Annotated in this window: 49 protein-coding genes (1 of these 49 cut by a window edge); 19 read left to right on the plus strand and 30 right to left on the minus strand. The window is 73.7% G+C overall.

Going from position 1 to position 57,112, the window contains the following annotated elements; all coding sequences use genetic code 11:
• Positions 1-100: 100 nt before the first annotated feature.
• The 7 genes from AB0E88_RS20880 (at position 101) to AB0E88_RS20910 (ending at position 6,788) form a co-directional block, all read left to right on the plus strand.
• Positions 101-859, plus strand: coding sequence for a VOC family protein (locus AB0E88_RS20880; RefSeq protein WP_361632416.1), 759 nt, complete (start codon positions 101-103; stop codon positions 857-859).
• Positions 860-889: 30 nt separating this feature from the next.
• Complete coding sequence (locus AB0E88_RS20885) at positions 890-1,600, plus strand: ribonuclease H (protein WP_361632418.1); 711 nt, start codon at positions 890-892, stop codon at positions 1,598-1,600.
• Positions 1,601-1,717: 117 nt separating this feature from the next.
• Positions 1,718-2,944, plus strand: a complete 1,227-nt coding sequence (locus AB0E88_RS20890; RefSeq protein ID WP_361632420.1) for an FAD-dependent monooxygenase — start codon at positions 1,718-1,720, stop codon at positions 2,942-2,944.
• A gap of 137 nt (positions 2,945-3,081) precedes the next feature.
• Positions 3,082-4,554: an MFS transporter gene (locus AB0E88_RS20895; protein WP_361632422.1), complete on the plus strand. Its 1,473-nt coding sequence runs from the start codon at positions 3,082-3,084 to the stop codon at positions 4,552-4,554.
• A gap of 5 nt (positions 4,555-4,559) precedes the next feature.
• Positions 4,560-5,207 (plus strand): TetR family transcriptional regulator, encoded by a 648-nt coding sequence (locus tag AB0E88_RS20900; RefSeq protein WP_361632424.1) that lies wholly within the window; start codon positions 4,560-4,562, stop codon positions 5,205-5,207.
• Positions 5,208-5,219: 12 nt separating this feature from the next.
• Positions 5,220-6,203, plus strand: coding sequence for an aldo/keto reductase (locus tag AB0E88_RS20905; RefSeq protein WP_361632426.1), 984 nt, complete (start codon positions 5,220-5,222; stop codon positions 6,201-6,203).
• Positions 6,204-6,287: 84 nt separating this feature from the next.
• Positions 6,288-6,788: a DUF6328 family protein gene (locus AB0E88_RS20910; RefSeq protein ID WP_361632428.1), complete on the plus strand. Its 501-nt coding sequence runs from the start codon at positions 6,288-6,290 to the stop codon at positions 6,786-6,788.
• On the opposite strand, the gene AB0E88_RS20915 is transcribed toward AB0E88_RS20910, so the two are convergent.
• From AB0E88_RS20915 to AB0E88_RS20930, 4 genes are all read right to left on the minus strand, one after another.
• On the minus strand, positions 6,780-7,436 hold the full coding sequence (locus AB0E88_RS20915; protein ID WP_361632430.1) for a DUF2238 domain-containing protein: 657 nt from the start codon (positions 7,434-7,436) through the stop codon (positions 6,780-6,782). The genes AB0E88_RS20910 and AB0E88_RS20915 overlap by 9 nt on opposite strands.
• An 84-nt stretch (positions 7,437-7,520) precedes the next feature.
• Entirely contained in the window at positions 7,521-7,946 is a 426-nt protein-coding gene (locus tag AB0E88_RS20920) for an SsgA family sporulation/cell division regulator (protein WP_361632432.1), read from the minus strand.
• A gap of 66 nt (positions 7,947-8,012) precedes the next feature.
• A complete protein-coding gene (locus AB0E88_RS20925) occupies positions 8,013-9,002 on the minus strand; it encodes a hypothetical protein (RefSeq protein WP_361632625.1) in 990 nt (329 codons plus the stop codon).
• Between the two features lie 294 nt (positions 9,003-9,296).
• A complete protein-coding gene (locus tag AB0E88_RS20930) occupies positions 9,297-10,268 on the minus strand; it encodes an LLM class F420-dependent oxidoreductase (RefSeq protein WP_361632434.1) in 972 nt (323 codons plus the stop codon).
• Between the two features lie 98 nt (positions 10,269-10,366).
• Here AB0E88_RS20930 and AB0E88_RS20935 point away from each other — a divergent pair, with 98 nt between their 5' ends.
• Positions 10,367-11,806: a serine hydrolase gene (locus tag AB0E88_RS20935; protein ID WP_361632436.1), complete on the plus strand. Its 1,440-nt coding sequence runs from the start codon at positions 10,367-10,369 to the stop codon at positions 11,804-11,806.
• On the opposite strand, the gene AB0E88_RS20940 is transcribed toward AB0E88_RS20935, so the two are convergent.
• The 7 genes from AB0E88_RS20940 to AB0E88_RS20970 all read right to left on the minus strand — a co-directional run bounded on the left by AB0E88_RS20940 (position 11,798) and on the right by AB0E88_RS20970 (position 22,480).
• Complete coding sequence (locus tag AB0E88_RS20940) at positions 11,798-13,348, minus strand: serine/threonine-protein kinase (RefSeq protein ID WP_361632438.1); 1,551 nt, start codon at positions 13,346-13,348, stop codon at positions 11,798-11,800. The genes AB0E88_RS20935 and AB0E88_RS20940 overlap by 9 nt on opposite strands.
• 285 nt (positions 13,349-13,633) lie before the next feature.
• Positions 13,634-14,869, minus strand: coding sequence for a serine hydrolase domain-containing protein (locus AB0E88_RS20945; RefSeq protein WP_361632440.1), 1,236 nt, complete (start codon positions 14,867-14,869; stop codon positions 13,634-13,636).
• A 251-nt stretch (positions 14,870-15,120) separates the two neighbouring features.
• Positions 15,121-18,078 (minus strand): AAA family ATPase, encoded by a 2,958-nt coding sequence (locus AB0E88_RS20950; protein WP_361632442.1) that lies wholly within the window; start codon positions 18,076-18,078, stop codon positions 15,121-15,123.
• Positions 18,079-18,534: 456 nt separating this feature from the next.
• Positions 18,535-18,885 carry a UBP-type zinc finger domain-containing protein gene (locus AB0E88_RS20955; protein ID WP_361632444.1) on the minus strand — a complete coding sequence of 117 codons (351 nt, stop codon included), beginning with the start codon at positions 18,883-18,885 and terminating at the stop codon, positions 18,535-18,537.
• Positions 18,882-20,342: an ATP-binding protein gene (locus AB0E88_RS20960; protein ID WP_361632446.1), complete on the minus strand. Its 1,461-nt coding sequence runs from the start codon at positions 20,340-20,342 to the stop codon at positions 18,882-18,884. The genes AB0E88_RS20955 and AB0E88_RS20960 overlap by 4 nt, the downstream gene beginning before the upstream one ends.
• Complete coding sequence (locus AB0E88_RS20965) at positions 20,339-22,015, minus strand: FAD-dependent oxidoreductase (RefSeq protein ID WP_361632448.1); 1,677 nt, start codon at positions 22,013-22,015, stop codon at positions 20,339-20,341. The genes AB0E88_RS20960 and AB0E88_RS20965 overlap by 4 nt, the downstream gene beginning before the upstream one ends.
• Positions 22,016-22,126: 111 nt before the next feature.
• The gene (locus AB0E88_RS20970) at positions 22,127-22,480 is read right to left on the minus strand and encodes a VOC family protein (protein WP_361632450.1); all 354 of its coding nucleotides are present in this window, start codon (positions 22,478-22,480) and stop codon (positions 22,127-22,129) included.
• A gap of 74 nt (positions 22,481-22,554) precedes the next feature.
• On the opposite strand from AB0E88_RS20970, the gene AB0E88_RS20975 reads away from it, so the two are divergent.
• Positions 22,555-23,430: a universal stress protein gene (locus AB0E88_RS20975; protein WP_361632452.1), complete on the plus strand. Its 876-nt coding sequence runs from the start codon at positions 22,555-22,557 to the stop codon at positions 23,428-23,430.
• 70 nt (positions 23,431-23,500) lie between these two features.
• Here the strand turns inward: AB0E88_RS20975 and AB0E88_RS20980 are convergent, their stop codons facing one another.
• From AB0E88_RS20980 to AB0E88_RS20990, 3 genes are all read right to left on the minus strand, one after another.
• Positions 23,501-24,736 (minus strand): DUF4032 domain-containing protein, encoded by a 1,236-nt coding sequence (locus tag AB0E88_RS20980; protein WP_361632454.1) that lies wholly within the window; start codon positions 24,734-24,736, stop codon positions 23,501-23,503.
• 181 nt (positions 24,737-24,917) lie between these two features.
• Positions 24,918-25,664 carry an MBL fold metallo-hydrolase gene (locus AB0E88_RS20985; RefSeq protein ID WP_361632456.1) on the minus strand — a complete coding sequence of 249 codons (747 nt, stop codon included), beginning with the start codon at positions 25,662-25,664 and terminating at the stop codon, positions 24,918-24,920.
• A gap of 82 nt (positions 25,665-25,746) precedes the next feature.
• Positions 25,747-26,376, minus strand: coding sequence for an alpha-ketoglutarate-dependent dioxygenase AlkB (locus tag AB0E88_RS20990; RefSeq protein WP_361632458.1), 630 nt, complete (start codon positions 26,374-26,376; stop codon positions 25,747-25,749).
• Positions 26,377-26,510: 134 nt separating this feature from the next.
• On the opposite strand from AB0E88_RS20990, the gene AB0E88_RS20995 reads away from it, so the two are divergent.
• Positions 26,511-27,140: a TetR/AcrR family transcriptional regulator gene (locus AB0E88_RS20995; RefSeq protein ID WP_361632460.1), complete on the plus strand. Its 630-nt coding sequence runs from the start codon at positions 26,511-26,513 to the stop codon at positions 27,138-27,140.
• Positions 27,141-27,151: 11 nt separating this feature from the next.
• The gene (locus tag AB0E88_RS21000) at positions 27,152-28,825 is read left to right on the plus strand and encodes an FAD-binding dehydrogenase (protein WP_361632462.1); all 1,674 of its coding nucleotides are present in this window, start codon (positions 27,152-27,154) and stop codon (positions 28,823-28,825) included.
• A 106-nt stretch (positions 28,826-28,931) separates the two neighbouring features.
• Here AB0E88_RS21000 and AB0E88_RS21005 read toward each other — a convergent pair whose 3' ends face one another.
• Positions 28,932-29,288 carry a DUF488 family protein gene (locus AB0E88_RS21005; protein ID WP_361632464.1) on the minus strand — a complete coding sequence of 119 codons (357 nt, stop codon included), beginning with the start codon at positions 29,286-29,288 and terminating at the stop codon, positions 28,932-28,934.
• A 285-nt stretch (positions 29,289-29,573) separates the two neighbouring features.
• Here AB0E88_RS21005 and AB0E88_RS21010 point away from each other — a divergent pair, with 285 nt between their 5' ends.
• Together AB0E88_RS21010 and AB0E88_RS21015 are read left to right on the plus strand one after the other, a co-directional pair.
• Positions 29,574-30,941 carry a M1 family metallopeptidase gene (locus AB0E88_RS21010; RefSeq protein ID WP_361632627.1) on the plus strand — a complete coding sequence of 456 codons (1,368 nt, stop codon included), beginning with the start codon at positions 29,574-29,576 and terminating at the stop codon, positions 30,939-30,941.
• A 77-nt stretch (positions 30,942-31,018) separates the two neighbouring features.
• The gene (locus tag AB0E88_RS21015; RefSeq protein ID WP_361632466.1) at positions 31,019-31,483 is read left to right on the plus strand and encodes a DUF6098 family protein; all 465 of its coding nucleotides are present in this window, start codon (positions 31,019-31,021) and stop codon (positions 31,481-31,483) included.
• Between the two features lie 77 nt (positions 31,484-31,560).
• Here AB0E88_RS21015 and AB0E88_RS21020 read toward each other — a convergent pair whose 3' ends face one another.
• Together AB0E88_RS21020 and AB0E88_RS21025 are read right to left on the minus strand one after the other, a co-directional pair.
• On the minus strand, positions 31,561-31,809 hold the full coding sequence (locus tag AB0E88_RS21020; RefSeq protein WP_361632468.1) for a WhiB family transcriptional regulator: 249 nt from the start codon (positions 31,807-31,809) through the stop codon (positions 31,561-31,563).
• A 143-nt stretch (positions 31,810-31,952) separates the two neighbouring features.
• Positions 31,953-32,855 carry a LysR family transcriptional regulator ArgP gene (locus AB0E88_RS21025; RefSeq protein WP_361632470.1) on the minus strand — a complete coding sequence of 301 codons (903 nt, stop codon included), beginning with the start codon at positions 32,853-32,855 and terminating at the stop codon, positions 31,953-31,955.
• Between the two features lie 77 nt (positions 32,856-32,932).
• Between AB0E88_RS21025 and AB0E88_RS21030 the strand changes: the two genes are divergently transcribed.
• Together AB0E88_RS21030 and AB0E88_RS21035 are read left to right on the plus strand one after the other, a co-directional pair.
• On the plus strand, positions 32,933-33,544 hold the full coding sequence (locus AB0E88_RS21030; protein ID WP_361632471.1) for a LysE/ArgO family amino acid transporter: 612 nt from the start codon (positions 32,933-32,935) through the stop codon (positions 33,542-33,544).
• Positions 33,545-33,635: 91 nt separating this feature from the next.
• The gene (locus AB0E88_RS21035; RefSeq protein ID WP_361632473.1) at positions 33,636-34,940 is read left to right on the plus strand and encodes an MFS transporter; all 1,305 of its coding nucleotides are present in this window, start codon (positions 33,636-33,638) and stop codon (positions 34,938-34,940) included.
• A gap of 458 nt (positions 34,941-35,398) precedes the next feature.
• On the opposite strand, the gene AB0E88_RS21040 is transcribed toward AB0E88_RS21035, so the two are convergent.
• From AB0E88_RS21040 to AB0E88_RS21050, 3 genes are all read right to left on the minus strand, one after another.
• Positions 35,399-35,848: a cyclic nucleotide-binding domain-containing protein gene (locus AB0E88_RS21040; protein WP_361632475.1), complete on the minus strand. Its 450-nt coding sequence runs from the start codon at positions 35,846-35,848 to the stop codon at positions 35,399-35,401.
• 284 nt (positions 35,849-36,132) lie between these two features.
• Positions 36,133-37,599, minus strand: a complete 1,467-nt coding sequence (locus AB0E88_RS21045; protein ID WP_361632477.1) for an aminotransferase class I/II-fold pyridoxal phosphate-dependent enzyme — start codon at positions 37,597-37,599, stop codon at positions 36,133-36,135.
• 50 nt (positions 37,600-37,649) lie between these two features.
• Entirely contained in the window at positions 37,650-37,877 is a 228-nt protein-coding gene (locus AB0E88_RS21050; protein ID WP_361632479.1) for a hypothetical protein, read from the minus strand.
• Positions 37,878-38,195: 318 nt separating this feature from the next.
• Between AB0E88_RS21050 and AB0E88_RS21055 the strand changes: the two genes are divergently transcribed.
• From AB0E88_RS21055 to AB0E88_RS21070, 4 genes are all read left to right on the plus strand, one after another.
• Complete coding sequence (locus AB0E88_RS21055; protein ID WP_361632481.1) at positions 38,196-38,645, plus strand: ATP-binding protein; 450 nt, start codon at positions 38,196-38,198, stop codon at positions 38,643-38,645.
• Between the two features lie 205 nt (positions 38,646-38,850).
• A complete protein-coding gene (locus tag AB0E88_RS21060) occupies positions 38,851-39,702 on the plus strand; it encodes a SigB/SigF/SigG family RNA polymerase sigma factor (protein ID WP_361632483.1) in 852 nt (283 codons plus the stop codon).
• Positions 39,703-39,865: 163 nt separating this feature from the next.
• Positions 39,866-40,699 (plus strand): DUF1206 domain-containing protein, encoded by an 834-nt coding sequence (locus AB0E88_RS21065; protein ID WP_361632485.1) that lies wholly within the window; start codon positions 39,866-39,868, stop codon positions 40,697-40,699.
• 28 nt (positions 40,700-40,727) lie between these two features.
• Complete coding sequence (locus AB0E88_RS21070) at positions 40,728-41,159, plus strand: hypothetical protein (RefSeq protein ID WP_361632487.1); 432 nt, start codon at positions 40,728-40,730, stop codon at positions 41,157-41,159.
• Between the two features lie 86 nt (positions 41,160-41,245).
• On the opposite strand, the gene AB0E88_RS21075 is transcribed toward AB0E88_RS21070, so the two are convergent.
• The 10 genes from AB0E88_RS21075 to AB0E88_RS21120 all read right to left on the minus strand — a co-directional run.
• Entirely contained in the window at positions 41,246-43,504 is a 2,259-nt protein-coding gene (locus AB0E88_RS21075; protein WP_361632489.1) for an FUSC family protein, read from the minus strand.
• A gap of 79 nt (positions 43,505-43,583) precedes the next feature.
• Entirely contained in the window at positions 43,584-44,957 is a 1,374-nt protein-coding gene (locus AB0E88_RS21080; protein ID WP_361632491.1) for an NAD(P)/FAD-dependent oxidoreductase, read from the minus strand.
• Positions 44,958-45,192: 235 nt separating this feature from the next.
• Positions 45,193-46,923 (minus strand): SpoIIE family protein phosphatase, encoded by a 1,731-nt coding sequence (locus AB0E88_RS21085; RefSeq protein ID WP_361632493.1) that lies wholly within the window; start codon positions 46,921-46,923, stop codon positions 45,193-45,195.
• Entirely contained in the window at positions 46,920-47,978 is a 1,059-nt protein-coding gene (locus AB0E88_RS21090; RefSeq protein WP_361632495.1) for an ATP-binding SpoIIE family protein phosphatase, read from the minus strand. The genes AB0E88_RS21085 and AB0E88_RS21090 overlap by 4 nt, the downstream gene beginning before the upstream one ends.
• A complete protein-coding gene (locus AB0E88_RS21095; RefSeq protein WP_361632497.1) occupies positions 47,978-48,418 on the minus strand; it encodes an anti-sigma regulatory factor in 441 nt (146 codons plus the stop codon). Before AB0E88_RS21095 ends, AB0E88_RS21090 begins: the two co-directional genes overlap by 1 nt.
• The gene (locus tag AB0E88_RS21100; protein ID WP_361632499.1) at positions 48,418-48,822 is read right to left on the minus strand and encodes an STAS domain-containing protein; all 405 of its coding nucleotides are present in this window, start codon (positions 48,820-48,822) and stop codon (positions 48,418-48,420) included. The genes AB0E88_RS21095 and AB0E88_RS21100 overlap by 1 nt, the downstream gene beginning before the upstream one ends.
• A complete protein-coding gene (locus AB0E88_RS21105; RefSeq protein ID WP_361632501.1) occupies positions 48,819-49,718 on the minus strand; it encodes an STAS domain-containing protein in 900 nt (299 codons plus the stop codon). The genes AB0E88_RS21100 and AB0E88_RS21105 overlap by 4 nt, the downstream gene beginning before the upstream one ends.
• Before the next feature lie 322 nt (positions 49,719-50,040).
• A complete protein-coding gene (locus AB0E88_RS21110) occupies positions 50,041-50,442 on the minus strand; it encodes an STAS domain-containing protein (protein ID WP_361632503.1) in 402 nt (133 codons plus the stop codon).
• Positions 50,443-50,604: 162 nt separating this feature from the next.
• A complete protein-coding gene (locus tag AB0E88_RS21115) occupies positions 50,605-53,148 on the minus strand; it encodes a SpoIIE family protein phosphatase (protein WP_361632505.1) in 2,544 nt (847 codons plus the stop codon).
• Positions 53,149-53,155: 7 nt separating this feature from the next.
• Positions 53,156-57,112: the 3' portion of a HAMP domain-containing protein gene (locus AB0E88_RS21120; protein ID WP_361632507.1), read on the minus strand. The gene runs 321 nt beyond the window's last position; the window shows 3,957 of its 4,278 coding nt (coding positions 322-4,278); the start codon falls outside the window, past its right edge; the stop codon is at positions 53,156-53,158.

Consider the following 57,112-nt stretch of genomic DNA (forward strand, 5'->3'; position numbering starts at 1 on the left):
TTGACCCCGCGGATGACGGCCTGCTCGGCCTCCGGGCCGAAGTCCTTGTCACCGATGGTGAACGACAGCTGGACGCGGGCGCTCAGGTCGCGGGTACGCGATGTTCTCCGACGTGGAGGCAGCCAAGAGCTTCTACGGCGACGTCCTCGGCTGGACCTTCGGCGAGGCGTCGTCGGAGTACGGCAACTACACCCAGGCCTACGCCGACGGCAAGGCCGTCGCCGCGGTCGTCCCGCCGATGCAGGGGCAGGAAGGCCAGTCCGCGTGGTGCCTGTACCTCGCCTCGCCGGACGCCGCCGCGACCGCCGCGAAGGTCCGTGAGCACGGCGGCGAGGTGCTGATGGAGCCGATGCGGGTCGGCGACTTCGGCACCATGGTCCTCGCGCGCGAGCCCGGCGGCGCCGTGTTCGGCGTGTGGCAGGGCGGCACGCACGAGGGCTTCGAGGCGGCGCCGCAGCAGCCAGGCGCCTACTGCTGGGCGGAGGTGTTCACCCGGGACCCGGACCGGACCGACGCGTTCCTGACGGCGGTCTTCCCCTACCGGGCCAAGCAGTTGCAGGACGACGCGGTCGACTTCCGTATGTTCGACGTCGGGGAGGACACCGTGCTCGGCCGGATGAGGATGGGCGAGGAGTTCCCGCCCGAGATCCCGTCGTACATCAACGTCTACTTCACGGTGAGCAACTGCGACGAGGCCGTCGAGAAGGCCACCAAGCGCGGCGGTGTGCTGCGTTTCGGCCCGATGGACAGCCCCTTCGGACGCTTCGCCGCGCTGAGCGACCCGCAGGGAGCCTCCTTCTCGGTGATCGACATCACCACCACGGCAGGCGAGATGCCGCAGACCGCGGACGTCACCTAGCCACGGGAGGACCGCGGGCCGGCGCATGGCATGATCGGGCGCATGCGTGAACGAGTGGTGGCGGCCTGCGACGGGGCGTCGAAGGGGAACCCCGGACCGGCGGCCTGGGCCTGGGTGGTGGCCGACGACGCCGAGGTCCCGGCCCGCTGGGAAGCGGGGCCGCTCGGGCGGGCCACCAACAACGTGGCCGAACTGACCGCGCTGGAGCGGCTGCTCGCCGCCACCGACCCGGGCGTGCCGCTGGAGGTCCGCATGGACTCCCAGTACGCCATGAAGGCCGTCACCACCTGGCTGCCCGGCTGGAAGCGCAACGGCTGGAAGACCTCGGCCGGCAAGCCCGTCGCCAACCAGGAACTGGTCGTGCGCATCGACGAGCTGCTGACCGGCCGCGAGGTCGAGTTCCGCTATGTGCCCGCCCACCAGGTCGACGGCGACCCGCTGAACGACTTCGCCGACCGGGCGGCGAGCCAGGCGGCGAGCGTCCAGGAGGCCGCGGGCAGCGCCCTCGGCTCGCCGGAGCCGCCGGCCGCGCCGGACGCCCCGTCCGCAGGCGGTCCGCGCCGGCGCACCGGCGGAGGCAAACCCGCCCGCACGGCCAAGGGCTCCTCGTCGTCGCGCACGATCAAGGCCAAGTTCCCCGGCCGCTGCGCGTGCGGACGCGGCTACGCGGCCGGCGAGCAGATCGCGAAGAACGCCCAGGGCTGGGGCCACCCCGAGTGCCGGGAGGCGGCCGCGGGCTGACGGGCGGAGGCCGGACGGCCGGGGGCTCACGCTCACTGGACAGGCGGGACGGCGTAAAAGCGACCTTCCCGACTGCTACCCTGCGCTGTCGAACGACTGCGTCGGGTAATTCAAGAGGTGCGCGTGAAGGTCGCCTGCATCGGCGGCGGGCCCGCCGGGCTCTATCTGTCGATCCTGCTCAAGCGGCAGGACCCCGCCCACGACATCACCGTCCACGAGCGCAACCCGGAGGGTTCCACCTACGGCTGGGGCGTGACGTACTGGCGGAAACTGCTCGACCGGCTCCACGTCCACGACCCCGAGTCCGCGCGCGAGGTCGAGGCCGCATCCGTGCGCTGGAACGAGGGCGTCGCCCATGTCGGCGACCGGCTGACCAGGCAACCCGGCGACGAGGGCCACGGCATCGGCCGCCACCGGCTCCTGCACATCCTCGCCGGCCGCGCCCGCGACCTCGGCGTTCGACTGGAGTTCGAGTCCGAGGTCCGCGCCGACGACCTGCCCGACGCCGATCTGGTGGTGGCGGCCGACGGCGTCCACAGCGTCCTGCGCACCCGTCACGCCGGCCACTTCGGCTCACACCTCACTCCGGGTCGCAACCGCTACGTGTGGCTCGGCACCACCCGCGTCTTCGACTCCTTCACCTTCGCCTTCGTCGAGACACCGCACGGCTGGATCTGGTGCTACGGCTACCCCTACGGCCCCGGGCACAGCACGTGCGTCATCGAGTGCGCCCCGGAGACCTTCACCGGCCTCGGCCTCGACCGCTGCGGCGAACCCGACCGGCTCGCCCTGCTGGAGAAGCTCTTCGCGCAGATCCTGGACGGCCACCGGCTCATCGGGCGCCCAGCGGGCGAGGGCGGCAGCCCCTGGACGACGTTCCGCACCCTCACCAACCGCACCTGGCACCGCGGCAACCTCGTCCTGCTCGGCGACGCCGCGCACACCACCCACTACTCCATCGGCGCCGGCACCACCCTCGCCCTGGAGGACGCCATCGCCCTCGCCGGCGCCCTGCGTGAGCACCCGGCCCTGCCGCAGGCGCTCGCCGCCTACGAACGCGCGCGGATGACCGCCCTGCTGCCCGCCCAGAGCGCGGCCCGCTACAGCGCCCGCTGGTACGAGGAGCTGCCCCGCTATCTCCAGCTGCCGCCGGAGCAGATGTTCGCCCTGCTCGGCCAGCGCCACTCGCCGCTGCTGCCGTACGTCCCGCCCCAGCTCTACTACCGCCTCGACAAAGCGGCCGGACAGCTCGACGCGCTGCGCCGCCTCAAGCGCTGGCTCGGCCCGAGGCTCGCCCGGAGCGTGCACGCGCGGGAGCTGGCGGCACGCCGCCCGGCGGACTGAGGAACCCCCCCGGGGCGGCGCCGCGGCGAAGGGAAAGCCTGGGAAAAGGAGGGGGGTGAATTCCCATTCACCGGCTATGGTGAATGGGAATTCACCCTTCTTGGTTACCTGGCCCGTACCCGGCCGCTGGAGTGCTCATGGCGTCGCCCGTACCGATATCCCGGCCGAACGGTCTGCGCGACCGGCTCACCATCCCCGTGCTCGCCTTCGGCGGCATCCTCATGGCCGTCATGCAGACCGTGGTCGTGCCGCTCCTGCCCGACCTGCCCCGGCTCACCGGCGCCTCGGCCGGCGCGGTGTCCTGGACGGTGACGGCGACCCTGCTGTCCGGCGCGGTCCTCACCCCGGTGCTCGGCCGGGCCGGCGACATGTACGGCAAGCGACGCGTGCTGACCGCGGCGCTCGCCCTGATGACCGTCGGCTCGGTCATGTGCGCGCTGTCCTCCGACATCGCTGTGCTGATCACGGCCCGCGCCTTCCAGGGCGCCGCCGCCTCCGTCGTCCCGCTGTCCATCAGCATCCTGCGCGACGAACTGCCGCCCGAGCGCCGCGGCTCCGCGGTCGCGCTGATGAGCTCCACCGTCGGCATCGGGGCCGCGCTCGGGCTTCCGCTGGCCGCGCTCGTCATCCAGTACGCCGACTGGCACACCATGTTCTGGCTGACCAGCGCCCTCGGCGCGGCCGGTGTCACGGCGGTGTGGTGGGCGGTGAAGGAGTCGCCGGTGCGCGAGCCGGGCCGGTTCGACGCCCTCGGCGCGCTCGGGCTGGCCGCCGGCCTGGTCTGCCTGCTGCTCGGCGTCTCCCAGGGCGGCCAGTGGGGCTGGGGCAGCGCGCGGATCACCGGGCTGTTCGCCGCGGCCGTCGTCGTCCTCGCGCTGTGGTGGTGGCACCAGCTGCGCAGCGCGCGACCCCTGGTCGACCTGCGGCTCGCCCTGCGCCCGCGCGTGGGCCTGTCCCATGTCGCCGCCCTGCTGACGGGCTTCGCCTTCTACGCCAACTCCCTGGTCACCGCCCAGCTGGTGCAGGCGCCCAAGGCCACCGGATACGGGCTGCAGCTGTCGATCGTCGCCACCGGCCTGTGCCTGCTGCCGGGCGGTGTGACCATGCTGCTGCTGTCGCCCCTCTCGGCCCGCATCTCCGCCGCGCGCGGCCCCCGCGTCACCCTCGCGCTCGGCGCCGCCGTCATCGCCTGCGGCTACGCGGTGCGCATCGCCGACAGCCGGGACCTGTGGATGATCGTCCTGGGGGCGACGGTCGTCGCCACCGGCACCACGCTCGCCTACTCGGCGCTGCCGACGCTGATCCTGCGCGCCGTGCCGGCCGGGCAGACCGCCTCCGCCAACGGCGTCAACGTCCTGATGCGCACCATCGGCCAGGCCGTCTCCAGCGCCGCCGTGGCCGCCGTCCTCGTCCACCACAGCAGCCCGGTCGCCGGGGCGCCGGTGCCGACCCTGCACGGTTACCTGCTCGCCTTCGCCATGGCGGGCGCCGTCGCCCTCGCGGCCTGCGCGGCGGCCCTCTCCATCCCGGGCGAGGAGGCGGCCGGTGCCGTCCGCCGCGCCCGTGGCGGCACCCGGCCCGACCGGGACCAGACGCCGGCGGGAACATGAGAGATGTGAGCACCTCCTCCCGCACGACGGCGGCGGACTCCGCCGCCGCCCCGTCCGCCCCGCCCCGGCCCCAGGCCGCGGCCCGTCGCGACGCCGAAGCGACCAGAGCGGCCATCCTGAAGGCCGCCCGCCACCTGCTGGCCCGGCACGCGCACGCCGACATCACGCTGAAGGCGGTCGCGGAGCGCGCCGGGGTGAGCGCCCCGCTGATCCTGAAGTACTTCGGGAACAAGGACGCCCTCTTCGCCCGCGTGATGTCCTTCGCCGACGACGCCGAGGCGCTGCTGGACGCCCCGCTCGACGGCCTCGGCCGGCACATGGTGCGGCACGTCGTCGTCAGCCAGCGCGAGCAGGGCGCCGACCCGATCCTGCGCATCGTCTTCGCCCCGCTGCACGGTGAGCACGGCGACGTGCTGCGGGCGAACTTCCGCAGCCAGGTCACCGCGCGGCTCGCGGCGCGGCTGAGCGGCCCCGACGCCGCCCTGCGCGCCGAACTCGCCGTGGCCGCCCTGCTCGGCCTCGGCGTGATGGCCGGCATCGCCCGCGGCGACGAGGTACGCGCCCTGCCGGTCGACGACCTGGCCGCCCGCTACGGCCCGACGATCCAGGCCCACCTCACGCCGCCCGTTCCGGCGGCGGCCGCCGCCCGGTGACACACTGACGCCATGGAAGAGCGCGAATTTCCCAGGTCCGGTCAGCACGCATCGGTCATCGGTCTCGGCACCTGGCAACTGGGCGCCGACTGGGGCGACGTCGACGACAAGGAAGCCCTGACGGTGCTCGAGGCGGCCGCCGAGTCCGGTGTGACCTTCTTCGACACCGCCGACGTCTACGGCGACGGCCGCAGCGAGTCCACCATCGCCACGTTCCTCAGCAGCCGGCCCGACCTGCACGTGGAGGTCGCCACGAAGATGGGCCGCCGCGTCGAGCAGATCCCGCAGAACTACGTCCTGGACAACTTCCGCGCCTGGAACGACCGTTCCCGCCGCAACCTCGGCGTCGACCGCATCGACCTGGTGCAGCTGCACTGTCCGCCCACACCCGTCTACTCCTCCGACGAGGTCTTCGACGCCCTCGACACCCTGGTCGAGGAGGAGCGCGTCGCCGCGTACGGCGTCAGCGTGGAGACCTGCGCCGAGGCGCTGACCGCGATCGCCCGGCCGAACGTGGCGAGCGTGCAGATCATCCTGAACCCGTTCCGTATGAAACCCCTGCGCGAGGTGCTCCCGGCGGCCCGGGAGGCCGGCGTCGGCATCATCGCCCGGGTGCCGCTCGCCTCCGGTCTGCTGTCGGGCAAGTACACCAAGGACACGGTCTTCCCGGCCGACGACCACCGCACGTTCAACCGGCACGGCGAGTCCTTCGATCAGGGCGAGACCTTCTCCGGCGTCGACTACGCGACCGGTGTGGAGGCCGCCGCCGAGTTCGCCGCGCTCGCCCCCGAGGGCTGCACCCCGGCCCAGCTCGCCCTGCGCTGGATCGTCCAGCAGCCGGGCGTCACCACGGTGATTCCCGGCGCCCGTTCGCCCGAACAGGCCCGCGCCAACGCGGCCGCCGCCCGGCTGCCGGAGCTGCCGCCGCAGACCCTCACGGCGATCCGCGACCTGTACGACCGGCGCATCCGGGAGCAGGTCGAGCACCGCTGGTAGACGCCCGTCCGGGCCGGACCGGACACGAACACCGCTTTCCGGGGTACCCGCGTCGGAGACGACACTCGGGTTTCAGCGGGAGGAATGGTGGCGGTCGCCGAAGAGGGGCCGGTCCGGCGCCGGGGGCGCAACGAGACCGAGGAGGAGCGGGCCGACCGGATGTGGGTCGAGCTCATCCAGGAGGTGCGGGTCGCGCAGACCGGCGTGCAGATCCTCTTCGGCTTCCTCCTGACCGTGGTGTTCACGCCCAAGTACGCACAACTGGAGAGCACCGATCAGGCCATCTACATCGTCACCGTGGTGCTGGGCGCGTGCGCGACGGGCGCGCTGATCGGCCCGGTCTCCCTGCACCGCCTGGTCGCGGGCCGCCGGGTCAAACCGCAGGCGGTGCGCTGGGCGTCCCGGCTGACGTTCGTGGGCCTGCTCCTGCTGCTCGCCGCCATGACCTCCTCGCTGCTGCTGATCCTGCGCGTGGCGACGCACGACAGCTACGTGCCCTACCTGGTCTCGGCGGTGGTCGCCTGGTACGTGCTGTGCTGGTTCGTACTGCCGCTGTGGACCCGCCGCCGCTACACCTCACGGTGAGCGCCGGGCCTCCAGCGCCGCCAGCTGCCGGTCGTGCGCCCGCGCCGTCACCAGCACGGCGACGGTCGCGCCGACCAGCGCGCAGAACATGTCCCACTGGGTGTCCCAGACGTCGCCCTGCGTGGCGAGGAAGGCGTCCGCCCCGTGCCCGCCGATCACCGCGGCGATCCACTCGAACATCTCGAAGAGCGCGCTGAACGCGAGGCACGCGCACACCGTCAGCGGCGCCAGCCAGCGGCTGCCGCGCAGCGGCGAGGTACGGCTGAGCAGCTCGCGCACCAGCACCGCCGGCACGAACCCCTGCATCAGGTGCCCGAACCGGTCGTAGGGATTACGGGACAGCCCGAGCGCGTCCCGCACCCAGTCGCCCGGCGGCACCTGGGCGTAGGTGTAGTGGCCGCCGAGCGCGAGCACCAGCGCGTGCGCGGCCAGCAGACAGCACAGCAGGTCCGTGAGCGGGAAGCGGCGCCACACCAGCACGGTCAGCGGCAGCCCGGCGAGCGCCCACACCGTCTCCAGCAGCCACGTCGTACGGTCGTACGGCGCCCACCCGGACACCACGAGCCCCGCGACCACCACGCCGGCGAGCAGCACCGGCGGGATCCGGCGCGGCGGCGACGCGGGAGGGGCGGGACGTTTCCTCAGCATGACGGGCTCCTCGTGCGGGGAGCCCCCATCGTGGCCGCGGACGAGCCGCCGCGACATGAGTACGCGTACTCAAGGCCCGGCCGGTCACGGCCCTACCGAGAGCTGGGCCAGGAAGTCGTCGACCCGGACCTCCTCCCGGCCGGGCGGCACCAGCTGCCAGGTTCTGCGCAGGAACGCGGAGACGGCCGGCGCCCAGGCGAACACGACCGCGTGATGGCGCCCCCCGTCCGGGTGGACGTCGCCGAGGAACTCCATGCGCAGCTCGTCGAAGAGCCCCCCGCCCGTGGGGCGCAGGCGCACGTCCCCGACACCGACGGGCCGCCGCAGCCCCTCGCCGAGCATCTCCCGGTCCAGCTGCCAGCGGGCCAGCACCCGGCCCCGGTGGCTGAACACGGCGGTGACGACGAACGGGTCGGCGGCGTCGTAGCTCAGGTGGGCGAGCACGGCGAAGCGTTCCGTGTCGCCCGCCTGCAACTCCACCACGAGCGTCGTGTGAGCGAAGGGGTTCACCAGGTGGGCCTTCCGAGAGGAACGGACGGGAGCCAGCCCCTGGTACCCCCGTGGCGCCGATGATGCTCAGCTACTCGGGTGATTCCCGCGACTGGCACGCAGTGCCGCCAGACAGGAGCCGATCGCCTGCTGCAACTCCTCCAGCCGCGTCAGCATGTCGTCCTCGTAGAAGTCCTCGGCGTCGTCGAAGGTCAGCTCCTCGAACACCCGGGTGGCCCGCTGCAGGCTGCTGTAGAACTTCTGCCGCCGCTCCGTCACCCGCAGGTCCGGGTCGGCCTCCACGGTCTCGGCGACCAGCCCCTTCATCGTGTCGTAGGCCTCGGACGCCCACTCGGCGCTGTCCTCGCCGTCGTCGAGCTCGTCGATCAGGGACAGGTGCCGTTCGGCCTCGCGGCGCACGTCGACCGGCGCCTCGACGGTCTGCCCGGCCGGCGTCCTGATCTGCCCGGACTCGGCGATCTGCCGCACGTAGCCGATGCGGTCCGCCGAGCGGCTCTCGAACGCCACGGCCTTCTTCAGGTCATCGGTGCGCACCACGTCGCGGGCCAGCGCGGCCTGCAGCTCCGGGTCCTCACGCACCCGGTCCAGCAGCGCCTGCTGTGCCGCCCGGGCGGTGGAGGGATCGGCCAGGATCGCGGCGCGCAGCGCGGTGGGGTTCTCCGCCACCTCCAGGGCCTTGGTCGGCCGGATGCCCTCCGCCGCGGCCACCTCGGCGATGGCCGTGCCCCGCTCGGAGGCGGCGCTGCTGCGCGAGACGTAGTAGGCCGGCCACGCGTCGGCGTCCGGCAGTTCCACCTCCTGCCCCAGCCGCAGCGCCTCGAAGTGCGGCACCAGGCCGTCGTCGGCGGCCCGGTCCCAGGCCTTGTAGTAGCGCAGCACCCGCTCCGCCGAGCACCCCGCCAGCTCGGCGAACTCCTTCGCGCTCACCTTCGGCGTCTCCTCGGCGGCCTGCCCGCCCGGGCGCACACTGCGCGCCACCATCAGCGCGAACGCCCACCCGCCGGTGCGCGCGTACGCCCCGAACTCCCGTGCGTCACGGACGACGAGGTCGTCCACGGCTCCCGGCGCGGAAGGGGACGCGGCGGCGGGAGCGGCCCCGGACGCGGGCACCGGCTCGGACACCGGCGGCGACGCGGGCTCGAAGGCCGGCGCGGGCTCGGGCTCGGACGCGGGCGCGGGGACCGCCGCGGGCTCGTGCGCGGCGGTCGGTTCGGACGGGGCGATCGCTCGGGTCACCGGGACACTCCAGAGGGGGCAGGGCCGACGGGTGGGCAGAGCGGAAGCCTATATCCACCCATTGGCCGAGCTTGTACGCACGTGTACCCCATGCGGTGCCACGGCCGCACCGGCTCAGGCGAACGCGTCCCGCAGCGCGGGCAGCAGCGTCTTCTCCGACCAGTCCAGGAACGGCACCTGCGCGTCACCGCCGATCTGCACGAGCGCGATCTCGGTGAACCCGGCCTCGGCATAGGGCCGTACGGCCTCCACGAAGGCCTCCGGATCGTCGCCGCACGGGATCGACTCGGCCACGTCGTCCGGCGTGACGAACTGCGTCGCCGCCTCGAACGAGTCCGGGTGCGGCAGTTCGGAGTTCACCTTCCAGCCGCTGCCGAACCAGCGGAACTGCGCGTGCGCCCGCTTGATCGCGGTGTCCCGGTCGGTGTCGTAGCACACCGGCAGCTGCCCGACCCGCGGCTTGCCCTGCCCGCCGTGCCGGTCGAAGGCCTCCAGCAGGCCCGCCTTGGGCTCCGTCGCGATGACCAGGTCGCCGAGCCGGCCCGCGAGCCGGCAGGACCTCTCGCCGGACACCGCGACACCGATCGCGGGCGGCTCCTCGGGAAGGTCCCACAGCCGCGCCGACTCCACGTCGAAGTGCGTGCCCCGGTGGTTGACGTGGCCGCCCTCGAACAGCGCGCGGATGATCTCCACTGCCTCCTCGAGCATCTCGTGCCGGACGTCCACGGAGGGCCACCCGCCGCCCACGACATGCTCGTTGAGGTTCTCCCCGGAGCCCAGCCCCAGCCGGAACCGGCCCTCGGAGAGCAACTGCAGGGTGGCGGCCTTCTGCGCCACGACCGCCGGGTGGTAGCGGAAGGTCGGGCAGGTCACGTACGTCATGAGCGGAATGCGCTCGGTCGCCTGCGCGGCGGCGCCCAGCACGCTCCACGCGTACGGCGAGTGCCCCTGCGACCGCAGCCAGGGAAAGTAGTGGTCGGACGTCACGGAGAAGTCGAAGCCCGCCTTCTCGGCGCGCACCACGTGGTCGACCAGCTCACGGGGGCCGGCCTGCTCGGTCATCATCGTGTATCCGATTTGCACCATGCGTCACGAGTCCCCGGCAGACGGGCGGTGAAAACGAGGCACCCCTCACGCGGAGGCCCTCTCGACCGTTCGGCGTACACGGAGGCAGGATGCCTCTCATGATCGCGCGTCCGCTGCCTTCGTCCGCTCCCGCCGCCCAGGGTGTCGACGCCGCCGGCGTCGAGGCCTTCCTCGACGCCCTCGACGCCGCGCCGGGCATCGCGCCGCACAGCCTGCTGATCCTGCGCCACGGCCGCCTCGTCGCCTCCGGGTCGTGGGCGCCGTACACCCAGGACCGCCGGCACCTGTTGTACTCGCTCAGCAAGAGCTTCACCGCCACGGCCGCCGCTCTCGCCGCCGCCGACGGGCTGCTGCGGCTGGACGACCCGGTGCTCGCGTACTTCCCCGAGTTCGCTGACGAGGTCACCGATCCACGCGTCCGCGGCATGCTGGTGCGGCACGTGGCGTCGATGGCCAGCGGACATGTCGCCGAGACCCTGGACCGGGCCCGCACCCTGGACCCGGACGACCTGGTCCACGGCTTCCTCCTGCTGCCGCCGGAACGCGACCCGGGCACCGTGTTCGCCTACAACCAGCCGGCCACCTACACGCTCGCCGCCCTCGTGCAGCGGGTGACGGGCCGGCTGCTCACCGACTACCTGCGCCCGCGGCTGTTCGACCCGCTCGGCATCGGCGACGTGGTCTGGCAGCGCGACCGGGCCGGACGCGAGGTGGGCTTCAGCGGTCTGCACGCCACCTGCGACGCCGTCGCGCGCCTCGGGCAGCTGTACCTCGACCGCGGCCGGTGGGAGGGAAGGCAGCTGCTGTCCGAGGCGTGGGTCGCCGAGGCCACCCGCCCGCACATCGCGACCGCCGGCGCCCTGTCCGGCGGCGACTGGGACCTCGGTTACGGCCTGCAGTTCTGGATGTCCCGGCACGGCTACCGCGGGGACGGGGCCTACGGCCAGTTCTGCCTGGTGCTGCCGGAGCAGGACGCCGTGGTCGCCCTGACGTCGGAGAGCGCAAGCATGCAGACGGTGCTCGACCTGGTCTGGAGCCATCTGCTGCCCGCGTTCCGCCCCGGACCGCTGAAGGACCGGGACGGAGCCGACGCGGCCCTGCGCGAGCGGCTCGCACACCTGGCGCTGCCCGCGGCACCCGGCAAACCCGCGCCGCCGGAGCGCGCGGACACCTGGGCGGGCGCCGTGTTCGCCCCGCAGGGCGGCCGCTGCGCGGACCAGCCCGGCCTCACGTCCGTGTCGGTGACCGCCGAGGAGGACGGCTGGACGCTCACGCTCACCGAGGACGGCCGGGGACTGCCGCTGCGCCTCGGTGACGGCGGGTGGGCGGTCGCCGAGGAGCCGCTGCCGACCGCCGTCAGCGGCGGCTGGACGGACGCCGGCACCCTGGCCGTGGACGTGGCCTTCCTGGAGACCCCGCACTCGTTGCGCCTGACCTGTTCGCTCCCGGAGCGGACGTTCACCGCCCGCTGGCACACGACGCCCCTGGTGCCCGGCGTGCCGCTGCGCAGGATGCGCGCACCCGGCGCGTCATTCTGAGGCGGGACGGAACGTGCGCAGGACGACCTCCTGCGCCTGACGCAGGCCGGTCTCGTCCCAGTCGGCCGCGGGGGCGGTCAGGCGCAGCGAGAAGCCCCGGCCGCCGCCCAGCAGGACACCCCGGCCGAAGGTGCGCACCCGCGTCCCGCCGTCCGTCACCAGCCACTCCATGTCGGCCGCCCGGCGGCCCTGGTACGTCGTCGCGCGGATCGGCCCGATCCGCCGGTAGCCGCCCGTGGCCCGCAGCCCGGGCTCCACGTCGTCCCGCCAGACGGCGACCGGGTCCGCGCCGACGCGCTCGCTGTAGGTCACGGCGAGCGTACGCGGATCGCCGGTCACGCCGAACACGACCCGGTACGCCCGGTCCTGCCCCCGCGAGGTGCGCAGCCGCCCCCAGCCGGCCGGCAGCGCCACCGAGAACCCCTCCGGCGCCCGGTACAGCCGGTAGCCGGACGGCAGCCCCGGCGCCGGGGTGCCGGACGGCCGGGGAACCGTGACCGTCGCGCTCGCCGCGGCGGAGGGGAGCGGTGGCGGTGCGGCGTCCGGGGAGCCCGGCCCCCGCCGCAGGGCGAGCGCCAGGGCGGCCAGGGCGACGACCGCGACCGCGGCCCCCACCACGACGTACCGCCGCCACGAGGGCGGGCCGGCGTGCCAGGCGGCGTAGGCCAGGCGCAGCCGGGGCGCGGGCACACTCGGGGCGATCGCGTCCGGATCCTCGTGCAGCACGCGGGTGAGCGCCTCGCGGACGACCGCACGCGACAGGCGTTCCCGGGAGTTCTTGCGCAGCAGCCCCTGCACCACGCGCGCCAGCGGCCCGCAGCGCACGGGGGTGCGCAGCGGCAGCCGGTCCACGGCCCTCAGTGTGGCCTCCGGCCGCTCGCGCTCCCGGAACGGCGGCCGGCCCTCGACCATGGTGTACAGCAGCGCACCGAGCGCCCACAGATCGGCGGCCGGTGAGATCCGCTCGTCGCGCGCCTGTTCCGGCGAGGCGTACGACGGTGCCGCGACCCGCGGAGCCAGGGTCGCGCCGGCCAGCCCGAAGCCGGTGACCGCGACGGGCGCGTGCTCGCGCACGAGGACCTGGCCGGGGCTCAGCTCACCATGGGTGACGCCCTCCCCGTGCGCGGCCTCCAGCACGTCCAGCAGCTCCAGGGCGATGCGTGCGGCCCGCACCGGGTGCAACGGCCCGTCCTGGGCGAGGAGTTCGCCCAGCGGCGTGCCCGCGGTCCACTCCGTCACCGTCCACAGGTCTCCCGCCTCGTACACGGCGTCGACGACCACCGGGACACGGCCGGGGCACAGCCGGCTCATCGTCTCGGCCATGCGCACGACGCGGCCGGTGGTCCGGCGCGCCTGCTCCCGCTCGCCGGCCTCGCTGCCGGTGTCCGGCAGCCCGGTCCGGGTGAGCAGGCGCGGCTGTCCGGCGGCCAGGTCCTCGCCGTACCAGCAGACCCGGTTGGTCTCCTCGTGGACGACGTCCAGGAGCCGGTACCGTCCGGCGACCAACGCCTGCGTGGAGCTGTCCGCTGTGCCCATGGTCATCCCTCGCTGCACCCCGGTTCACCCGTTTCCCTGAGGTACGGCGACCGGGGCGAGGTCCGTTCAACGCGGCCCGCATTCCTGTCCTTCGTTCAAAAGCCGGGGTGCGACGGGGCGACCGAGGTGATCCCGCGGGTGCGGCAGGCTCCGGCGCGCCCGGAGGGGCGGGACGCAGGGGTCCGCCCCGACCCAGGGGGGAGTGGGCCGGGGCGGCGTATGGTGCTGCCCTTCAAGACGCCGGATCACCCGAGGGGGTTGCTCCGGACGTCGGGAGAACCGGCCTGCGCCTCATCGGCGAGCGGCCGGACCCGCGCCCGAGGCGGCGTCCTCCGGCCGTTCCGCCACCGCGGCCTGCCGCCGGCTCTTCGCCGGGGCGCCGCAGAAGGCCGACTCCAGCGTGCGCAGCATCGTCGTGTGCACGGCCGCGTTGTTGGAGGTGTCGGCCAGCGCGGCGAGACTGCGCCGACCGTCCGCGGAGGTGAACGCGTAGCTGTAGTAGCCCTGCACGGCCCCCGTGTGCCCGTACACCGACACCCCGCAGGACAGGTCGCGGCGGCGCAGCCCGAGGCCGTACGCCTGCCCGGTGCCGGCCGGCACCCAGCTGCGCATCTGCCGCAGTTGCGCGACGGAGGTCAGCCTGCCGCGCAGCAGCGCCGAGTAGAAGGTGTTCAGGTCCCGGGTGCTGGAGATGATCGCACCCGCGCTCTGCGCCCACGACACGGTCTGCCGGGTGGCGTCGACCAGTGCGGTACCCGGCGCGTCCGGGGTGAGGTAGCCGCGGGCGTACCGGCCGGGCAGCGCGGTGCCGGGGTGCACGTAGAACGTGTCGCGCAGCTTCAGCGGTGTGAAGATGCGGTCCTGGTAGGCGGTGGCCACGGGGCGGCCGGTGAGCTTCTCCACCAGCATCCCGGCCACCACGAAGTTGGTGTTGGAGTACGCGTAGGCGCCCCCGGGCCTGCCGGTCGGGGCGTGCCGCAGCGAGCGCTCCACCAGCTGGCGGTAGGTGAACACCTTGGTGCGCACGGCCTCGAAGCCGGGCACCGTCCGCGCGAACATGTCGTTGGTGTAGTCGTACAGACCGCTGCGGTGGCTGAGGACGTGCCGGACGGTGATCCGGCGGTCGGGCAGCAGCCCCGGCAGGTAGTGGTCGACGGACGCGTCCAGGTTCAGCTTGCCCTCGTCGGCCAGTTGCAGCAGGACCACGGCCGTGAAGGTCTTGGTGATGCTGCCGACGCGGAAGCGGTCGGTGTCCGCGAGGGCCCGCTTGGTGGCCCGGTCGGCCACGCCCACGGACGCGGTCAGCACCGAGCCGCCGTCGTCGATCCGGGCCGTCGCGCCCGGAGCGCCCTGCCGCCCGGCGGTGCGCAGGACCTCGCGCAGCCCGGCGAGGTCGGGCCGCGGCAGGGCGGCCGCCGGTGCGGCGGGATGCGCGGGGCGCGCGGTGGCGGCGTGTGCCGGGACGGTCAGCAGGGACAGCACGACCGCCCCCAGTGCCGTACCTCTGCGCAGTGCTGCTGGGATCATCCGAGGCCTCTCGTTTCCGTCACGTCGCTGTGCTGGGGCCACAACTGACCGTCCGTCGGAAACGGGACGGCGTGGCCGCGCACAGTATCGCGGCGAAAATCAAGAAAAGCGACAATCCGGGCGCACGTCCGGTGGTGGGTCCTGGAGGTGACGGCAGCGGGTCACGGGCCTGAGGACGGCGGCTCATGGACGGGACGGCTGACGGAGCTGACGACGGCGACCGCGTCAGCAGAACAGGCGCCTGAGGACGGTCAGGGCGTGCGCGGCTCGGGCGCCAGCAGCCCGTCGCGGTAGGCGATCGCCACCGCCTCCGTACGGCTCGCCGCACCCAGCTTGGCCAGGATGTTGGAGACGTGCACGCTCGCCGTCTTGCCGGTGATGAACAGCTCCTCACCGATCTGGCGGTTGCTGCGGCCGAGAGCGAGCAGCCGCAGCACCTCCCGCTCACGCGCCGTCAGCGGCGAGAGCCCGGACGGCCCTTCGGCGCTCGGCGTGTCGCCCAGCCGGCCACGCCGGATCAACGTGTCGACCCGCTCCAGCAGCGGCGCGGCCCCCAGCCGTACGGCCGTCTCCCGCACCTCGCCGGCCTGCACCGCGGCCTCCGCGCGCCGGTCCTCCGCGAGCAGCGCCTCAGCCCACCGCAACCGGCACCGCGCCTGCTCGTACACCTCGCCGTAGCCGAACGCGGCCACCGCCTTCTCCCAGGCCGCCGCGTCCGGTCCGACGACCGCCCGGGTCCACTCGGCCTCGGCGCGCGCCAGCCACGCCTGGCCTTCCGGCCCCTGCGGCGGCCCCGCCTCGCTGTGTCCGGCCACCCGCCGCGCCGGCTCCACCAGCTCGCTCGCCACTTCCGCCCACCGCCGCGCCCCCGCGCCGTCACCGGCCGACCGCAGCGCGGCGGCCTTGTCGGCGACCGCGGACAGCGCCAGCGCGAGCAGCCGCACCGCCACATCCGGGAGGGCGCCCGCCTCGTCGGAGAGCGCCGACACCGTGGCGCGCGCCTGCTCCACCGCCGCCTCGGCATCGCCCCGCCACGCCGCCTCGTCGGTCAGCACGATCCCCGCGACCAGCGTGGCCATCCAGTCGAACGGACCCTTGAGCAGCGCCCGCGCCCGCCCGGCGGCCCCCGCGTCACCGCGCGCCAGCGCCACGTACAGCGCCGGCCCCGCCGTGTAACCGCCCGCCGACGGCACCGCCTCGGCCTCCGCCGCCGCCCGCAGGCACTCGTCCCAGCGGCCCAGCGTGTACAGCACCAGCTGCTGCAGATACTGCATCTCCAGCGGATACGGCGACGACAGCAGCCCGGCGTCGCGAGCGCGTGCCAGCCCCTCCGCCGCCCACGGCACGCTCTCCTCGAAGGCGCCCGCCTCGAAGCAGCCGACCGCGAGATGGAACAACGCCCGCATCTCCACCGGGGCGTTGCCCGCGCCCCGGGCCAGCTCCCGGGCCCGTACCAGCCGTTCGCGTCCCTCGGCCGTACGCCGCGCACCGCCCTCCAGACCCACCAGCGAGATCAGCAGATCGGCCTGCGCGTCCGCCACCCCCAGCTGCTCCGCCGCGGACAGCGCCCGCCGCGCCACCCGCGACGCGGCCGTCGTCTCGCCGACCTCACGGGCCGCCATCACATGGGTCGCCGCCGCCCACACCCACGTACGCGTCGGCGGCTCCTCGGGGATCAGCGCGAGCGCCTCGCTGCTGTAGGCGAAGGCGGCGGTGAGATTGTCGACCGTCAGCAGGTTCCCGGCGAGCGTGTAGCGCACCCGGGCAGCCAGCTCCGAGTCCGCGTCCTGCCCGATCCCGGCGAGCGCCGCCCGGGTCAGCGCGACCGCGCGGTGCGCCTCGCCCGCGTGCACGGCCGCCGCCGAGGCGCGCAGCGTCAGCGTGATCCGGTCGCTGCCCTCACCGGCCGGCCGGGCGGCGCCGTCCACCGCGGACCACAGGTCGAGGGCCGTCTCCAGATGCCGCAGCTCCTCCGCCGGCGCACCGACGCGCCGGGCGTGGTCGGCGGCCTCCAGCGAGGCGGCGAGCGCCTCGGGCAGATGGTGGCTCTCGCGCCAGTGGTGGGCGCGCTCCGCCGCACTCTCGCCCGAGCCGCCGCGCCCCGCCAGCAGCCGCGCGAACGTGCCGTGCAGGCGCGCCCGTTCACCGGGCAGCAGGTCGGCGTAGACCGCCTCACGGATCAGCGCGTGCCGGAAGGTGTACGTCTCCCCGTCGCCGGGGACCAGCAGCTGGCGGCCGACGGCCTCGCGCAGCGCCGCCTCCAGCGTGTCCTCGGACAGCCCGACCGCCTCCCGCAGCAGGTCGTGCTCCACCCGGCGTCCGGCGACGGCGGCGGTGCGCAGGACCTGCTGCGCGGTCTCCGGCAGCTGCTCCACCCGGATCAGCAGCACGTCCGCGAGGGCGCTCGGCACGCCCTGCGCCTGCGTACCGGTGGCGGCGAGCAGCTCCTGCGCGTAGAAGGCGTTGCCCTCGGCGCGCTCCACGATCGTGCGCATCGTGCCGTCCGGCAGCGGTCCGCCGCGCAGCGTCCGCAGCAGCCGGGTCATCTCGGCGTCCGGCATGGGCCGCAGCTCCAGCCGCTCCACCGCCGGCAGCCGCACCAGCTCCGCCAGCAGCGGCCGCAGCGGATGGCGCCGGTGCAGGTCGTCGGAGCGGTAGGAGGCGAGGACCGCCAGCCGGGGTCCCGGTGCGCCCAGCGCGCCGCGGGTCAGCAGGAACCGCAGCAGGTCCCGGGAGGACTGGTCGGCCCAGTGCAGATCCTCCAGGACGAGCAGCAGCGGGGTGTCCTCGGCGAGCCGGGCGAGCAGCGCGGCCATGCCCTCGAACAGCCGCAGCCGGGCGTCCGCGTCCCGCCCGGGGTCGCCCCCGCGCGCCTCGCCGCCGCCGCGCAGCCGCTCCACCGCGGCGTGCGCGGCCAGATGCGGGGCCAGCCGCTCGTCCCCGGCGATCCGGCCCAGGATCTCCGTGAACGGCAGATACGGCAGGCCGACGTCGCCGAGGTCCACACAGTGCCCGGTGAGCACGCGCATGCCCTGCCCGGCCGCGTGCCCGGCGACCTCGTCCAGGAGCCGGGTCTTGCCCACCCCGGCGTCCCCGGCCACCACCACCGCCCGCGCCTCACCGGCGCGGGCGCGCTCCAAGGCGCCGAGGAGCCGGGTCAGTTCCCGGTCCCGGCCGACGAGCGGCGAGGTGAAATCGGTCTGCGACACGGACCAATCCTGGCACGCACCAGTGACAACCCGGCCCCCACCGGGCGCCCCGGCACCGCCCGGCAGCGACCGCGTCGCGCGAAGGGCACCCGACCGCAGCGTCTGCGCCCTGCGGGCGGGGCGCAGGGGTGGCGTCTGCGCCGAGCTGGAGACGCGTCCGTCAGCGACTGCGCCGTGCAGGTGGGGTGGGGCCCGGGGTGGCGTGTGCGTCGTGTCGGGCGGGGCGGGGGGGTCTGCGGTGGCGTGTGCGCCGTGCCGGGCGGGGGAGTGGGGTGGCGTGTGCGTTGTGCGGGGCGGGGGGTCTGGGGCGGCACGTGCGCGCCCCCGGAGGGAGGTCAGCGCCGCGCCGACGCCCCGGACCGCAGGTCACCGGCGTCCACGTCCCCGACCGCACGTCACCGGCGTCCACGTCCCCGACCGGAGGTCACCGCGCCGTCCACGCCCCCCGACCAGAGGTCACCGCAGTGTCCGGGCCCAGTCTGCCGGTACCCGGCCCGCCGGTCCCGGGGCGGGCTGGTTCTCGGGGTGGCTGTGCGGGGGAGCGAGGGCGGGGCCGCTGTCGTACAGCTCATCGGTGGCGTAGTTCCAGAACCACTCCTCGCCCGGCTCGTAGCTCTGCACCACCGGATGTCCCGTCGCGCGGAAGTGCGCGGTGGCGTGCCGGGCGGGGGAGGAGTCGCAGCAGCCGATGTGCCCGCACTGCGCACAGCGCCGCAGGTGGAACCACCAGCCGCCCGCGGCCTCGCACTCCGCACAGCCGGTGCCGCTCGGCGCCGCGGTCGGGTCGATGCCGTCGGCCTGGGTCATTCCGCCTCCTCGGGTGGGGTGTCGGGTTCCGCCGCGGTGAGCGGCAGCAGCACCCGGAACCGGGTGTCACCGGGCTCGGAGTCCACCTCGATGCCGCCGTGGTGCTTGTTGACCACGATCCGCCAGGAGATGTCCAGACCAAGACCGGTGCCCTCGCCGACCGGCTTGGTGGTGAAGAAGGGGTCGAAGATGCGGTCCCGGATCTCCGGCGGCACGCCCGGACCGGTGTCGCGGAACTCCACCAGCAGCCGGTCGTTCTCCCTCGCCGTCCGCACGGTCAGCGTGCCCTCGGCGCCGGTGTCGTGGATCGCGGCGACGGCGTTGTCGATCAGGTTCGTCCACACCTGGTTCAGCTCCGCCGGGTAGGCGGGGATCCTCGGCAGCGTACGGTCGTAGTCCTTGACGACCTTGATCCCGTCGCCGATCTTGCCCGACAGCATCAGCAGCGTGCTGTCCAGCAGCTCGTGCACGTCGGCGACCTGATAGGGCGCGCGGTCCAGCTGCGAGTACTGCTTGGCCGCGTCGACGAGGTGCGAGATACGGGTGGTCGAGTCCTCGATCTCGTCCATCAGCAGCTCGGTCTCGACGGTGTAGTTCAGCCAGCCGATCGCGCCGGGAAGGACGTCCGGCTCGACGGCGGCAGCGACCTGCTCCAGCCAGTCGACGTCGAGCCCGGCCTGCACGAACGTCGGCGCGACGCGCCAGCCGTCCGGGATGTCGTGGTCGTCGAGCCAGTCGCTGAGCGCGTCCTCCCGGTCGGCGGCCTCCAGCGGGCTGAGCGCGGGCGCCTTGCCGACGCGTTCCGCGGTGCGCTCCTGGATCTCGATCAGACCCGCGAGGACCTCGCGCGGATAGGGCCCCGAGGAGATCACGGCGAGCTTGTGCCGCATCTTCGCGACCCGCTCGCGCAGGGTCGCGGTGGCCCGCACCGCGGCGGCCGCCGGGTTGTTCAGCTCATGGGTGAGCCCCGCGGACAGCGAGCCGAGCGCCAGCAGCCGCTCCCGCTGCCCGATGGTGCGCTGTGTGGCCTTCGACCCGAAGAACAGGCCCTCCAGGAGGTGGACCGCCATCGGGAACCACTCCTGCATGACACTCGCGAACGTGTCGGCCGGCAGCACGAAGAACCGCGTCGGCTCGGTCACCCGCATGGAGTTGTTGTAGACCTGCTGCACCCGGTCACCCAGGTAGGCCTGCATGGCGCCCGCGTACACCCCGGGCTGCGAGGTCCGCGTCACCTCCACGTCCTCGGCGCCGACCCGGCGCGACAGCACCACCGTGCCCTCGACCATCACGAAGAAGCAGGTCGCGGGGTCCCCCTCGGCGTACACCGGGCCGGGGTCGAACAGCTCCACCCGGCCCTCGCTGCACAGCCGGCCCAGCTGCTCGGGGGAGAGCTTCTCGAACAGGAACAGCGAGCCGATCTCCGCCGGGCTGCACGGCACCGGCCGCCCGCTCACGACTGCTCCAGGTAGCGGTGGACGAGCATCACGGCCATGGCTCCCTCTCCGACGGCGGACGCGACCCGCTTCGCGGACTCCGCGCGCGCGTCGCCCGCGACGAACACGCCCGGCACATTGGTCTCCAGGTGGTACGGCGGCCGGTCCAGCTCCCAGCCCGCCGGCGGCCGCCCGTCGGGGGTGAGGTCGGGGCCGGCCAGGATGAACCCGCGCTCGTCGCGCAGCACCGTCCCGTCCAGCCAGTCGGTCAGCGGGGCGGCGCCGATGAACACGAACAGCCAGCCCGCGTCGACCTCCTCGCGCTCCCCGGTGTCGACGTCCCGCAGGGTGAGCCGCTCCAGCCGCCCCTCGCCGTGCGCGGCCTCGACGACGGTGCGGGGGCGCACCACGATGTTGGGCGCCTCCTCGATCTGCTGGATCAGGTAGTGCGACATCGACGCCGACAGCGACGGACCGCGCACCAGCAGCGTCACCCGCTTCGCGCCCCGCGCCAGGTACATCGCCGCCTGCCCCGCCGAGTTGGCGCCGCCGACGATGTACACGTCGTGGCCCTGGCAGGAGGACGCCTCGGTGAGCGCCGAGCCGTAGAAGACGCCGCAGCCGGTGAGGTCGTCGGCGCCGGGTGCGGGCAGCTGCCGGTACTGCACGCCGGTCGCGAGGATCACGCTGTGCGCGGCGACCGCCGACCCGTCGGCGAACCGCACGACCCGCGCCGCGCCGCTCACCTCGAGACCCGTGACCTCCCGCGCGGTGAGGATCTCCGCGCCGAACTTGGCGGCCTGCCGCCGGGCCCGGTCGGTGAGCTGGGCGCCGGAGACGCCGTCCGGGAAGCCGAGGTAGTTCTCGATCCGGGAGCTCTGGCCGGCCTGTCCACCGGTCGCCGACCGCTCCACGAGCACCGTGCGCAGTCCCTCGGAGGCCCCGTACACGGCGGCGCCGAGCCCGGCCGGGCCGCCGCCGATCACGACGAGGTCGTAGAAGTCGGCCGTCGGTGTCGTGGCGAGGCCGACGCGGGCGGCCAGCTCGGGCGGGTCCGGCTCGATCAGCGGCTCGCCGTCCGGTGTGACCACCAGCGGCAGCCGCCGCCCGTCGGCACCGGCCGCCGCGAGGAGCCGCTGCCCCTCCGGCTCGTCGGAGGAGTACCAGCGGTAGGGCACCTGGTTGCGGGCCAGGAACTCGCGCACCTCCGAGGAGTGCGCCGAGAACCGGTGACCGACCACCTTGGTGCTGGGCACCGGCTTGAAGTCGCTGCCCTTCCACGCCTGGAGCAGGTCGTCCAGGACCGGGTAGAGCTTCTCCTCCGGCGGGTCCCACGGCTTGAGCAGATAGTGGTCCAGGTCGACGACGTTGATCGCGTCGATCGCCGCGTTGGTGTCCGCGTACGCGGTCAGCAGCACCCGCCGGGCGCCCGGGTAGACGTCCATGGCGCGTTCGAGGAACTCGATGCCGTTCATCTGCGGCATACGGAAGTCGGCCAGGATCACCGCGACCAGGTCGCCGCGCAGCTTCAGCTCCCGCAGCGCCTCCAGCGCGGACTCGCCGGACTCCGCGCGCACGATCCGGTACGACTCGCCGTAGCGCCGCCGCAGATCGCGGGCGACGGCGCGGGAGACCCCCGGGTCGTCGTCCACGGTCAGGATGACGGTCCGCGCAGCATCGGCGGCCTGTGCCATACGACTCCCACCCCGAGGTCGGTCACCGGCCCGGCCCGCCCTTGTGACGCGCCGGTCCGTGGCCCATCGTATGTTCGATCCGCCCGGCCCGCTCGGGTATGCGCCCCGGGCTCAGGGGCGGCGCTCGCCGAGCACGCAGAACTCGTTGCCCTCCGGATCGGCCAGCACCACCCACGGCTGCTCGCCCTGCCCGACGTCGGCGCGGCGTGCGCCCATCGCGAGCAGGCGCTCCACCTCCGCGCGCTGGTCGCCGGGGCGGAAGTCGAGATGGAGACGGTTCTTGACGGTCTTGGCCTCCGGCACGGGCACGAAGAGCAGCCCCGGCAACCGGTCGGGCGCCGCACGGATCTCGAACTCGTCGGGGTCGTCGCCGACGACCGTCCAGCCGAGGGCCTCGGCCCACCAGCGGCCCAGGGCCGCGGCATCGGCCGCGTCCACGATCACCTGCTCCCACTCCAAGGTCATGCCGGCAGCGTAGTGAGGAAGACTGGGGAGACCGGGGGAGACACCCGCGGATTCCGACACGAGGAGGCGGCCGGATGACGGGCCCGATCACGGCAGGGGTCGACGCGACGGACGAGAGCCGCTCCGCGCTCGACTGGGCGGCCCGGGAGGCCGTGCGCCGCTCACTGCCGCTGCGCGTGGTGCACGCCTGGGAGTTCCAGCCGGCCGTGCCGTCCGAGGCGGCCGGCTACGAGGCGCAGCAGGGCTGGGCGGTGCAGGCGCTGGAGGGCGCGGTCCGCGAGGTCGCCGAGCGGCACCCGGGCCTCGCGGTGACCAGCGACGTGCTGGAGGGCGCGGCGGTACCGGCCCTGCTGGAGGCGGCCGCCGCCTCCGAGCTGCTGGTGCTGGGCTCGCGCGGGCACGGCCGGCTGATGGGCTTCCTGCTCGGCTCGGTCGGCCAGCAGGTGATCGCCGAGGCCGCACGGCCCGTGGTGCTGGTGCGCGCCGGTGACGAGGCGAGCGCCGAGGCGGCGGGGCGGGACGTCGTCGTCGGCCAGCACGGCGAGCCGGAGGACAGCGCCGACGTGCTGCGGTTCGCCTTCGAGACGGCCGCCGCGCGCGGCGCCACCGTGCGCGCGGTACGGGCGTGGACGCTGCCGCCGGTGTTCGCCTACAGCCCCGGCTCGCTGAAGCTGGCGGACGACGCGGGTGGTCTGGAGCCGTTCGAGCGCAAGGCCCTCACGGACGCGCTGGAGCCTTGGCGCGAGCGCTTCCCGGACGTGCCGGTCGTCGAACACGTGGAGATCGGCAGCGCCGGCCAGGTGCTGCTGTCGGTGGCGGACGAGCACGCGCAGCTGCTGGTGGTCGGACGGCGGGCCCACCGCACGGCGGTCGGCGCCCGCATCGGCTCCGTCGCCCACGGCGTGCTGCACCACGCCGGCTGCCCGGTGGCCGTGGTCCCGCACGCGTGAGGCGTCACCGAGGCAGCGGTCCCGCACGCGTGAGGCGTCACTCAGGCAGCGGTCCCGCACGCGTGAGGCGTCACTCGGGCAGCGTGGGCTCGAGGGTCTCGCGCGCCTTGGGCAGGATCTTGTCGATGTAGTCCTGGACGGCGGTGTCCAGACCGATGTCGTGCTGGGCCCGCTCGGACAGGTACCAGCGGTGCTCCAGCAGCTCGTGGTAGATCTCCGCCGGGTCCATGGTGCCGCGCAGTTGCGGCGGTACGGCCCGCACGGTGGGCCGGAACACGTCCCGCACCCAGCGGTGCGCGAGCACCTCCGGGCGGGTGGAGAGCGGGTCGCCCGGGGTGTGGTCGTCCTGGGTGGCCATCCAGCTCTCGAGATCGTTCAGCAGCCGCCGCGCCTGGTTCTCCTCGGCGTCCAGGCCGGTGAGCCGCAGCAACTGCCGCTGGTGGTGGCCCGCGTCCACGACCTTCGGCACGAACGTGACGGAGTCGCCGTGCGGGTTGTGCTCGATCTGCATCTCGGCCACGTCGAAACCGAGGTCGTTGAGCCGGCGGATGCGGCGCTCGATGTAGTGGTACTTGCCCGCCGGGTACACCGACGTGCGGGTCAGCTCCTGCCACAGCTCCCCGTAGCGGGCGCAGATCTCGGTGCCGAACTCGACCGGGTCCACGGACGGGTGGAGCGCCCCGGACGCCTCCAGGTCGAGCAGCTCGCCGCTGATGTTGACCCGGGCCAGATCGAGGTCGTAGTCGCGCTGGCCGGGGCTCAGCCGCGGGTGCAGCTCGCCGGTCTCGGCGTCCACCAGATAGGCGGCGTACGCGCCCGCGTCCCGCCGGAAGAGCGTGTTGGACAGCGAGCAGTCGCCCCACGCGAACCCGGCCAGGTGCAGCCGCACCAGCAGCACCGCGAGGGCGTCCATCAGGCGGTGCATGGTCGCCGGCCGCATCGTCGTCTCGAACATCGACCGGTACGGCAGGGAGCCGCGCAGGTGGCGCGTGATCAGCACCGGTTCGAGCGGTGCGCCCGAGGCGTCGGTGCGCCCGGTCACCACGCCCAGCGCGTCCACGGCGGGAATGGCGAGCCGGTCCAGGTCGCGCAGCAGCTCGTACTCGCGCAGCGCGGGCCGCTCGGCCAGCTCCTTGACGGCGATGACCTCGTCGCCGGCCCGGGCATAGCGCACGACGTGCCGGGAGATGCCGCGGGGGAGCGGCACGAGGAACTCCTCGGGCCACTCCTCCAGGGGCAGCTGCCACGGCAGTTCGAGCAGGAGCGCGGGATGCTCGGGGTTGGTGGCGCTGATCTGCAAAGCCATGGGCAGAGCCTAAGCGGAGGCGCAGCGCCGCGGGGACGGCCGGGGCGCCGCGCGGACGGCTGTGCCATGCCGTGCGGGCGACAGGCGGAGTCCTCGCCGCGGCCCGCACGGCCCTGCTCGGCGTGCGCACGGCGCGCTCGCTGCGCGCCGGCGGGCGGTCGGGTGGCCCGGATCGGGCCGCCTACGCGGCCCGTTCCCACGCCTGCTGGGCGGCCGCCGCCATGCCGCCCCGGAGCACCGGCCCGTGGCCCGGCAGCAGGACGTCGGCCTCCAGGCCCTTGATGATCTCCAGGGAGGCCACCGCTTCGGCCCGCTCGTGGTGGAACATGTCCGGCAGCAGCTGCGGTCCCGTCGCACGCGAGGTGGGGTGGCCGCTGACCAGCGCGTCACCGGAGATCAGGACACCGGTCCCGGGCAGGTGGAAGACGCAGTGGCCGTCGGTGTGCCCCGGTGTGTGCACGGGCACGGGCCGGCCGGGCAGGTCCAGCGCACCGGTGCCGGGGAAGGCGGCGGGAGCGGTGACGGGGTGCTGCTCGGTGCCGCCGGAGCGCAGCGCGTGCACCATCCACGGCAGCACGCCGGGCCGCCAGGCGTTGCGCAGCACCTCGCCGACGGTGACCTGCTGGAGGAAGTCCCGGCGGGCGTGGGGCACTTCGGCCTCGTGCAGATAGACCGGTGTGCCGTGGGCGGCCCGCAGGTACTCGGCCGAACCCAGGTGGTCGTTGTGGGCGTGGGTGATCAGCACGGCCGCCACGGCCTGCGGTGCGCTGCCGACCTGGGCCAGGGAGTCCAGCACCAGCTGCCGGTCGCCGGGATAGCCCGTGTCGACGAGCGTCACGGCGTCGCCGTCCTTGAGGATCACCCAGTTGGTGTTGGAGCCGTGCACCAGGTAGGTGCCGTCGGCGACTTGGCGTACGTCCGCTCGCATGTGTCCGTCCCCCGTGTGAGGTCGCTGGCCGTCGGCGCACAGCAAAGCAGATCATGGGGAGGGCGCGGAGAGCGGGCCGCCTTCAGCGGACGCCGTGCGGGCGGAACTGGATGCTGATGCGCGGTCCCGTGGCCCGGGTGGACTTGGGGATGCAGTGCTCCCACGTCCGCTGGCAGGAGCCGCCCATCACGATCAGGTCGCCGTGGCCCAGGGGCCGGCGGACCGCGGCGCCACCGCCGTGCACCGGGCGCAGCAGCAGGTCGCGGGGGGCGCCCACGGACAGGATCGCGACCATCGTGTCCTCCCGTGAACCCCGGCCGATCCGGTCGCCGTGCCAGGCGACGCTGTCGCGGCCGTCGCGGTAGAAGCACAGTCCGGCGGTCGTGAACGGCTCGCCCAGCTCCTCGAGGTAGTGGGCGGACAGCCGGTCGCGGGCCTCGGTGAGCACCGGGTGGGGGAGCGGGTCGTCCGCGCCGTAGAACGACAGCAGCCGGGGGACGTCGACGACCTGGTCGTACATCTTTCGCCGCTCCGCGCGCCAGGGGACCTCGGCGGCGAGCTGTTCGAACAGGGCGTCCGCGCCGGTCAGCCAGCCCGGCAGCACGTCGATCCACGCGCCGGAGCCCAGCTCGGTGCGCCGGATCCCGTCGAGGGAGCCGAGGCGCAGCTCGTCGGTCTGGTCGAACAGGGAGCCCTGGAGGTGCGTGGCCATGGCTCCAGCGTAACCCCGAATCGAAAATATGTTCCATGTGATCGCCGGTGCCGTGCAGGCCCTTTCGATACATCGATGTATCGGATACATTCGCGTATCGAACGAGCGACCCGTGGCGGCGAGCGGAGGCGGCGGTGGTGACGGAGGACACGACTCGCCGGGTCACCCGGCGGCGGGTGCGCACGCGGGCCAAGCTGCTGGACGCGGCGTTCGCCGTGTTCGCCGCCAAGGGCTTCGGGCGGGTCTCGATCGAGGAGGTCTGCGAGGCCGCCGGTTACAGCCGCGGCGCCTTCTACTCCAACTTCTCCAGCCTGGACGAGCTGTTCTTCGCGCTGTACGAGCAGCGCGCCGACCTGATCGCCGAGCAGGTCGCGGGCGCCCTCGCCCAGGACGGTCCCGACCTCGACGTGGCCGCCTCGGTCGACCGGGTCACCGAGGTGCTCCTGCTCGACGTGGACTGGCTGCTGGTCAAGACGGACTTCCTGGTGCACGCCGCCCGCGCCCCGCAGGTCGCCCGCACCCTGCTCGAACACCGCGCGCGGCTGCGGCGGGCCATCGCCGGCCGGCTGGCCCGTGCCACCGCGCACACCCCGCTGCCCGCCCTCCTCGGTGACGCCGACGGCGCCGCACACGCCGTGGTCGCCGCCTACGACGGCGTCACCACCCAACTGCTGCTGGACAAGGACGTCGAGCACGCCCGCGCCTGGCTCAAGCAACTCCTCACCGCGCTGCTCACGGACGGCAGCGCGACCCCCCGACCCTGAAGGGAACGCGGATGGACGCGGACGTCATCGTCGTCGGAGCCGGACTCGCCGGCCTGGTCGCGGCGCACGAACTGACCAGCAGGGGCAGGCGCGTCGCCCTCGTCGACCAGGAGAACGCGGCCAACCTCGGCGGGCAGGCGTTCTGGTCCTTCGGCGGACTGTTCCTCGTCGACACACCCGAGCAGCGGCGCCTCGGCGTCACGGACTCCTTCGACCTCGCCTGGAACGACTGGCAGGGCAGCGCACGCTTCGACCGGCTCGCCGACGAGGACTCCTGGGCGGTGCGCTGGGCCCGCGCCTACGTCGAGTGGGCGGCGGGGGAGAAGCGGTCCTGGCTCACCGGGCACGGCATCGAACTGCTGCCCACGGTCGGCTGGGCCGAGCGCGGCGACCTGCGCGCCGACGGCCACGGCAACTCCGTACCCCGTTTCCACATCGCCTGGGGCACCGGCACCGGCGTCGTCGAACCCTTCGTCGACCACGCCCGCCAGGCCGCGCGCGACGGCCTGCTCACCTTCCACCACCGCCACCGCGTCGACGAACTCGTCATCGACGGCGGTGCGGCCCGCGGCGTGCGCGGCAAGCTGCTCGCCGACGACGACGCACCGCGCGGTGTCGCCTCCAGCCGCGACGAGACGGGCGACTTCGAGCTCACCGCCCAGGCCGTGATCGTCACCACCGGCGGCATCGGCGCCAACCACGACATCGTGCGCCGCTACTGGCCCGAGCGGCTCGGCACCCCGCCCGCCGAGATGGTCACCGGCGTGCCCGCCTACGTCGACGGCCGCATGCTCGACATCAGCGCCCAGGCCGGGGTGCGGCTGGTCAACCGCGACCGTATGTGGCACTACACCGAGGGCCTGCGGAACTGGAGCCCGATCTGGCCGGGCCACGGCATCCGCATCCTGCCCGGCCCGTCCTCGCTGTGGTTCGACGCCCTCGGCCGCCGTCTGCCCGACCCATGCCTGCCCGGCTACGACACCCTCAGCACCCTGAAGCACCTGCGCACCACCGAGGACATCGCCGCGTACGACCACTCCTGGTTCATCCTCACCCGGAAGATCGTCGAGAAGGAGTTCGCGCTGTCGGGCTCCGAGCAGAACCCCGACATCACCGCCAAGGACAAGGGCGCCGTGCTGCGCGACCGCCTGCTCGGCAAGGGCGCGCCCGGCCCGGTCGCCGACTTCCTGCGGCACGGCGCGGACTTCGTCGTCGCCGACACGCTGGAGCGGCTGGTGGAGAAGATGAACGGCCTCACCGACAAGCCGCTGCTCGACGCCGGCACGATCCGCCGCCAGATCGAGGCACGGGACCTGCAGATCGCCAACCCCTACAGCAAGGACGCCCAGGTGCAGGGCATCCGCAACGCCCGCCGGTACATCGGCGACCGCCTCGGCCGCGTCGCCACCCCGCACCGCGTCCTCGACCCGGCGGCCGGCCCGCTCATCGGCGTCAAGCTGCACATCCTGACCCGCAAGACCCTCGGCGGCATCCAGACCGACCTCGACTCGCGCGCCCTGGGCCAGGACGGCACGCCGATCGACGGACTGTACGCGGCCGGTGAGGTGGCCGGCTTCGGCGGCGGAGGCGTCCACGGCTACAACGCGCTGGAGGGCACGTTCCTCGGGGGCTGCCTGTTCTCGGGGCGCGCCGCGGGGCGGGCGGCGGCGGTGCAGACCGCGTGACGTCCCGGATCGTGTGGACCGCGTCACGTCCGGGACCGTGCGGACCGCGTCACGTCCCAGATACAGTGCAGAGCGCGTGACGACCGGGTCCTGAGCCGCCCGAGCCCTACCGCTTTCCCTTCAGCAGCCCGAGCAGGACAGCGGCGTGGGACTCGCCGGGCGCCTTCGAGGCGGTCAGCAGCGTGACCCGTCCGCGGCGGGTCAACGTGCGGAGGTGGTCGAGCAGTTCGGCCGCCTCCGGCTCCGCCAGCTCCGCCTCGTAGCGCTGCCGGAACTCCTCGTAGGAGCCCTCGCCGGCGTGGTACCAGCGGCGCAGCTCCGTCGACGGGGTCAGCGCCTTCGGCCACTCGTCCACGCGCGCGGCGTCCTTCGCCAGGCCGCGCGGCCAGAGCCGGTCGACGAGGACGCGGACGCCGTCGTCCGGCTCCGGGGGGTCGTACACGCGACGCACGCGGACGCTCATCGGCGGGCCTTTCTGCGGGGGCGGTCGCTGCGAGCGTAATCCGGGCCGTCCGGACGACGCCGTACGACGTGGCCTGAACGAGGGGCGACCGGGCGGCCCGCGCCTCCTACGCTGAGGCCCGGTTGATCACCCGGCACCCCACAAGGAGCGCACGTGAGCCGATCCCGGCAGCCCGCCAGACGCACCGCCTTCCTCAGCCGTTCCCGGCAGTCCACCGGACGCACCGCCTTCCTCAGCCGTTCCCGGCAGTCCGCCGGACGCACCGCCCCGCGAAAGCGGACCGCGGTGCTTGCCACCGTCCCCTTCGCCCTCGCCGCCCTCCTGGCCACCGCCACGCCCGCCGCGGCAGGAACGACCGGGAGCGCGGGGGTCGGCGACCCCTATTTCCCGCTCGCCGGCAACGGCGGCTACCACGTACGCCACTACGATCTGACGCTGCGTTACGACATCCGCGGTCGCCACCTCGACGGCCGTGCGGTTCTCTCCGCACGCGCCACGCAGCCGCTGACCCGGTTCGACCTGGACCTGACCGGCCTGACGGTCACCGGCGTCACCGTCGACCACGCCCGGGCCACCTACCGGCGCGACGGCCAGGAACTCGTCGTCACGCCGCGCCACGCCCTGCGCACCGGGCAGCGGTTCCGCGTCACCGTCACCTACAACGGCGTCCCGAAGCCGGTCACCGACCCGGACGGATCCCCCGACGGCTGGATCCCCACGGACGACGGGGCGTTCGTCGCCGGGGAGCCGCAGGGCGCCATGACGTGGTTCCCGGGCAACAACCACCCCTTGGACAAGGCGTCGTACGACTTCACCCTCACCGTGCCCCAGGGGCGCACCGCCGTCGCCAACGGCGTCCTGCTCGGCACGCGCACCGCCCGCGGCGCCACCACCTTCCGCTGGCATCAGGCCGAGCCCATGGCCGCCTACCTGGCCACCGCCACCATCGGCGCGTTCAAGGTGCGGCAGTACACCACCCGCGACGGCATCCGCGTCTACGACGCCGTCGACCCGAGGGAGGCCGGTGCCGCCGAGCCCGTGCTGAAGCGGCTGCCGGAGGTCCTGTCCTGGGAGAGCCGAATCTTCGGGCCGTACCCCTTCCGGGCCGCGGGCTCGATCGTCGACCACGCGCCGGACGTCGGCTACGCGCTGGAGACACAGACCCGTCCCGTATATGACTCCGCGCCCGACGTCGACACCCTCGTGCACGAGTCGGCCCACCAGTGGTTCGGCGACTCCGTCTCGCTCACCAGCTGGAAAGACATCTGGCTGAACGAGGGCTTCGCGACCTACGCGTCCTGGCTCTACGACGAGCAGCACGGCGGCCCGAGCGCCCAGCGGACCTTCGACTCGCTCTACGCCCGCCCGGCGAGCGACCCGCTGTGGGCTTATCCGCCCGCCGACCCCGGCAGCGGCGCCCGCATCTTCGGCACCCCCGTCTACGCACGCGGCGCCATGGCCCTGCAGGTCCTGCGCCGGGCCGTCGGAGACCGCGCCTTTTGGCGCGTCCTGCGCGGCTGGGCGGGCGAGCACCGCTACGGCCACGGTACGACCGCCGGCTTCGTCGCCCTCACCGAGCGCCTGACCGGCAAGAACGTGGACGCCCTGCTCCACACCTGGCTCTACGCCCCGGGCAAACCGGCCCGGCCCTGACCGCGGTGACCTCCCTGGTTTCCCGTGCGCCCCTCGGGTACTCCGTCGGCCTGAACGGCTCACAGGGAGGTCCTGCCATGCACCAAGGGGACGACCTGCCGGTCGTGCGCTCGCTCGCCGAACTCACCGGTCTCGTGGACGGCAACCGGCGGCTGTACGTGCGCTGGTCCAAGGGGCCGCGGACCGACCTCGGCAAGGTCTCCAGCACCGACGAGCTCACGGGCGTCCCCATGCCGGGCCTGTCAGCCAACCCGCTCGACGTCGAGGAGTGGTGGGAGGGCCGCCCGCTCCGGCTCTGGGTGGCGCGCCGGCTGTACGACTACGCTCATCTGCCGCACGAGAAAGGGCCCGGCATCCGGCCCTGGGTGCTGCAGGGGCACGAGACGGGACGAGGTCCGGACAACGAGCCCTTGGTCGTCGAGGTCCAGCCGATGTGCTGGATCGACCCCGCCGTGATCGACGAGGCCCGCACCGAGGTGGACAGGCAGCGCCGCGACTGGGGTCCGCTGGACCGCACCGGCCGCGGCCGTGCTCCCTCCTGAGAGGCGACGCGGGCCGCGGCCGCGGAATCCGACCGCATGCGGACGGCCGCCGCCGTGGCCGCCGTCCGTTCCGGGCCCTATCCGGACCTGCGGCTGCCCGCCCGGCGCCGCAGTCGGCGGCGTTCCGTCTCGCTGGTGCCGCCCCACACGCCTATCGTCTGGTCGCTGTCCAGCGCGAACCGCAGGCACGGCTCCTGGACCGGGCAGCCCCGGCACACCGCCTTCGCCTGCTCGGTCTGGACCAGCGACGGCCCGGTGGTGCCGATCGGGAAGAAGAGGTCGGGGTCCTCGTGGCGGCATGCGGCGTGCTCTCGCCAGTTGTGCATCAGAAGTCACCTTCGATTGCATCGATGGGTCGCGTGGGCTTGCGGTTGATTCGCTCGCCTTCGGGTCACCTGTCGATGCTGGGGTGAAACACCCCATTATTCCTTGCCCGTTGGGACGCGCTACCCCGACGGGGTACCGCAGGTCAGCCGCGCAGCGCCGCGGCGGCCGTCTCCGCCACCGCGTCGGCGACCGCGGCCAGCGCGGGGGAGTCCAGCCGCCACTGCTGCCAGTACAGGGGGACATCAACCGTCCGTCCTGGCGCCAGTTCCACCAGGCGCCCCGCGCGCAGCAGCGGCCCGGCCTGCGCCTCGGGCACCATGCCCCAGCCGAGCCCGGCGGCGACCGACTCGGCGAACCCCTCCGACGTCGGCACGTGGTGCCGCAGCGCGCTCGCCGCGCCACGGCCGCCGCGCAACCGCCGTACGAATCCGTCCTGGAAGTCGTCGCGCCGGTCGAAGACGATCACCGGCGCCTCGGTGAGGACGTCGGCCAGCGGACCGTGCGTCAGATGCCGTGCGGCGAAGGCGGGGGCCGCCACCGGCAGATAGCGCATCCGGCCGAGGAACCGCACCGAGCAGCCGGGCACGGCGTCGGCGGAGGACGTCACCGCCGCCATCACCAGCCCCTCGCGCAGCAGGGCCGCCGTGTGGTCCTCGTCCTCGCGGCGCAGCTCGAAGCAGAGCCCCAGCTCATCGGGCACCCGGGTGAGCGCGCCGAGGAACCAGGTGGCCAGCGAGTCCGCGTTCACCGCCACCGGCACCCGCACCGGCTCCCCGGCGCCGCTGAGTCCCAGCTCGGCGTGGGCGTCCCGCTCCAGCCGGGCCACCTGCCGGGCGAGCCGCACGAGCACCGCCCCCGACTCGGTGGGCCGCACCGGCTTGGTGCGCAGCAGCAGGACACGCCCGGTGCGCTGCTCGAGGGCCTTGACCCGCTGGCTGACCGCCGAGGGCGTCACGTGCAGGGCGGCCGCCGCCGCGTCGAACGTGCCCTCGTCGACCACCGCGAGCAGTGTGCGCACCTGGTCGAGGGGAAGCTCCGCGGTCATCGCACCATCACGTGAGCTAATGATACGTAAGAATCTTCAGCTGTACGCGCAGTGATCGCTTCCGTAGCGTCGAGGGCATGCCCAGCTCACTCACCGCCGCCGCCGCGGGTTTCGGCACCGGCCTGTCGCTCATCGTCGCCATCGGAGCCCAGAACGCCTTCGTCCTGCGCCAGGGGATCCGCCGGGACGCGGTCCTCGCCGTCGTCGGCATCTGCGCCCTGTCGGACGCGCTGCTCATCGCCCTCGGGGTGGGTGGCGTGGGCGCCGTGGTGGTGGCCTGGCCGGGCGCGCTGACGGCGGTCGGCTGGATCGGCGGCGCGTTCCTGCTGGGCTACGGCCTCCTCGCCGCGCGGCGGGTGCTGAAGCCGGGGGCGCTCCGGGCGGAGGGCGAGGCGTCGGGCTCACGCCGTCGCGCGGTGCTCACCTGTCTGGCGATGACCTGGCTCAACCCGCACGTCTACCTCGACACCGTCTTCCTGCTCGGCTCCATCGCCGCCGACCGCGGCCCGCTGCGCTGGACCTTCGGCCTCGGGGCCGCGCTCGCCAGCCTGTGCTGGTTCGCCGCCCTCGGCTTCGGTGCCCGCCTGCTGAGCCGGCACCTCGCCCGCCCGGCGGCCTGGCGGGTCCTGGACGCCCTGGTCGCCGCCACGATGCTCACGCTGGGGGTGTCCCTGATCGCCGGCAGCTGACCCGGTCGCCGGTCACCCGGCCGGGCGCACAGCGGGTGCTGCGATAGTGAACCCTGGCAACAAAAAGATGTAGCGACCATCCAGGGACCCCGTGGACACCAGCGAGAGCACCACCGAAGAGAAGGACGAGCCGCGCACGGCGGCCCCGGCGCCGCACGTGCGTACGGGCTGGCGCCGATGGGCGATGGACACGCGTCCCCTGCGCCGCCCGGCCTACCGGCGCCTGTGGTCCTCGACCATCGTCACGGCCGTCGGCAGCCAGCTCACCGCCGTGGCCGTGCCCAAGCAGATCTACGACATCACCGGCTCCTCGGCCTGGGTCGGCTACGCGGGCCTCGCCGGCCTGGTGCCGATGGTGGTGTTCGCGCTGTGGGGCGGTGCGGTCGCCGACACCATGGACCGGCGCCGGCTGCTGCTGGTCACCAACGCCGGTATCGCGGTCACCTCGGTGCTGTTCTGGGTGCAGGCCGCCGTCGGACTGGACTCCGTGGGCGTGCTCATGGTGCTGCTCGCACTCCAGCAGGCGTTTTTCGGCCTCAACTCGCCCGCCCGCAACGCCTCCATCGCACGTCTCGTCCCCGCCGACGAGCTGCCCGCCGCCAACGCGCTCGGTTCGACGGTCATGCAGACCGGCCTGGTCGCCGGGCCGCTGCTCGCGGGCGCGCTGATCCCCGTCATCGGCCTGCCCGAGCTGTATCTCCTCGACGCCCTCGCGCTGTGCGTCACGCTGTGGGCGGTGTTCCGGCTGCCGGCGCTGCCGCCGCTCGGACAGGCCGCGGCCCGGCGCGCGGGCGTGCGCCAGATAGCGGAGGGCTTCCGCTACATCTCCGGGCACAAGGTGCTGCTGCTGTCCTTCCTCGCCGACATCGTGGCGATGGTCCTCGGCATGCCCCGCGCCCTGTTCCCGCAGCTCGCCGACCAGACCTACGCCTCCTACGGCGAGGGTCTCGCCCTCGGCCTGCTGTTCGCCGCGATCCCGGTGGGTGCGGTGCTCGGCGGGCTGTTCTCCGGCACGTTCTCCCGCGCCCGCCGGCACGGCTGGATGGTGATCGGTGCCGTCGTCGCCTGGGGCGCGGCGATCACCGGCTTCGGGCTGAGCGGCAATCTGTGGCTCGCGGTGCTGTTCCTGGCGGCGGCGGGGCTCGCCGACATGATCTCCATGGTCTTCCGCGGGGCGATCCTGCTCTCCGCCGCCACCGACGAGATGCGCGGCCGGATGCAGGGCGTGTTCACGGTCGTGGTCGCGGGCGGCCCCCGCCTGGCAGACGTCCTGCACGGCACGGCGGGCTCGGCCTTCGGTCCGCGCACGGCGGTGGCGGGCGGCGGCCTGCTCGTCGTCACGGTCATGCTCCTGCTGGCCACGACGATGCCGGCGCTGCGGCGTTACCGGATCTGACGGCCGAGTACCGCGCCGAGAGGCACCGGCCGGACGGTGGGGGGACGCGGGACAGCGCCGAGAGGCTCCGGTCGGATGGTGGGGGAACGCCGGACAGGCCGAGAGGCACCGGTCGGATGACGGCGGGACGCAGGGCCGGGGCCGGGCGCGCCACACCGCACCCGCGCGGCATCCGCCCGGCCGTCCCCCGCTCCGACCCGGCCGTCCCCGCTCCGACCCGGCCGTCCCCGCTCCGACCCGGCCGTCCCCCGCTCCGACCCGGCCGTCCCGATCCGGCCCGGTCGTCCCTCGGCCCCGTCGCGCCTCGGCCCCGCGCGCGTCGCGCGGACACCGGTCGCGCGGACCGAGCGGCAGCGCGTCCGCGGCCGCCCGCACCTGCGGGGGCCGCGCCGCCGGCAGGACCGGGGCTGGACCGCCCGAGCCCGCGCTGGAGGCCGGATCGCCTCTTACCCGCGGACCTAGCGGGAGCGCCGCATGGAGTACTGCTCCATCAGCTTGTTGCGGGTCGTCTCCAGCCGGTGGGCCAGGATCTCGGCGACGATGCGCATGAGCGACAAGCCGAGCGCGGGTTCCTCCTCGCACAGCCGCAGCACCGGCTGCGCCTGGAACTCGTAGGCGCGCACCGGGCTGAAGGCCTCCGAGCCGAAGTCCCACTGGTACGGCGGGAACAGCCAGGACCAGCCGAGCAGGTCGCCCGCGCCCAGGGAGGCGACGGTGACCCGCTGGATCGACGTCACCTGCTGGGTCAGGGAGACCGATCCGGAGCGGATGACCCAGAAGCGGTCGGCCCGTCCGCCCGCCTCGAAGATATGGGTGTCCTCGGGGAAGGACACCTCATGGGCGAGTTCCATGAGGTGCCGACGCTGGGGCGGGGGCAGAGCGGTCAGCAGTTTCGTCGCTTTGGTCATCAGGCGGGGCTCCTCGCCGGCGATGGTTCCGGTGCTTTCCCTACGCCCATTTCAGCCGCTGCCGGGCCGACAGGCACCTCGGCGGACGGCGTAAGTCCACGGCACGATCGGCGGACGCCGGTGCGCGGGCATGAAGAAGCCCTGGCTGGACGGGGGAAACCAGCCAGGGCCGTAAAGGGTGGTGTACGGAGGACTACGAGGGTCGACCCCGTCACCACGTATGGATGAACCGTAAACCATCTCCGGTGCAGATGCCCAACCGAAACCCGGTCACGTGACCTGTTTCACTTCACCACCCGGACGGTCCCCAGCTCCGGGTCACCGGGATCGGGAAGGTACATCCCCGCCGCCAGTCCCGTGCGCAGATAGCGCAGCACCGGCTCGGTCAGCCGCTCGCCGGGCAGCACCGCCGGGATGCCCGGCGGATACGGCGTGATCATCTCGGCCGCGGTGCGCCCCGCCGCCTCGGCGACCGGCACATCCTCCGCGGGCCCGAAGAACGCGTCACGCGGCAGCGCCACCTGTTCCAGCCGCAGCTCACGCGGCGACGGCACCTCCACCTGCGGCGCGCCCCGCAGCTCCGGCGCGACCCGCGCCAGCTCCTTGAGCGCGGACAGCAGCTCTCCGGTCGTCCGGCGATCGTCCCCGTGCGTGATCTGCGCGCCGATCCGCCGGTGGTCGACCAGATGCATCTCCACCTCGCGGTGCTCGCGCAGCCAGTCCGCCGCCCGGTACCCGGTGACACCGAGCCCCGCGAGGTCGATGATCGTCGGCAGCGGGTCGAAGTCGACGGCGAGAGAGGAGCCGCAGAAGTCGTCCCGGTCGTTGACGTGCAGCCCGCCGATCTCCTCGATGGCCTCGCGCACCTCGGCGGCCAGCTCCAGCGCACCGCCCATGAGCTCGCGGCCGTGCAGCGCCATCTGCCGCCGCCAGCCGTCCAGGCCCGCGTAGATCAGCACCGACGGACTGGTGGTGCTCAGCAGGTCCGAGCGGTTCTTCAGCAGCTGCGGCGGCACGAGGTCGCCCTGCACATGGAAGACCGAGCCCTGCTCCAGACCGCTGCCCATCTTGTGGATGCTCGTCACGCAGATGTCGGCGCCCGAGTCCATCGCCCAGGACGGCAGATCCGGGTGGAAGGGGAGATGGGCGCCCCATGCCTCGTCCACGATCAGCGGCACGCCCCGGTCGTGGCACACCTGCGCGAGGGCGCGCAGGTCCGCGCAGGCGCCGTACGGAGTCGGCGAGGTCACCAGCGCGCCCTTGGCGTCCGGGTGCGCCGCGAAGGCCCGGGCGAAGTCCTCGGTCCCCGGCGGGTGCGCCAGATGCCGCTCGGCGTCCCAGCGCGGTTCCACCCACACGGGCTCGACCCCGGACAGGACCAGCCCCGACACCACCGACTTGTGCGCGTCCCGCCCGATCAGGAGCTTCTCGTGCGGCCCCGCCACCGACAGCATGGCGGCCTTCACGGACAGGGAACTGCCGCAGGTGGTGAAGAACGTGTGCTCGGCGTGCACCGCGTCGGCCATCAGCTTCTCGGCCCGCTCCAGCACCTGCCCGCGGGTCAGCCGGTCGTCCAGCCCGCCGGCCGCCAGGACGTCACCGAGGAACACCGCGTCCCCCAGCACCTCCCGTACGGCCGGGTCGGCGCCGCGGGCCTGCTTGTGGCCCGGCGGGGTGAACGACAGACGGCCCCGGCGACGGTAGTCCACCAGGGCGTCCAGAACGGGTGCTCGCGCGTGATCGGCAGACATGGGCGCCGGGTTCCCGTACCCGCGACGGGCAACCCGGCGCACCCGGGTGATCAGTCCGGTTTCGCGTGCGCGCCGGGCGTGACGATCTCGTCCAGCACCCGCAGCACCACCTCGTACGCCACGCCGCGCACCGCGGCCTCCGAGACCCCGCTCTCCGTCTCCCCTCGCCCTTCCGCTTCCTCGCTGCGGGCCCGCCAGCCGCGCGCCTCCTCGGCGGCGCAGGCCCGGGCGCGCTGGATCCGTCGCAACAGCTCGTCTGAGTCCACGACATCGGTCATGCCGTTCGACTACCCCGCCCCGACGCGTCGATGACGGAGCGGCCGCACGCGTCGAGGACGGTGCATGCCCGAAACGCCAGGTTTGCCGCGGCCGGGAGAGGTCAGCCGGAGTACAAGGGTCCGCACCCCGCGGACACCGGGGATCCCCGGGCGGTGCGACGCCCCCGGCGGACCCGGTCGGCCGGATCCGGCCGTGCACGCGGCGCCGGCCCGGCCGGTGCACGCGGCACCGGGGCGCCGGACCAATGGACCACCCGACCCGGACGAGCGCGCCGGCCCTTCACCGAACGCGCCAGGGACCACTGTGAGGGAGCGAGGATGACCGCGGAGTACGCCATCGACCCCCTGGAGGCAGGGAGCCCGGAGACAGGCAGCTGCGAGCAGTGCGGAGCCTGCTGCCCGGCCGATGTCCGCGCGGCCGTGCGCCGCGCCGTCGACCGGCGCTGCCGGGCCACGGGAGCGCACTGCGACGCCGAAGCGCTCTCGGACGCGCTGCTCGTCGCCTCGGAGCTGACGTCCAACGCCATCCTGCACGGCGGCGGGGTCACCGACTACGCCGTGGACCTCGTCTCCGGGGGAGTACGGGTGTCCGTGTGCGACCGCAGCCGGCGGCTGCCCATGACGACGGCACCCGTCGGCACCGACGGACGGCGCAGGGTCGGCGGCCGCGGCTGGCCCATCGTGTGCCGGCTCGCCCGAGACGTGCACGTCAGCGACCTGCCCGCGGGCGGCAAGCGGATCACGGCCGAGGTGCCCGTCTTCGCGTGACCTCCTTCCGGCGAGGTCCCGCAGCCCATCTCGCCGGCCGTGTTTGCTGCCGGAGTGGAGGGGCACACGCAGTTTCGTGCTTCGGACCGGAGGCGCGTCAGCGGGAGCGGTATGGCCGCCCAGATGCCTGACGGCGAACCGGACGGCAAGGCCACCCCTCCCGCGGTAAGTCCCTGAGATCACCTGTCAGGAGCGAATCCGCATCATGCTGAGCGACATGTCGACAAGCCGACCCGGCACGGACGTCCGACCCACCACGTCCCCGGGGCGGTCCCACGACGACGCCCCCGACACCGTGGAGGCGTTCGCCCGTCTCGCCGCGCTGGAGGACGGCCCCGAGCGCGAGGCCCTGCGCGACGAGCTCGTCACCGCCTGGCTGCCCATGGCCCACCGCATCGCCGGTCGCTTCCGCGACCGCGGCGAGTCGCTGGAGGACCTGCGCCAGGTGGCCGCGCTGGGCCTGGTGAAGGCCATCGACCGCTACGACCCGAGCCGCGGCGCCTTCGAGAGCTACGCCGTGCCCACCATCACCGGCGAGGTCAAGCGTCACTTCCGCGACCGGATGTGGGCGCTGCGCGTGCCCCGCCGGGTGCAGGAGCTGCGCAACAAGGTACGGCTCGCCCGCCGCGACCTCACCCAGAGCCCCGGATCCCCCGAGCCCTCCGTCGCCGACATCGCCGCCCACACCGGACTGACCGAGGACGAGGTCAACGCCGGTCTCGAGGCCCTGGACAGCTTCAGCACGCTGTCCCTGGACGCCGAGGTGTCCGCCGACGACGACGGCTACAGCCTCGCCGACACCCTCGGCGCACCGGACGGCTCCTACGACATCGTCATCGACCGCGAGTCCGCCAAGGAGGGCCTGCGCCACCTGCCGGAACGCGAACGCGCCATCCTCTACATGCGCTTCTTCGAGGACATGACGCAGAGCCGTATCGCCGACTGCCTCGGCATCTCCCAGATGCACGTCTCACGGCTGATCAGCCGCAGCTGCGCCCGGGTCCGCGAGGAGGCCATGGGCCGGCGCCACGGCCGCCCGGGCCCCGCTCCCCGCTGAGCCACCACCGCACACCGACGACGCCGTACGCCTTCCGGGTCCCGCGGACACCACGCGGGATCCGGGAGGCGTACGGCGTTTCGGGTGACGGTTCCAGGGGGCGGACCGGGGCCGCGCGGTGTGTTCACCGCGGCTCGGGGCATCCGGAGTCGGGGAGGCGAGAATGAACACTTATGCCATGGGGCAGGGCGGCCGTGCCGAGGCCGAACGGATGGCGCGGGGGACGCTCACCGAGGGCGCGGCCCGCGCGGGACTGGCCGCGCGGGGCGTGATCTATCTGCTGGTCGGCGCGCTGGCGCTGCAGATCTCCGCCGGTGACGGCGGCCACCAGGCCGACCGCGGCGGCGCGCTCGCCGAACTGTCGCAGCAGCCGCTCGGCGCGGTGCTGCTGTGGGCGCTCGGCGTCGGCCTGACCGGGATGGCGCTGTGGCGGCTGTCCGAGGCCGTGTTCGGCTCGGCCGGCAAGGACGGCCGCTCCGCGAAGAAGCGGCTCCTCGCGGTGGTCCGCTGCGTCTTCTACTGCTCCGTCGCCTTCTCCGTGCTGTCCTTCGCGGCCGGATCGGGCGGCGGCGGGTCCAGCGACCGGCAGTCCCGCGACGTCACCGCGCGGGTCCTCGGCCTGCCCGCCGGGCAGTGGGTCGTCGGCGCCGTCGGAGCCGGGATCGTCGTGACCGGCGTGTGGATCGCCGTCGCCGCCGCCCGGCGGAAGTACCGGGACGAGCTGCGGCTGGCGCGGATGTCGCGGTGGGCCGTGCGGCTCACCGACATCACCGGCGTGGCGGGCGGCGTCGCGCGCGGCCTCGTCTTCACGACCGCCGGCGCCTTCGCCGTCCGCGCGGCCGTCTCCTACGACCCGGCGCGCGCCAAGGGGCTCGACGACACCCTGCGCTCGTTCGCCGGCACCCCGCTCGGACCGTGGCTGCTGGCGCTCGTCGCGGCCGGACTCGTGCTGTTCGGGGTGTTCTCCTTCGCTCTGGCGCGCTGGCGGCGGGTCTGAGCGGCCCGGGCCGGGGAACACGGGGGACATGGACGACTCAGACCTCCCGCCGGACGAACGCCCCGTGGACGTCTACCTCGACCTGCTGCGGTTCCGCATGGACAGCGACGACTTCCAGCTGCTGCTCAGCGTCGTGGAACCGGTGCTGCGGGCCATCGACGAGCAGCGCTTCGGAGGCATGGAGCTGGTCGTGGACTGCGACCGCGCGGACGGCCTGCCCCAGGTGATCCGCGACGAGGCGGCCCTCGTCATCGCCACCGCCGTGACCGGACGCCTGGACAACCAGGTCGTCGAGATAGACGTGGACGGCTCCGGACCGGTCCGCGTGGTCACCGACGCGGCCACCGCCGCCGACCCCGCGAGCCTCGGCCGCATCGCCGGCTACCTCCACGAGCGCCGCCGCACCGACGAGGAACTGCGCGGCATCGCCGAGGCCAGCGGCCTCCCGAGCGACTTCTGACACCGGGCTCCTCGGGCCGGGGCGGTGGCGCGGACGCCCAGTCCCGCTTGCCGCAACGGCCCCGCCACCGCCGCGGTACGCCCTGCCTACTTCGCCGGCTCCGGCTCGGCCCGGGGCGCCCCGAGCGGCCGGGCCAGACCCACCACCGCCTCGTCCAGGCGCTGCAGATGCCGCAGCACGCGGTCGGTGATACGGCCGTAGCGGGGCGTGCCGGGGTCGCCGGGCTGGAGCAGGGCGGCCAGGCTCGGTCCCGTCGCCACCCGCCCGGCCGCCGGATCGCCCGAGACGTGCGCGGCGATGGTGCGGATGTTGTCCAGGATGCGCTGCCCGGCCCCGCGCAGCCGTGGGTCGGCCGCGATCGCGGGATGCGTCGGCAGCAGCTCGGCCATCGCCGCCAGTGACCGTGCGTGGTACGCGCACGTCTCCAGCAGCGCCACCACATAGCGCGCGGTGTCGCGCCGCGAGCGCAGCGGCGTCACCGGATGCGTCAGCGGCTGCGTCGCCGCGCTCAGATCGGCCAGCGCCTGGTCCAGGTCGCGTGCCAGGTCGAGCAGCTCCACCGCGGGCCCGCCGCTGAGCTGGTCCACGGCCCGCTCGGTGACGTCGGCCAGCCGTTCCAGCACCGTCCCGAGCAGTTCGTCCGTACGCCGCCCGGTGTGCACCGGCAGCACCAGCGCCGCCGCGATCACCCCGCAGGCCGCGCCCAGGGCCGTCTCCTCCACCCGCAGCACCAGCACCGACGCGCTGTAGGTGTGCAGCAGTGTGTAGAGCAGGCCCAGCGCGGCCGTCACGAAGAACGACATCAGCGTGTACGACAGCGGCGCGGTGTAGAACATCGCGAAGACGAACAGCAGCACCAGCCCGAACGCGGTCCACGTGTGATGCCCGACCAGCCCCGCCAGCGCGATGCCCGCCACCACGCCGAGCACGGTGCCCAGCAGCCGTCGGTATCCCTTCACCAGGATCTCGCCGGTGGAGGAGGTGTTGATGAAGACGATCCAGCAGGTGAGGACCGCCCAGTACCAGCGCTGGGCCGAGAGGAACTCCCCGCCCACGATGGCCAGTGACGAGCCGACCGCCACCTGCACCGCGGCCCGCGTGGTGGGCCGTTTCAGCCCGGCGAGCTGCTCCTCCTCCTCGCGCTCGCTCTCCTCCGCGCCGCCGATCGCGGCGTCCTCGGCGTCCAGTTCCTCGCGGGAGCGCGTCGTCGCGGGGGAGTCGTCGGACTCGTCCTGCGGCCCGTCCAGGGCGACCCGCAGACCCAGCACGGCGCGCGCCGTCTCGCCGATGCCGCGGAAGACGTCCTGGACGGCACCGGCGGCGGGCGGAAGGTTCTCCTCGTCGCGGTAGCCGAGCAGCCGGTTGCGTACCTGCGCGAGCCCGGTGCCGCGGGCCGCCGCGGCCGGCTGGAGCACCAGCACGCGCAGCGCCCGCAGATCACGGCGCAGCGCCCCGGTCGCCTCGTCGCGCACCGGCAGATGACCGCCGGTGGGCAGCGTCGCGCCGGGAAGATGAAGGGTCAGCGTGTCGGCGCGTTCGGCGCTGCGCGCGGTGAGCAGCAGCAGTCCGAGCCGTTCGGCGGCGATCTCGGCGTCCGCGATGCGCCGCTGCACCAGCCGGGCCACCGCCTCGTCGGAGGTGCCCTCCTCCAGGCGCCCCTGGATCATCAGCGCCGTCTCGTGCAGCCGTGCGGTGCCCTCGCGCACCTCGTGCAGGGCCTTGTCGATGTCGTCGGGCCCGGCGTCCAGCAACTCCTCCTGCGCGGCCAGCAACTGCGCCAGACGGGCCCGGAACGCCTGCCGGAGGCGTTCCAGGATCCAGGTCGGACCGGTCGGCACCACCGCGAACCGCAGCAGCGCGCTCGCCGCGAACGCGACGGTGACGACCCCGCACAGTTCCGGCAGGGTCTCGGAGGTGGCGCCGACGAACAGCGACAGGAAGTACACCTGGAAGGCGATCAGACCGAGCGCGGTGCCCCGGTCACCGAACCGCCGGGCGTAGACCGCGCAGAAGATCAGGACGACGAAGAAGAGGTCACCGGCAACTCTGAGGGTGGTCAGCACCGAGCCCAGCGACAGCGACACCAGCGCCACGGGCAGCCCCAGCGCCAGGGTCACCGCCTGCTGGGTGCGCTGCTTCTCCCGGATGGCGAACGTCGCCACCATCGCGGCGATCGCCCCGGCGACCAGATGCTTCACCGGGGCGTCCAGCACGCCGAGCACGGCGAGCGTCAGGGCGATGGCACCCGCCGTCCTCAGCCCGGCGACCAGCCGCAGCAGCCCCGGGTCGGACGCCGCCAGAGCGTCCCTCAGTCGTGTCCGGCCCGATCGTCCCGCTGCCCTCACGCCGCCGTGTCACTCCGCTCAAAGGTCGTGGCTTACGGCCTTCAGCATGCCATGACGTGCGGGAACACCCAGCACCGCCTCACTGGCCCGGCGTCGCCGCCCCTTCCACCCGCTTGCGCACCTGTTCCGGCGTCAGATACGTGTCGGTGTACTCGAAGTCCTTCAGCTTGGCCGGGCGGCGCGCCTGGAAACCGGTGCGGACGAAGTCGTCGCCGGCGAGCGCGTTCAGCGTCCAGTTGGTCAGCACCCGCGTCTTGGCGACACCGGTGCGCAGCGCCGACCAGTGGTAGCCGCGCGCCACGGCCTGCGCGGGCAGGCCCCGCAGCTCGATGCCGAGCGGCTTGGACACCGCGTCCTTGCCGCCGAGGTCGACGACCAGCCCCAGGTCCTTGTGCTCGTACGGCTTCATCGCCTGTCCGCGCAGCGCGGCGATGACGTTGTCGGCGACGACCTTGCCCTGCCGCATCGCGTGCTGCGCGGTCGGCGGGCAGACCGCGTCGGCGCCCTTGGCGAGGTCGGGCACGGCCGCGGAGTCGCCGAGCGCGAACACCCCGTCGTGGCCGGGGAGATTCATCTCCGGGTTCACCGCGAGGCGACCGCGCACGGTCTCCGCGCCGAGCGTGGCGATGAGCGGGCTCGCGACCACACCGGCCGTCCAGATCAGGGTGTGCGTGGGCACCACCCGGCCGTCGGTGAAGGTGACCTCGGTCGGGCCGGCCTTCTCGATGGAGACGCCGAGCGAGATCTCGATGCCCCGCTTGCGCAGCACCTCCTGGGCGCTGCGGCCGAGCTTGTCGCCCAGCTCGGGCATCAGCTTCGGGGCGATGTCGATGAGGTGCCAGCGGATCAGCTTCGGGTCCAGGCGCGGATAGCGCTTGACCGCGTTGCAGGTCAGCAGTTGCAGGCAGGCCGCGGTCTCGGTACCCGCGTAGCCGCCGCCGACCACCACGAACTGCAGCCGCGCCGCCCGCTCCGCCGGGTCGTTGCTGGCGTCGGCGAGATCGAGCTGGGAGATGACGTGGTCGCGGATGTAGGCGGCCTCGGCGAGCGTCTTCATCCCGAACGCGTGCTCCGTCAGGCCCGGGATGTCGAACGTGCGGGTCACGCTGCCCGGAGCCAGCACGATGTAGTCGTACGGCTCGTTGACCATCTCGTCGGTGATCGTGCGGATCACGCACACCTTGGACTTCAGGTCCACGCCGATCGCACCGCCCGGGATGATCCGGGTGCGGTACTTGCGGCTGCGGCGCAGCGACAGGGCGATCGACTGCGGCGTCAGCACACCGGAGGCGACCTGGGGAAGCAGCGGCAGATAGAGCTGGTAGGAGAACGGTGTCACCAGGGTGAGATCGGCCTCGCCGGGGGAGAGCATGCGCTCCAGGCGCCGTACGCACTCCACTCCCGCGAAGCCCGCGCCCACCACCAGGATCCTGGGTCGTGTCACGTTGGTCATCCCTTCTGCGGCTCCGGGCGGTTGGATCGACTCGTGTGCGTGTGCCCGCCGGAGCGCTGCTTCGCACCTGATCGATCCCACCGTGTTCGCGGCCACCGCGCCAGTCGGGTGCGGCAGGCAGACGAACGTACGCCAGTCAGTCTGCCCCCTCACGCCGGTGCGGGCGCCCCGTACGCGGGATCGACCGCAGGTCAGGACGGTGAGCGAGCGGAACAGGGCGCAGCCGGGACCGGGATCAGGACGCCCCGGCGAGGTGGCACAGCAGCAGGCACACGTCGTCGTCGCGCTCCGAGTCGCTCAGCAGCGGCGGCAGGATGCGGTCGGCCGCGCTCTCCAGGTCCCGTGCCAGTTCCGCGCCGGGGAAGTCGCCGAGCGCGTCGGCGAGGCGGCCGATGCCCGGGTCTATGCCGTGGGCGCGCCGCTCCACCAGGCCGTCGGTGTACAGGGCCAGCGTCGAGCCCGGCGCCACCGGCACGGTGTGGTCGGCGATCTCCTGCCGCAGCGGGATGCCGAGCATCGCGCCGGGCTTGTCGTCCAGGATGCGCACCCGCCCGTCCGGGCCGCGCAGCACCGGCGGCGGATGCCCCGCGGCCGCCCAGGTCAGCGTCGCCTCGTCCGGGTGGAAACGGGCGATGACGGCGGTCGCATACAGGTCGGGCTGCAGATGGTGCAGGAACTCGTGCAGCCGGGTCAGCAGCCGGCCGGGGCTGCTGCCGTCCACGGCGTAGGCGCGCAGCGCGGTGCGCAGCTGGCTCATCATCACCGCCGCGTGCAGCCCGTGCCCGGTGACGTCGCCGACGACCGTGATCAGGCTGCCGTCGGGCTGCAGGAACGCGTCGTACCAGTCACCGCCGATGTTCAGCCCGTACGTCGCCGGCAGATAGCGCGCGGCCAGCCGCAGCCCCGGCGGGGTGGGCAGATCGGTGAGCAGGGCCCGCTGCAGGGTCTCGGCGATGTCCCGGTTGTGCTCGAAGCGGCGGGCGTTGTCGATCGCCGTGCTGGCCCGCCGGAACAGCTCGATGAGCATCACCGCGTCGTCGGGGTCCCAGCGCTCGCCGGGCGGCGACAGCGTCACCACGCCCAGCGGTGCCCGCCGCGCCGACAGCGGCACGCACAGCAGCGGCCGCAGCGGGTCCAGCGCCGACGGAGGCTGGTCGTCGACCCCGGGCAGTGCGCCGGGATGGTCGGCGGCGTACTGCGGCCGCCCGGTGCGGGCCGCGATCACCGCGGCCGCCGGATGCGGCACCGAGGGCGCCCCGTCGGCGCGCTCGCCGCGCTCACCGTCGCCGTCGAACAGCCACACGTCGACGCTGCGGGCGTACTCCGGCACCAGCAGCTGCGGCAGCCGGCGCACGATCTCGTCATGGTTCAGGGAGGCCGTCAGCTCGGCGCTGGCGTCGGCGAGGAAGGTGAGCCGGCGCCGCGCCCGCTCCGCCTCCTGCCGGGCCGCCCGCTCCGCGGCGAACGCCTCGCGCTGGGCCCGCCCGGCGGCGTCCAGCTCCGCGTGCAGCGCCAGCACGCCCTGGTTGGTCTGGTGCAGCTCCTCACGGTGGAAGGCGACCAGATCCTCCTGCTCGGCGAGCTTGCCGAGCACCAGCGCGGTGTCCTCGTCGGCGCCCAGCAGCGCCTCGGCGAGCAGCTCGGCGTCGTCCGGCGGGTCGCCCACCGCGGCGGTGTCCGCGAAGTCCGGGCAGGGCACCGCCGTGCGCCACGGCCCCTCGACGGCGCCGTCCGTGCCCGGGGCGGGCTCGACGACGGCGTGCAGCAGACCCTCGGCCGGATCCGGCTCGAGGGTCACGCGCCAGGTGCCGCCCTTGGTCAGGCACTGCCGCAGCCGGCCGCTGAGCGCCGCGGCCAGCCGGGTGCGATCCAGCGCGGACACACCGTGCGCGGCCGCCAGCCCCAGCGTGGCGATCCGGGCACGGGCCGCGTCGGTGGCGGTGGCGATCTGCCAGGTACGGGTCATGGTCGCTCCGGCGGGTTCGGCGCCAGCACCGCCACGGCGGTGTCGTCCCGCACCGGGCTGGCGCTGCTGCTCGCGTCACGGACCGTCACGGCGGCCAGGACCGCCGGATCGGCCGCGAGCAGCTCCGGGTCGGACGGCGGGACCCAGCGGCTGGGCAGGCCGTCGCTGTGCAGGATCAGCAGCCGGTCCGCCGACCACGGCAGCAGGGTCTCCGTCAGCGTGGTCGGCCGGTGCACGCCCACGATGCCGGGACGCGACAGCAGCGCACGCCAGGTGTCGCCCTCCAGCAGCCGCGCCCCGATGTTGCCGACGCCCGCGAACCGCAGCCGGTTCGCGTCCGTCTCCAGCTGGGCCAGCGCCACCGCCGCGCCCCGGGTGCCGGCCAGCTCCGTGTGCAGCCGGCGCAGCAGCTCGGGCGGCGGGAGGTGGGCGGAGCGGTGCAGCTCGCGCACGGCCGCGGCGGACGCCCGGGACGCCTCCGGCCCGTGCCCGAGACCGTCGGCCAGCATCAGCGTGAGCCGGTCCCCGGAGCGCGCCCACGCCCAGGCGTCACCGGAGAAGTCGGCCCCCTCGAACGGCACGACGACGCCGCCGGCCCGCGCCCCGGCGACCTGCCGACGGACGTGTGCGGGCACGACGGGACCGATACGGGCCAGCGCCACGGTGCCGCGGCCCCGCACGGTGTGCAGGCCGAAGTCGTCGGCGATGCGCCGGCAGGTCCCGAGACCCGCACCGAGCGAACGGGTCGTGGAGAACCCGTCGCGCAGCGCCTCCGCCACGTCGGCGATGCCCGGACCGTGGTCGACGGCCGCGATCTGCACCACGCCCGCCTCCTCGGCGCCGCCCGGCAGGGCCGGCGGCGCGACCACGTCGATCAGGAGCAGCCCGCCGCCGGCGTGCTTGAGCAGGTTGGTGGCCAGCTCGGTCGCGACCAGGGACACGGCGGCCGTACGCGGCTCGTCCAGCCCGGCGAGCGCCGCGGCGCCCTCCGCGGCCACCCGGGCGTCCCGCACCCGCGTCGAGTCCTGCACCGGCACCTGCCACACCCGGGCCATCAGATCTCCTCCCGCGGCAGCGGCGGCCGGGCCGCCCACGACGCCACGGTGACCGTGGTGCCGGCGCCCGGGGTGGAGTCGATCGCGAACTCGTGCACCAGGCGACGCGCCCCGCCGAGCCCCATCCCGAGGCCGCCCCCGGAGGTGTAGCCGTCGCTGAGCGCCCGCTCGATGTCCGGGATGCCCGGCCCCTGGTCGGAGAAGGTCAGGCGCAGTCCCCGTGCCCGCCCGCTGATCAGGGGCAGGGTGTGCACCTCGCCGCCCCCGCCGTGCACCAGCGTGTTGCGGGCCAGTTCACTCGCGGCCGTGACCAGCTTGGTCTGCTCCACCAGGCCGAAGCCGAGCTGTGCGGCCGCTTGGCGGATGTGCTGGCGCACCCACACCAGGTCCATGTCCGACCGGATCGGCAGACGGGCCTCGATGCCCGCAGCCGTCTCCATCAATCGCTCCCCGGCCGGGGGCCGTTCGGCCCGGTCAGCAGGTCCAGAGCGGCCTGGGTGGTCAGCGCGGTCCGCAGACCGGGCAGGGTCAGGCCCAGCTCCACCAGGGTGATGGCGACGGCCGGCCGCATGCCCGCGACGACCGTCTGCGCGGCCAGCAGCCGGGCGTTGGCCGCGATCTCCGCCAGCACCCGCCCGAGGAAGGAGTCGACGATCTCCACGCCGGACAGGTCGATGACGACCCCGGCGACCCGGCTGCTCGAGATCGCCTCCGTGATGTCCTGGAGCAGCCGCTGGGCCATGGTGTCGTACAGATCCCCCTGCAGGGTGACCAGGAGGACGTCACCGAGCCGGAGCACCGGCACGTGCCCGCCGCCCATCGGATGCGAAAAGCCCTCGGTCACCGCGGACCTGCACCGCCGGGAGTGGGACCGGTGATGCCGACGCCCAGCTCGTGCAGGGCGTAGGCCAGCGCGTCGGCGAGGGACGCCCGCGTCTTCACCGAGCCGAGATCGAGGCCGAGGTGCACTATGGTCTGCGCGATCGCCGGGCGGATGCCGGAGACGACGCATTCGGCGCCCATCAGGGCCGCCGCCTGCACCGTCTTCATCAGGTGCTGCGCCACCAGTGAGTCCACCGTCGGCACGCCGGTGATGTCGAGGATGGCGAAGCGTGCCTGCTGCTCGACGACCGCCTCCAGCAGCGTCTCCATCACGACCTGGCTGCGGGCGCTGTCCAGGGTGCCGATCAGCGGTACGGCGACCACGCCGTTCCACAGCCGGATGACGGGTGTCGCCACCTCCAGCAGCTGCAGCCGCTGCCGGTCGATGAGCGCCTGCCCCTCCAGGACGGCGGTCTCCATGACGACCAGGCGGAGTGTGCCGAGGAGCACCGCGAGCGCCTCCGAGCACTCCCGCACCCGGTCGGCCGGGGCCGCGTCGAGGTCGGCCAGCAGCAGTTCCACGGCGGGGCGGCGCAGCGCGTCCAGCTCACCGGAGATCTGCCCGGGCGTGAGCCCGGCGCGGGCCCGGGCGGCGCCCATCCGGCCGAGCTGCTCGCGCACGGCGCCGAAGCCGGGCGCGTCCAGCGACGCGACCCGCTCGGACGCGGCCACGTCGGACAGCGCGTCCGCCACGGCCTTGCCCGCCTCCACCGCCTCGTCACGTGAGACGGTGAACACCGTGCGGAACAGTGGCTCGTCGGCCCACCGCTGGGCGATCTGCTCCCGGCGGCGGCGCAGGAACGCCGCGACGTCCCGTGCGGGCGAGCCGTGGTCGGCTGACGCTTCGTGCTCCGGCACGTGTGTCACTCCTCAATCTGCGTTGCATCGCTGCGGCCTGCGGAAGGCGACGAGAGGCGATGTGATCTCTGCCGGTCGCCCACCCTAACCATGCTCGAACGGCGGACGACAGCGGGTCGCGGGCATTGAACCCGAGGGCGGCGCCCTCCGGGGAGCGCCGGTACGACATCCGACGCACACGGGAACCGGTGTTCGGGGCGGGCCCGCGCCGCGTGCGTGCACCGCGACCACCCCGGCGACGGTGGAACCCGTCCCGGGGTGAGAACGATCACAAGGATGATCTTGTGCGGACCCGCCGGAGCGCGGCCGGATCCGCGCCGTGTCACGTCTGGGGCGCCTCCGTGTTCCCGGCGCCCTCGGGACCCCGGTCGATCAGCGCCAGAGCCTCCTGCACCGAGTCCGAGATCGGGACGGTGATGCTCACGCCCGTGAGGTCGAGGACCCGCCGCACCGCCGGGGCCGGCGCGATGACATGCACCGTGCCGGGCAGATCGCGGGCCTCCTGGTACACGCGCAGGATGATGTTCATCCCGGACGAGTCCATGAAGGGCACCGCCGACAGATCCAGCAGGAAGTGCTTGCGGCCGTGGTGCAGCTGGTTGGCGAGATGGGCCTGGAACTCCGTCGCCGTGTCGAGGTCCAGATGCCCCTCGACCACGACCAGGGCTACATCCTCGCGGGGCAGGGTGACCTCGACGGAGAGCGGGTTCTGGGCAAGGGGCACGGGTACCTCCAACAAGAGCGGGCGGCCGGTTCGGATCGGTGAGGCGGGTGCGGGTGCACCCGCCCGTCAGGGCTGCCGCCCATGGTCGTTTCACTGCCCACCCGCGGTTACCCCCGAACGGCACAACCATGCGTCCCGCGATCGTGCGGTTCTTCCGCGCGCTCAGGTGACGTGGATGCCCACGATGCACGTGTCGTCGTCCGTGTCCGACCGGCTGTACGTCAGCAGCCGGTCCAGCTGGTGGTCCAGGGCGGCCGGCGCGCTGCGCGCGGTGGTGAGCAGATGGGCCAGGGAGTCCTCCATGGAGCGGTCGCGCCGCTCGATCAGACCGTCCGTGAACATCAGCAGCGTGTCCCCCGGGGACAGCACCACCTCGTCCTCCTCGTACGGCGCCTCCGGCACCGCGCCCAGCAGTATGCCCTTCACCAGCGGCAGGGCACTGGCCTGCGACGAGCGCACCAGCACCGGCGGCAGATGCCCGGCCCTGGCCCAGCGCAGCGTGCGCGTGTGCGGGTCGTACAGGGCGCACACGGCCGTCGCGGTGACGGCGCCGGTCAGATGGTGCGCGACGATGTTGAGCCAGGACAGCAGCTGGCCGGGGCCGGCCCCGGTGACCGCGAGGCCGCGCAGCGCGTTGCGCAGCACCACCATGCTGGTCGCCGCCTCGATGCCGTGCCCGGCCACGTCGCCGACGCACAGCAGCACCAGACCGGAGGGCAGCACCACGGCGTCGTACCAGTCACCGCCCACCAGGTGCTCGGTCTCGGCGGGCCGGTAGCGCACCGCGACCTGAAGGCCCTCCACCGCCAGCGGATCGCGCGTGGGCGGCATGATGGCCTGCTGCAACTGCAGCGCCAGCCGGCTGCGCTCACTGGCCTGCTGCTCGGTGTGGGCGAGCTGGTCCCGGGTGGCGGCCAGCGCCACCTCCGTCCAGTGCTGGGAGGAGATGTCCTGGTACGCCCCGCGTACGGCGACCAGCCGGCCGTCGGTGTCCAGCACCGGCTCGGCGACGATGCGCATATGGCGCGTCACCCCGTCCCGCCGCTGCAGCCGGAACGCCGTCGAGGACGGCCGCCGGTGGTGCATCACGGTCCGCAGGAACCGGCCGAGGGCCACCGAGTCGTCCGGGTGCGCGTGCGCCGGGACCTCCTCCAGGGGGACCGGGGTGGACGACGGGGAACGCCCGTACAGGTCGAACAGCTGCCCGTTCCAGGTGATCTCGCCGGTGAGCGCGTTCTCCTCGAAGCCGCCGATCCGGCCGAGGCGCTGGGCGTGCTGCAGCAGGCTGGCCAGCCGCGCCGCCTCGTCCTCGATGCGCCAGATGAGCAGCACGCAGGAGCCGTGCCGGCTGATGCTGATGTCGGCGACCGCCGACAGCGGCACCTCGTCGACGAGGGCGGTCAGACTCATCCGCCGGGCGCGGAACGGCTCCCCGGTGGCGTAGACGCGCTCGATCTGCTGGAACAGGTCGCTGTGGCCGGCGGCCATCGGATACGCCTCCAGCAGCAGCGCGCCGCTCACGACCGCCCGCGGCCGGCCCGCCGGATCCAGGAACCGTCCGTTGACGTGCTGGATGAGGAAGTCCGCGAGCTGTCCCGAGCCGTCCAGATGCGGCACGAGGACCAGGGCCGGGTCGTGCAGCCCGTCGGCCAGGTCGATCAGCTCCGCCGCGTCCGGCAGCAGCCGCGGCTGGCTCTCGGCCACGGCCTCGGGCGTGTACGTGTGCAGGGTGTGGGCGCACAGCTCGGCCAGCGCCTCCACCTGCCGCACCACCTGCGGCGACACCGGGGCGAGCGGCTCGGGCCAGGCGATCTCCAGGACGCCGAGCACCCGGCCCGCGGTGCCGGCGGGCAGCGCCACCCGCCCGCCCTCCGGGTACAGCCGGCGGCCGATGGTGGGCAGGCCGGTCGCCGCCAGCGACGTCATCCACTGGCCCTCGGGCTCGGTCAGGCCGCGCCTGGCCACGGTCGCCACCTCGGGCGGGATGTACCGCCAGCGTGCGGCCTCCGAGGCGGCGAACCCGGCGCTCCCGGCCAGGGTGAGGGACCCGTCCGGGCCCGCGGACCAGATGGCGACGGCCACCGCGCCGAGGGGCTGCAGGGCGTGCTGGAGCAGCGACTGGGCGACGGACTGGGTGTCACCGGCGGCCAGCGCACCGCTCTCCGCGGCCCGCAGCCGTACGGCCGCCGAACCGTCGCCGGTGCCGGCGCTCGCCTCACCGGCCGTCTCGACGGTGGCGAGGAAGGACTTCGCCACCTCCGACATCCGGTCCCGCGCGGCCTGGTTGATGACCTCGACGGCGAACTCCAGGGGCGCCAGGCGGGCCTGCTCGGCCAGCTCGGTCAGCTGCCGGGCCGCCTCGGCCGGCCCGCATCCCAGACGCTCGACGAGGATGCCCTTGGCCAGCTCGATGAGGGCGCGGCCCTCCGCCTCCGCCTGAGCGTCCCGCACCTCACGGCGCAGCCGCTCCACGGTCGCCGCGAGCCGCCCCACCGGTGACGTCGTGGGCACCCCGGCCCACCGGCCCGGCGAGGCGTCCGGGGTGAGGGCGGGTTCAGCGCCCGCCTCCGGCCCGTCCGGGGTACTGGCGGAAGCAGCCGCCGCCTCCGGCCCGTCCTGGGTGAGGGCGGGCGTGTCGCCCGCCGCCGGCCCGGCCGTCTGCTGTGTGGCGCCGACCTGACCGGCCGGCTCCTGGGAAGAACTCATGCCGTCCTCACGCGCTCAGCCAGCGCCGGACACAGGACATCAGGTCCTGCGTGTCGACGGGCTTGGTGACGTAGTCGCTGGCCCCGGACGCGATGCTCTTCTCCCGGTCCCCGGGCATCGCCTTCGCGGTGACGGCGATGATCGGCAGATCGGCGAACTGCGGCATGCCGCGGATCTCGGCCGTGGCCGCGTAGCCGTCCATCTCCGGCATCATCACGTCCATCAGCACCAGCGCGATGTCCGGATGGGCGAGCAGGGTCTCGATGCCCTCGCGGCCGTTCTCGGCGTGCAGTACCCGCAGGCCGTGCAGTTCCAGGATGCCGCTGAGCGCGAAGAGGTTGCGGGCGTCGTCGTCGACGACCAGGACCGTGCGGCCGTCCGTGGCCGCGTCGGGTTCCGCCGGGAGCGCCGAGGGCGTCTCCTCCACCCGCACCAGGGGCACCGCCTCTCCGGGCTCCTCGGCCGACAGGTGCAGGGTGATCCGTTCGCGCAGCTCGTCCAGCCCGGCCAGGAACTCCAGCGGGCGTCCCTCCGCGTGCGTGGCGAGCGCCTTCTCCTGGGCGGAGCCCGTGCGCCGGCTGCCGTGGTGCACCAGCACGGGCACATTGGCGAGCGCCGGGTCGCCGTGCAGCGCGTCCAGGAACCGGATCGCCTCCTCCTCGGGCATCCCCATGTCGAGGACGACGCAGTGGCACGGCTCGGCGGCCAGCGCACCGGCCGCCTCCTGCGCCCCCACCGCGGTGATGACCTCGATGAAGGGCGCCTCGGTGCCGTCGTCCCGGGTGCGGCGCATGTCGGCGATCACGCTCTCGGCGACGAGCGTGAGCAGACCGCGCGGGCGCTCCTCCAGCACGAGCAGGCGGCGCGGCCGCGGCGCGGCGGTGAGCGGCGAGCCGATCAGGACCGGCTGGTCGGCCGCCTCTGCCGACTCCGCGCTCCCGGTGAGCTCCGGCCGGCGGGCGGCGCCGAGCGCCTCCTCGAAGTCGGCCCGCGCCACCGGCAGGAAGAGGGTGAAGGTGCTGCCGCGGCCCGGCGTGCTGTCCACGGTGACGGCGCCGCCGAGCAGATGGGCGATCTCCCGGGTGATGGACAGCCCGAGTCCGGTCCCGCCGTACTTGCGACTGGTGGTGCCGTCGGCCTGCTGGAACGCCCCGAAGATCGACTCCAGGTGCTGCTCGGGGATGCCGATGCCGGTGTCCTTGACCCGGAAGGCGACGATCGTGCCGCCCCGGATCACCGTCGGCGGCACCTCGTCGTCGGCCGCCGGTTCGATGCTCAGCTCCACGCCGCCCTGCTCGGTGAACTTCACCGCGTTGGACAGCAGGTTGCGCAGGATCTGCCGCAGCCGGGAGTCGTCGGTGAGCAGGTCGGCGGGCGCGCCGGCCGCCGTCGTCACCTGGAAGTCGAGGCCCTTCTGGGTGGTCAGCGGGCGGAAGGTGGCCTCGACGTAGTCGAGCAGCCGCTGCAGCGCGACGCGCTCGGGCGCCACGTCCATCTTGCCGGCCTCCACCTTGGACAGGTCGAGGATGTCGTTGATGAGCTGCAGCAGGTCGGAGCCCGCGGAGTGGATGATCTGCGCGTACTCCACCTGCTTCGCCGTGAGGTTGCGCGAGGGGTTCTGCGCCAGCAGCTGGGCGAGGATCAGCAGGCTGTTGAGCGGGGTGCGCAGCTCGTGGCTCATGTTGGCCAGGAACTCCGACTTGTACTTGGAGGCGAGCGACAGCTGCTGTGCGCGTGTCTCCAGCTCCTGCCGGGCCTGCTCGATCTGCAGGTTCTTCGCCTCGATGTCGCGGTTGCGCTCCGCCAGCAGCGAGGCCTTGTCCTCGAGTTCGGCGTTGGAGCGCTGCAACTCCTCCTGCTGTACCTGGAGTTCGGCGGAGCGGGCCTGCAGCTCGGCGGTCAGGCGCTGGGACTCGCCGAGCAGCTCGTCGGTGCGGGCGTTGGCGACGATGGTGTTGACGTTGACGCCGATGGCCTCCATCAGCTGGGTCAGGAAGTCCTGGTGGATCTGGGTGAAGGGGGTCACCGAGGCCAGCTCGATCACTCCGAGCACCTGCCCCTCCACCACGATCGGCAGGACCGCCAGCGCGGCCGGCGGGACCTGGCCGAGCCCGGAGGAGATGTTCACATAGCCCGGCGGCAGTTCGTCCACCGTGATCGCGCGCCGGCTGCGGGCGGCCTGGCCGACCAGGGTCCGTCCGAAGCGGATCCGGGTGGGACGCGCGTCGTCGTCCGGCCAGCCGTACGCGCCGACCAGCCGCAGCTCGGCCCCGTCGGCGCCCTCCTCGGCCAGGTAGAACGCGCCGTACTGGGCCGCCACCAGCGGCACCAGTTCGTCCATGATCAGCTCGGCGACCACCGGCAGGTCCCGGTGGCCCTGCATCAGACCGGAGATCCGCGCCAGGTTCGTCTTGAGCCAGTCCTGCTCCTGGTTGGCCCGGGTGGTCTCGCGCAGGGACTCCACCATGGAGTTGATGTTGTCCTTGAGCTCGGCGACCTCGCCCGACGCCTCGACGTTGATGGACCGCGTCAGGTCGCCCTCGGCGACGGCGCTGGCCACCTCGGCGATCGCCCGCACCTGCCGGGTCAGGTTGCCGGCCAGCTCGTTGACGTTCTCCGTCAGCCGCTTCCAGGTGCCGGAGACCCCCTCGACCTCGGCCTGGCCGCCCAGGCGGCCCTCGGTGCCGACCTCGCGGGCGACGCGGGTGACCTCGTCGGCGAAGGCGGAGAGCTGGTCGACCATCGTGTTGATGGTCGTCTTCAGCTCCAGGATCTCGCCGCGGGCGTCGACGTCGATCTTCTTCGACAGGTCACCGCGGGCCACCGCCGTCGTCACCAGCGCGATGTTGCGCACCTGGCCGGTGAGGTTGTTCGCCATCGAGTTGACGTTGTCGGTGAGGTCCTTCCAGGTGCCCGCCACATTGGGCACCTGCGCCTGTCCGCCGAGGCGGCCCTCGGTGCCGACCTCGCGGGCGACGCGGGTGACCTCGTCGGCGAACGCCGACAGCGTGTCGACCATCGTGTTGATGACGTCGGCCAGCGCCGCGACCTCGCCCTTGGCCTCGACGGTGATCTTCTGGGAGAGGTCGCCCTTGGCCACCGCGGTGGCGACCTGGGCGATGGAGCGCACCTGGCTGGTCAGGTTGGACGCCATCACGTTGACGTTGTCCGTGAGGTCCTTCCAGGTGCCGGAGACCCCGCGCACATGGGCCTGGCCGCCGAGGCGGCCCTCGGTGCCGACCTCGCGGGCGACGCGGGTGACCTCGTCGGCGAAGGCGGAGAGCTGGTCGACCATCGTGTTGATGGTCTCCTTGAGGTCCAGGATCTCACCGCGGGCGTCGACGGTGATCTTCTGGGAGAGGTCGCCCTGGGCCACGGCGGTCGCGACCTGGGCGACGTTGCGCACCTGCGCGGTCAGGTTGCCCGCCATGAAGTTCACCGAGTCGGTGAGATCTCGCCAGGTGCCCTTGACGCCCTTGACGTCGGCCTGTCCGCCGAGGCGTCCCTCGGTGCCGACCTCGCGGGCGACGCGGGTGACCTCGTCGGCGAAGGCGGAGAGCTGGTCGACCATCGTGTTGATGGTGTTCTTCAGCTCGAGGATCTCACCGCGGGCGTCGACGGTGATCTTCTGCGAGAGATCACCCTGCGCCACGGCGGTCGTCACCTGGGCGACGTTGCGCACCTGCGCGGTCAGGTTGCCCGCCATCAGGTTGACGGAGTCGGTCAGGTCCCGCCAGACACCGGCGACCCCGGGAACCTGCGCCTGCCCCCCGAGACGTCCCTCGCTGCCGACCTCGCGGGCGACGCGGGTGACCTCGTCGGCGAAGGCGGAGAGCTGGTCGACCATCGTGTTGACGGTGTTCTTCAGCTGGAGGATCTCACCCCGCGCGGGCACGTCGATCTTCTGCGACAGGTCGCCCTTGGCCACGGCCGTGGCGACCTGCGCGATGTCGCGCACCTGGGT

The organism is Streptomyces sp. NPDC028635, from assembly GCF_040637635.1.
Taxonomy (GTDB): Bacteria; Actinomycetota; Actinomycetes; order Streptomycetales; family Streptomycetaceae; genus Streptomyces.

What these genes read in the sequence shown, in the direction of transcription:
- AB0E88_RS20880 (WP_361632416.1), top strand. Translation starts at nt 101, where the DNA reads ATGTTCTCCGACGTGGAGGCAGCCAAGAGCTTCTACGGCGACGTCCTC.
- AB0E88_RS20885 (WP_361632418.1), top strand. Translation starts at nt 890, where the DNA reads ATGATCGGGCGCATGCGTGAACGAGTGGTGGCGGCCTGCGACGGGGCG.
- AB0E88_RS20895 (WP_361632422.1), top strand. Translation starts at nt 3,082, where the DNA reads ATGGCGTCGCCCGTACCGATATCCCGGCCGAACGGTCTGCGCGACCGG.
- AB0E88_RS20905 (WP_361632426.1), top strand. Translation starts at nt 5,220, where the DNA reads ATGGAAGAGCGCGAATTTCCCAGGTCCGGTCAGCACGCATCGGTCATC.
- AB0E88_RS20910 (WP_361632428.1), top strand. Translation starts at nt 6,288, where the DNA reads ATGGTGGCGGTCGCCGAAGAGGGGCCGGTCCGGCGCCGGGGGCGCAAC.
- AB0E88_RS20915 (WP_361632430.1), bottom strand. Translation starts at nt 7,436, where the DNA reads ATGCTGAGGAAACGTCCCGCCCCTCCCGCGTCGCCGCCGCGCCGGATC.
- AB0E88_RS20930 (WP_361632434.1), bottom strand. Translation starts at nt 10,268, where the DNA reads ATGGTGCAAATCGGATACACGATGATGACCGAGCAGGCCGGCCCCCGT.
- AB0E88_RS20935 (WP_361632436.1), top strand. Translation starts at nt 10,367, where the DNA reads ATGATCGCGCGTCCGCTGCCTTCGTCCGCTCCCGCCGCCCAGGGTGTC.
- AB0E88_RS20940 (WP_361632438.1), bottom strand. Translation starts at nt 13,348, where the DNA reads ATGACCATGGGCACAGCGGACAGCTCCACGCAGGCGTTGGTCGCCGGA.
- AB0E88_RS20945 (WP_361632440.1), bottom strand. Translation starts at nt 14,869, where the DNA reads ATGATCCCAGCAGCACTGCGCAGAGGTACGGCACTGGGGGCGGTCGTG.
- AB0E88_RS20955 (WP_361632444.1), bottom strand. Translation starts at nt 18,885, where the DNA reads ATGACCCAGGCCGACGGCATCGACCCGACCGCGGCGCCGAGCGGCACC.
- AB0E88_RS20965 (WP_361632448.1), bottom strand. Translation starts at nt 22,015, where the DNA reads ATGGCACAGGCCGCCGATGCTGCGCGGACCGTCATCCTGACCGTGGAC.
- AB0E88_RS20970 (WP_361632450.1), bottom strand. Translation starts at nt 22,480, where the DNA reads ATGACCTTGGAGTGGGAGCAGGTGATCGTGGACGCGGCCGATGCCGCG.
- AB0E88_RS20975 (WP_361632452.1), top strand. Translation starts at nt 22,555, where the DNA reads ATGACGGGCCCGATCACGGCAGGGGTCGACGCGACGGACGAGAGCCGC.
- AB0E88_RS20980 (WP_361632454.1), bottom strand. Translation starts at nt 24,736, where the DNA reads ATGGCTTTGCAGATCAGCGCCACCAACCCCGAGCATCCCGCGCTCCTG.
- AB0E88_RS20985 (WP_361632456.1), bottom strand. Translation starts at nt 25,664, where the DNA reads ATGCGAGCGGACGTACGCCAAGTCGCCGACGGCACCTACCTGGTGCAC.
- AB0E88_RS20990 (WP_361632458.1), bottom strand. Translation starts at nt 26,376, where the DNA reads ATGGCCACGCACCTCCAGGGCTCCCTGTTCGACCAGACCGACGAGCTG.
- AB0E88_RS21000 (WP_361632462.1), top strand. Translation starts at nt 27,152, where the DNA reads ATGGACGCGGACGTCATCGTCGTCGGAGCCGGACTCGCCGGCCTGGTC.
- AB0E88_RS21005 (WP_361632464.1), bottom strand. Translation starts at nt 29,288, where the DNA reads ATGAGCGTCCGCGTGCGTCGCGTGTACGACCCCCCGGAGCCGGACGAC.
- AB0E88_RS21015 (WP_361632466.1), top strand. Translation starts at nt 31,019, where the DNA reads ATGCACCAAGGGGACGACCTGCCGGTCGTGCGCTCGCTCGCCGAACTC.
- AB0E88_RS21020 (WP_361632468.1), bottom strand. Translation starts at nt 31,809, where the DNA reads ATGCACAACTGGCGAGAGCACGCCGCATGCCGCCACGAGGACCCCGAC.
- AB0E88_RS21025 (WP_361632470.1), bottom strand. Translation starts at nt 32,855, where the DNA reads ATGACCGCGGAGCTTCCCCTCGACCAGGTGCGCACACTGCTCGCGGTG.
- AB0E88_RS21030 (WP_361632471.1), top strand. Translation starts at nt 32,933, where the DNA reads ATGCCCAGCTCACTCACCGCCGCCGCCGCGGGTTTCGGCACCGGCCTG.
- AB0E88_RS21040 (WP_361632475.1), bottom strand. Translation starts at nt 35,848, where the DNA reads ATGACCAAAGCGACGAAACTGCTGACCGCTCTGCCCCCGCCCCAGCGT.
- AB0E88_RS21045 (WP_361632477.1), bottom strand. Translation starts at nt 37,599, where the DNA reads ATGTCTGCCGATCACGCGCGAGCACCCGTTCTGGACGCCCTGGTGGAC.
- AB0E88_RS21050 (WP_361632479.1), bottom strand. Translation starts at nt 37,877, where the DNA reads ATGACCGATGTCGTGGACTCAGACGAGCTGTTGCGACGGATCCAGCGC.
- AB0E88_RS21055 (WP_361632481.1), top strand. Translation starts at nt 38,196, where the DNA reads ATGACCGCGGAGTACGCCATCGACCCCCTGGAGGCAGGGAGCCCGGAG.
- AB0E88_RS21060 (WP_361632483.1), top strand. Translation starts at nt 38,851, where the DNA reads ATGCTGAGCGACATGTCGACAAGCCGACCCGGCACGGACGTCCGACCC.
- AB0E88_RS21065 (WP_361632485.1), top strand. Translation starts at nt 39,866, where the DNA reads ATGAACACTTATGCCATGGGGCAGGGCGGCCGTGCCGAGGCCGAACGG.
- AB0E88_RS21070 (WP_361632487.1), top strand. Translation starts at nt 40,728, where the DNA reads ATGGACGACTCAGACCTCCCGCCGGACGAACGCCCCGTGGACGTCTAC.
- AB0E88_RS21080 (WP_361632491.1), bottom strand. Translation starts at nt 44,957, where the DNA reads ATGACCAACGTGACACGACCCAGGATCCTGGTGGTGGGCGCGGGCTTC.
- AB0E88_RS21085 (WP_361632493.1), bottom strand. Translation starts at nt 46,923, where the DNA reads ATGACCCGTACCTGGCAGATCGCCACCGCCACCGACGCGGCCCGTGCC.
- AB0E88_RS21090 (WP_361632495.1), bottom strand. Translation starts at nt 47,978, where the DNA reads ATGGCCCGGGTGTGGCAGGTGCCGGTGCAGGACTCGACGCGGGTGCGG.
- AB0E88_RS21095 (WP_361632497.1), bottom strand. Translation starts at nt 48,418, where the DNA reads ATGGAGACGGCTGCGGGCATCGAGGCCCGTCTGCCGATCCGGTCGGAC.
- AB0E88_RS21115 (WP_361632505.1), bottom strand. Translation starts at nt 53,148, where the DNA reads ATGAGTTCTTCCCAGGAGCCGGCCGGTCAGGTCGGCGCCACACAGCAG.